The sequence below is a fragment of the Geodermatophilus sp. SYSU D00708 genome (assembly GCF_054050115.1).
The window spans coordinates 1-56,175 of record NZ_JBJGYS010000010.1 but is presented as its reverse complement, the minus strand read 5'-3'; the positions used below and the strand labels follow the sequence as shown (position 1 = coordinate 56,175).

Below are 56,175 nucleotides of genomic sequence, written 5' to 3'. Positions count from 1 at the left end.
CTGGAGCCCACGGGCCCTCGTGCCGATCCGTCCACCAGCCGCCAGAACTGATCCGCCCGCCCGTCCGGGCCGCAGCTGAGGGAGCCCTCCCGTGCAGGAACTGAGAGTCGTCGGGGTCCGGGTCGAGCTGCCCGGGAACCAGCCGATCCTGCTGCTCAAGGAGACGCAGGGGGAGCGGTACCTGCCCATCTGGATCGGCGCGGTGGAGGCCGCCGCGATCGCGTTCGAGCAGCAGGGCGTCCGGCCGGCCCGGCCGATGACCCACGACCTGCTCAAGGACGTCGTCCGCGCGCTCGGCGCGACCCTGGAGGCGGTCAACATCACCGAGATGCGCGACGGCATCTACATCGCCGAGCTGGTGTTCGGCGACGACCGCGTGGTCAGCGCCCGGCCGTCGGACGCCGTCGCCCTCGCCGTCCGGACGGGCGCGCCCATCTTCGGCGCGGAGGACCTGCTCGACGAGGTGGGGATCGAGATCCCCGACGAGCAGGAGGACGAGGTCGAGAAGTTCCGCGAGTTCCTGGACCAGATCTCCCCGGAGGACTTCGGCGCCGGCTCCGGCTCCGGCGGGACTCCGTGACGTCGTCCGATCACCCTGCGTCTGGGCTCAAGTAGAGGTCCAGACCTGCCGATACCCCTCTGATGGGTGAGTGCAGCGACACGCCGCCCGCCTCAGTTGACCGACCTCTGGCCCCGGCTTACGGTCGGCGAACAACACCGGTGTGACACGTGGGACTCGACACGGCGCGGACGTGCAGTGACAGGCCCGGAACGGCACGCCGGGGTCCCCGCGGTGAGGCGCTGCGGGACGCAGAGGAGGACGCTGACGTGAGCGACCAGAGCAAGGGCTCCCAGGGTCAGCTCTTCAGCGACGCTGCTGTCGGGGCACCGTCCTACGACGAGGTCGACACCGACCTCGTCGGGTACCGCGGCCCGACGGCGTGTGCCGCTGCCGGCATCACCTACCGCCAGCTGGACTACTGGGCCCGTACCGGACTGGTCGCACCCTCGGTGCGCAGCGCCACCGGCTCCGGGACACAGCGGCTGTACTCCTTCCGCGACATCCTGGTGCTGAAGGTCGTCAAGCGACTGCTGGACACAGGGGTGTCCCTGCAGAACATCCGCAAGGCCGTCGACCACCTGCGCAACCGCGGGATCAAGGACCTCGCCAACGTCACGCTCTTCTCCGACGGCGCCACGGTGTACGAGTGCACCTCCGCCGAGGAGGTCGTCGACCTGCTCGCCGGGGGACAGGGCGTCTTCGGCATCGCCGTCTCCGGTGCGCTGCGCGAGCTCTCCGGCGACATCGCCGAACTGCCCGCCGAGCGCCTCGACGGCGGCCCGGCGCACCCCTCCGACGACGAGCTCTCGCTGCGCCGTCGCCGCCGCGTCGCCGGCTGAGGGCGATCACGCCGTCGTCCACCGGACGACGACCACGGCTGTGTGACCCGACTGCGCCGCCCGGTTGATCATGGGCTCGTTGCCGGGCGCCCCGGTGTGTGGTCGCGTGTCACCGGCAACAACCCCATGATCAACGGGGGTTGCTCCCGGCGCTGGTAGCGTCGGGGCAATGGCGGACCGTGCTCCTGGCGCTCCCGATCCCACCTCCCTCCCCGCGCTCCGCGACCTCGATCCCGCGGGTTCCTTCGCCGGCCGGCACATCGGCCCGCGGGCGGACGAGACCGAGGCGATGCTCGCCGCCGTCGGCCACCCGACGCTGGAGTCCCTGGTCGACGCGGCCGTGCCCGAGGGGGTGCGCGACCGGACGCCGCTGGGCCTGCCGCCCGCGGCCGACGAGGCCACGGTGCTGCGGCTGTTGCGGGAACGCGCCGCGGCCAACGACGTCTACACCTCGATGATCGGCCTCGGGTACTCGGGCACGGTCACGCCGGCGGTGATCCAGCGGACGATCCTGGAGAACCCCGCCTGGTACACCGCCTACACCCCGTACCAGCCCGAGATCAGCCAGGGCCGGCTCGAGGCGCTGATCAACTTCCAGACGATGGTCGCCGACCTCACCGGGCTGCCGGTGGCCGGCGCCTCCATGCTCGACGAGGCGACCGCGGCCGCCGAGGCGATGACCCTGGTCCGCCGCGCCGGGCGGGCCAAGCCGGACGCGGTGTTCGTCGTCGACGCCGACACGCTGCCGCAGACCCTCGGGGTGCTGCAGACCCGCGCCGAGCCGCTGGGCATCCGGCTGCACGTCACCGACCTGTCCGCCGGGTGGCCGGCCGACCTGCCCGAGGCCGGCGCGTTCGGCGTCCTGCTGTCCTACCCGGGGGCCAGTGGCGCCGTCCGGGACCACCGGGCGCTGGCCGCCGCCGCCCACGAGGCCGGGGCGGCCGTGGTCGTCGCCGCCGACCTGCTCGCCCTCGCCCTGCTGGAGGCGCCGGGGGAGTGGGGCGCCGACGTGGCGTGCGGCAGCTCCCAGCGGTTCGGCGTCCCGATGGGGTACGGCGGTCCGCACGCCGGGTACCTGTCGGTGCGCGAGGGGCTGGCCCGCCAGCTGCCCGGGCGGCTGGTCGGGGTGTCGGTGGACGCCGACGGCGACGTCGCCTACCGGCTGGCGCTGCAGACCCGCGAGCAGCACATCCGCCGGGAGAAGGCGACCAGCAACATCTGCACCGCCCAGGTGCTGCTGGCCGTCATGGCCGGCGCCTACGCGGTCTACCACGGCGCGGAGGGGCTGACCGCGATCGCCGCCCGGGTGCACCGCAGCGCGCAGGTGCTGGCCGGCTGGCTGCGGGCCGGTGGGGTGGACGTCGTCCACGACCGGTTCTTCGACACCGTGCAGGCCCGGGTGCCCGGCCGCGCGGCCGAGGTGGTCGCCGCCGCCGCGCAGCGCCGGGTCAACCTGCGGCTGGTCGACGGCGACACCGTCGGCGTGGCCTGCGACGAGACGACGACGCCGGACACGCTGCGCGCGGTCGCCGCCGCCTTCGGCGTGCCCGCGGACGACGCCGCCCTGGCCGACGCCGGCGCGGACGCGCTGCCGCCGGAGCTGCGCCGCCGCACCGAGTTCCTCACCCACCCGGTGTTCTCCGCGCACCGCTCGGAGACCGAGCTGATGCGCTACCTGCGCTCGCTCGCGGACAAGGACCTGGCGCTGGACCGGACGATGATCCCGCTCGGCTCCTGCACGATGAAGCTCAACTCCGCGGTCGAGATGGCCGCCATCACCTGGCCGGAGTTCGCCCAGCTCCACCCGTTCGCCCCGGTCGAGCAGGCCCGCGGCTACCGGCAGCTGATCGACGAGCTGTGCGCCGGGCTGGCCGAGGTCACCGGCTACGCCGCGGTCAGCGTGCAGCCCAACGCCGGCTCCCAGGGCGAGTTCGCCGGCCTGCTCGCGATCCGCGGGTACCACCACTCCCGCGGGGAGGCGCACCGCGACGTCTGCCTGATCCCCTCGTCGGCGCACGGCACCAACGCCGCGAGCGCGGTCATGGCCGGCATGCGCGTCGTGGTCGTGGCCTGCGACGAGGCGGGCAACGTCGACGTCGCCGACCTGCGGGCCAAGATCGAGCAGCACGCCGACCGGCTGGCCGCGATCATGATCACCTACCCGTCCACGCACGGCGTCTTCGAGACCGAGGTGCAGGAGATCTGCGCCGCGGTGCACGACGCCGGCGGGCAGGTCTACGTCGACGGGGCCAACCTCAACGCGATGGTGGGGCTGGCGCGGCCGGGCCGGTTCGGCTCCGACGTCAGCCACCTCAACCTGCACAAGACCTTCTGCATCCCGCACGGCGGGGGAGGGCCCGGCGTGGGGCCGATCGGCGTCCGGGAGCACCTGGTGCCGTTCCTGCCCAACCACCCGCTGGCCCCCGAGGCGGGTCCGGCGACCGGCCCCGGGCCGGTGTCGGCCGCGCCGTGGGGTTCGGCCGGCATCCTGCCGATCTCCTGGGCCTACCTGCGGCTCATGGGCCCCGACGGCCTGACCCGCGCCACCGAGCACGCCATCCTCGGGGCCAACTACCTGGCCGCCCGGCTGCGGGAGCACTACCCGGTGCTCTACACCGGCGCCGGTGGGCTGGTCGCCCACGAGTGCATCCTCGACATCCGGCCGCTGACCAAGGCCACCGGGATCACCAACGACGACATCGCCAAGCGGCTGGTGGACTTCGGCTTCCACGCGCCGACGATGAGCTTCCCGGTGGCCGGGACGCTCATGGTCGAGCCGACCGAGAGCGAGGACAAGGCCGAGCTCGACCGGTTCGTCGACGCGATGGTCGCCATCCGCGGCGAGATCGAGAAGGTGGCCTCCGGCGAGTACGACCGCGCCGACAACCCGCTGCGCAACGCGCCGCACACGCTGAGGATGCTGGCGGGGGAGTGGGACCGGCCCTACCCACGGGAGGCGGCGGTGTTCCCCGTGCCCGCGCTGCAGACCCGCGGCTACCTCAGCCCGGTGCGCCGCATCGACCAGGCCTACGGCGACCGCAACCTGGTCTGCTCGTGCCCGCCGCCGGAGGCGTTCGCCGAGCCCGAGCCGGCCGCCGAGCCGGTCGCGCGGGTGCCCGACCGCAGCGAGGGGTCACCGGACGACCTGGGGACGGCGGCCGACGCGGTGCCGGCGGGGGCGCAGAGCTGACCTGAGCGCCGCGCCACCCGGGACCGACGCGGCGCCCCGATCGGGCGATCCCGTGGGCGGCACCCAGCGGCCGGGTGCCCGGATGCACGAGGATCGCGCAGCGTGACGCGGCATCAGGAGGACGACCTCGAGGACCACGTGCCCCCGCCCGGCTTCGGCCGGGTCGGCACGCGGGCGCTCGAGGTCGCGGAGAACGTGGTCTACGCGGGCATCGCGGTCCTGCTCATCGCGGGGTCCCTGGTCCTGCTGGTGCTGGCCGGCCGGCAGTCGCTCGCGCTGTTCTCGGACTTCACGCAGGCCCCGCTGCTCGAGATGCTCGACGTGCTGCTGCTGGTCTTCATCTTCGTGGAGCTGCTCTTCGCGGTGCGGGCGACGGTGGAACGGCGGGAGCTGGTGGCCGAGCCGTTCCTGATCATCGGCATCATCGCCTCGATCAAGGAGATCGTCGTCCTCTCGGTCGAGGCGGCCGGCGTCGTCGGGCAGGGGGACGCGTTCACCCACCGGCTGGTCGAGATCGGCGTCCTCGGCGTCCTGGTGCTCCTGCTGGGCCTGACCTCCTGGCTGCTGCGGCGCAAGGAGCGCGAGCCCGAGGAGGGCTGAGCGCGGCGGGCCGAGCGCGGCGGCGGGCCGAGCGCGGCGGGCCCAGCACGGTGGCACCGAGCGGTGGCGGTCCGTCCCTCCAGTCCCACCGTTATCCCCAACACCACGCGCCTCGGGATGGGAGGCGGGAAGAGCGCGGCGAGGACGCGACGAGGACCCGGCTCAGATCTTGCGCAGCAGCACCCGCCGCACCTCGTGGTCGGCCGCCTTCTGCAGCACCAGGCGGGCGCGGGACCGGGTGGGGGCGATGTTGCTGCGCAGGTTGGGGCCGTTCACCGCGGTCCAGATGCCCAGCGCCATGTCCCGGGCCTGGTCGTCGGTGAGGTCGGCGAACCGGTGGAAGTAGGCGGAGCTGTCGGCGAACGCCGTCCGGCGCAGGGCGAGGAACCGCTCCACGTACCAGCGCTGGATGTCGGCCTCGGGGGCGTCGACGTAGACGGAGAAGTCGAAGAAGTCGGAGAGGAAGACCTCGGGGGAGTTGCCGTCGGCCCGCCGTCCGGCCTGGAGCACGTTGAGCCCTTCCAGGACGAGGATGTCGGGCCGGTCCACGACCTGGCGGGCACCGGGGACGACGTCGTAGGACTGGTGGTCGTAGAGCGGGGCGCTGACCTCGCCGCGGCCGGACTTCACGTCGGCGAGGAAGCGCAGCAGGGCCCGCCGGTCGTAGCTCTCCGGGAAGCCCTTGCGGCCGAGGATCCCGCGCTCCTCCAGCACGGCGTTCGGCCAGAGGAAGCCGTCGGTGGTGACCAGGTCCACCCGAGGGGCCCCGGGGCCGGCGGCCAGCAGCGCCTGCAGCAGCCGGGAGGTCGTGCTCTTGCCCACGGCGACGCTGCCGGCCACCGCGATGACGTAGGGGACCTTGGCCGTCGAGTCGCCGAGGAACTCGCTGCGCGCCGCCCACAGCCGCCGGCTGGCCTCCACGTGCAGCCGCAGCAGGCCGGCCAGGGGCAGGTAGACCGTGGCCACCTCGTCGAGGTCGATGCGGTCGCCCAGCGAGGCCAGCGAGCGCAGCTGCTGCTCGTCGAGGGGCAGCCGGGTGCCCGCCGCGAGGGCTCGCCACGAGGCGCGGTCGAAGACCGCGTAGGGCGAGACCTGGTGTCGTGTCCCTGCCGTCACGGTGTCCATCGTGCCGTCCGGCCCGATCTCCTCACCCGCCCGGGTGGCCTGCGGGGACGAGCGGGCCGGCGTCGGGGGCCCGTCCGCCGACCGGCGTCTAGGGTTCCGGTGTGCCGCCGTCTCCCGGGCTGCTCGACTGCATCGAGCGGTACTTCGCCGCCGCGCCGCTCCCCGATGCGCGGATCCAGGCCGCCGGCGCCCTCGACGTGCCGGTGGGCACCGCGGAGTGGCCGTACCCGGCGCGGCCGCGGGCGGGGGAGACGGTCACCGCCGACGACGTCCGCGCCGCGGTCGCCGTCCAGCAGCAGGCCGGGCTGCCGGTGGCGCTGGAGTGGGTCTGCGAGCGCGCGCCGTCGGCCGCGGCGGCGGCGCGGGAGGCGGGCCTGGTCGTCGAGGAGTCCCCGCTGCTGGTCGCTGCCGACCCGGTGGAGCTGCTGCTGCCGCACGGGGTGCGGCTCTACCTGGTGGGCGCCGACGACCCGGCGCTGCCCCGTTACCAGCGGCTGGCGTCGATCGCCTTCGCCCACCCCGGCCCGCGCGCCGACGTGGGGGAGGAGCCGGTCGCCGAGACGCCGCAGGAGCCGCGGACGTCGCTGCTGCGGGAGCGGATCGCCAGCGGGCGCACGGTGATGATGGTGGCCGTCGAGGGCTCCGACCCCGTCGCGGTCGGCGCCCACCACCCCCTCGACGTCGGCGGTGGCACGGAGGTCAGCGAGATCACCGGTGTGGCGACGCTGCCCCGGTTCCGCGGCCGCGGCCTGGGTGCGGGAGTGGCCTCGGCGCTGGCCGCGCACGCCCGCGAGACCGCCGACCTGGTGTTCCTGGTCGCCGGGGACGACGACGTCGCGCGGGTGTACGAGCGGGTGGGGTTCGCCCGGCTGGCCACCGTCGGGGTGGCCGGCCCGCCCGCCGCCGACGACTGACCCGCGACGGTCACCACGGTCCACGCGGCTCAGGACGCGGGCGGCACCGCCGCGATCGCCTCGGCGGCGGCGGTCAGCGCGGCCCGGCCGGCGTTCCAGCCGACCGACCGCGGCACCTCGCTGAGCAGCACGACGACCCGGCCGTCCTGGACGGCCACCGAGTGCAGGTGCCGCTGGCCGCCCACGCAGCACATCCAGCCCTGCTTCACCGCCGGCGTCCCGGGCAGCGTGCCGAAGGCGCCGAACTGCTGGTCGAAACCGTCCGCGGCCACCGGTGTCGCCTCCTGCATCCACCCGGTGAGCGTCGCGGCGTCGTCCGGGTGGGGGAGGACGGGCAGGAGGGCGAGGAAGCGGGCGAGGTCGCGAGCGGTGGTGGTCGCCTCGCCCCACTCGCCGGCCACCCGCGGCGGCGCGGTGCGGGTCAGGCCGTAGCGGGCGGCGACCTCCCGCACCAGGCCGATGCCGCCGAAACGCACCCACACCGCCGAGGCGGCCGCGTCGTCGGAGCGGGCGATCATCCGCCGCAGCGTGGCGAGGTCGCCGGGGCCGAGGGTCACCTGGCCCGCGCGGGCGCGCCGGAGGACCCCCTCGGCGAGGAAGAGCTTCACCAGCGACGCGGTCGGGAAGACCCGGTCGGCCTGCCCGTTGTCGGCGCTGGCGGCGACCAGCCGGGCGGTCCGCGCCTCGACCGCCCGCGCGGTCAGGCCGGTGAACCGGCTCTGCTGCGGCGCGACGACGACGGCGAGCGTGCCGGTCGACCCGAACGCGTCCGCGGCCGCCGTGACCGCCTCCGCGGTGGGGTTGCCGGCGGCGGAGGCCGGCCGGGCCGGCTGCGCGGCCAGGAGCAGGGCGGTGACCAGGAGGACCACGGCCGCGGCCGTGGTGCGGGCGCGCCGGAGGCCGGATCTGTGCGACGCGGCCGCCAGCATGGGGTCATGGTGCGCCGCCCACCTGGGAGAACCTGCAGTTCTCAAGCACCGAGTGCGTGTTCTTCACTCGATGTGGTCACTCCTGTTCGTAGGTGGCAACGAGGGTCGCCCGTCCGAGTGTGTGGCCGAACAGGTTGAAGCCGAGGACGGCGGGCGTGGTGTCGGACGTGACGTCCAGTGCCTCGGTGTCCACGGCGTGCACGGTGACGAAGTAGCGGTGCGGACCGTGACCGGCCGGGGGAGCGGCGCCGACGTACCCGGGGAAGCCGGCGTCGTTGCGCAGTTGCACCGCGCCCTCCGGCAGGCCCGATCCGGCCTGGTCGCCGGCGCCGCTGGGCAGCTCGGTCACCGTGGCCGGGATGTTGGCCACCGCCCAGTGCCAGAAGCCGCTCTGCGTGGGGGCGTCCGGGTCGTAGACGGTGACCGCGAAGCTGCGCGTGCCCTCCGGGAAGCCCGACCAGGACAGCTGGGGGGAGCGGTCCTCGCCCCCGGCGCCCATGACCCCGCTGACGTGCGGCGTGGCCAGTCGCTCACCATCGCGGCAGTCGGTGCTGGTCACCTGGAAGCCCGGGACCTGCGGCAGGAAGTCGAAGGGGTTGGGCGGCGTCGGGCGGGCAGCCATGGTTCTCCTCTTCTCGGTCGCGCGGAACGGGCGTCCCGCGTCCGTCGCCGACCCTAGAAGGACCCCGTCCTCCTCACCGCTCGCAGGCTCGCGCTGGGCCTGGTGACGGGGCCGCCCCCGGGTGAACTGGGGCTTCCCGCCCGACACGCAACCCCGGGCGCCGGTAGCGTCGGGACGTGCTCGGACTACCGGACTCCATCCGCGCCTGCCTGTTCGACCTCGACGGTGTCCTCACCCGGACCGCGACGGTGCACATGGCGGCCTGGAAGCGCACGTTCGACGAGTTCCTGCACCGCCACGACCCGTCGGCACCGGAGTTCACCCAGGACGACTACAACCGCTACGTCGACGGCAAACCCCGCCTCGACGGGGTGCGCGACTTCCTCGCCGGCCGCGGGATCACCCTGCCGGAGGGCACGCCCGACGACCCGCCGGACGCCGAGACGGTCAACGGCGTCGGGCGGCGCAAGAACGACCTGGTGCTGGCCGAGCTCGCCGAGCACGGCGTGGAGGTCTACCCCGGCTCGGTGCGCTACCTGCGGGCGGTCAAGGACGCCGGGCTGCACACCGCCGTCGTGACCGCCTCCCGCAACGGTGGCGACGTCGTGGCCGCCGGCGGGTTCGCCGACCTGGTCGACACCCGGGTCGACGGCGTGGTCGCGGCCGACCAGCAGCTTCGCGGCAAACCGGCGCCGGACACCTTCCTCGCCGCCGCCCGCGAGCTCGGGGTCGACCCGGCCGCCGCCGCGGTGTTCGAGGACGCCCTCGCCGGGGTGGCGGCCGGCCGGGCCGGGCGGTTCGGCCACGTCGTCGGCGTCGACCGGGTCGGCCAGGCCGAGGGGCTCCGGGCCTCGGGGGCCGACGTCGTCGTCACCGACCTGGCCCAGCTGCTGGAGGACCGGTCATGACCCAGGGACGGCCCAGCTTCCCGGTGGAGCCGTGGGCGCTCACCGAGATCGGCCTCGACCACGCCTCGCTGGCCGTGCACGAGTCGGTGTTCGCACTGGCCAACGGGCACATCGGGATGCGCGGCTCGTTCGAGGAGGGCGAGCCCATCGTCGTCCCGGGCACCTACCTCAACGGCTTCTTCGAGGAGCGGCCGCTGCCCTACGCCGAGGCCGGCTACGGCTTCCCCGAGTCGGGGCAGACGGTGGTCAACGTGACCGACGGCAAGCTGATCCGGCTGCTGGTCGGCGACACCCCGCTCGACCTGGACTACGGCGAGATCGTCGAGCACCGCCGCACGCTCGACCTGCGCCGCGGCCTGCTCCGCCGCACCACCGAGTGGCGCTCGCCCAACGGGCGCACCGTCCGCGTCACCAGCACCCGGCTGGTCTCGCTGCGCCGCCGCTCCATCGCCGCCACCGAGTACCGCGTCGAGTGCACCGACGGCCGCGGCGACCTCTACATCGCCCTGCAGTCGGACCTGCTGGCCAACGAGCCGGTCGACAGCGGCAGCGAGACCGAGGACCCGCGCGCGGCCGCGGCGCTGGCCCACCCCCTGGTCAGCGAGATGGCGGTGGCCCGCGGCCAGCGGGCGGTGCTGGTGCACCGCACCCGCCGCAGCCGGCTGCGCATGGCCGCCGGCATGGACCACGTCGTCGAGGTGCCCGACAGCTCGACCGGGGACATCGAGGCGGGGGAGGACCTCGCCCGGTTCACCCTCGCCGCGCGGCTGCCCCAGGGCTCGGCGGTGACGATGGTCAAGTACCTGGCCTACGGCTGGTCCTCCCGGCGGTCGGCGGCGGCGCTGCGCGACCAGGTCGAGGGCGCGCTGGCGACGGCGAAGCTCGCCGGGTTCGAGCAGCTGGTGCGCGAGCAGCGGGAGGTCCTCGACGCGCACTGGGCGCACGCCGACGTCGAGGTCGAGGGGGACGACGAGCTGCAGCAGGCGGTGCGGGTCGGCCTGTTCCACGTGCTGCAGGCCGGGTTGCGGGCCGAGCGGCAGCCGATCCCGGCCAAGGGGCTGACCGGCCCCGGCTACGACGGCCACACCTTCTGGGACACCGAGACCTACGTCCTCCCGGTGCTGACCTACATCGCCCCGGAGGCGGCCCGCGACGCGCTGCGCTGGCGCCACTCGACGCTGGACCTGGCCCGCGAGCGCGCCCGGGTGCTGGGCCTGCACGGCGCGGCGTTCCCGTGGCGGACCATCCGCGGCGAGGAGACCTCCGGCTACTGGCCGGCCGGGACGGCGGCGTTCCACATCAACGCCGACATCGCCGACGCCGTCGTCCGGTACCACAACGCCACCCTCGACGAGGAGTTCGACCGCGACCACGGCGCGGAGCTGCTCATCGAGACCGCGCGGCTGTGGGCCTCCCTCGGGCACTTCGACGACGAGCACGGCTTCCGGATCGACGGCGTGACCGGCCCCGACGAGTACACCGCCGTGGTCGACAACAACGTCTTCACCAACCTCATGGCGCAGCGCAACCTGCGCGAGGCGGCCGCGGCGGTCAAGCGCCAGCCCGACGTCTCGGGGCGGCTGGACGTGAGCGACGCCGAGGTCGACACCTGGCTGCGCGCGGCCGCGCTGATGGCCGTGCCCTACGACACCCGGCGCGGGGTGCACATGCAGTCCGACGCCTTCACCCACCACGAGGAGTGGGACTTCGAGAACACGCCGCCGCAGTGCTACCCGCTGCTGCTGCACTACCCGTACTTCGACATCTACCGCAAGCAGGTGGTCAAGCAGGCCGACTTGGTCATGGCGCTGCACCTGCGCGGCGACGCGTTCAGCCACGAGGAGAAGGTCGCCGACTTCGCCTACTACGAGGCCCGGACGGTGCGCGACTCCTCGCTGTCGGCGGCGCCGCAGGCGGTGGTCGCCGCCGAGACCGGCCACCTCGACCTCGCCCACGACTACTGGGGCGAGGCCGCGCTCACCGACCTGCAGAACCTGCACGGCAACTCCGGGCACGGGCTGCACATCGCCGCCCTGGCCGGCGGCTGGACCGTCGCGGTCGCCGGGTTCGGCGGGATGCGCGACCACGACGGGCACCTGACCTTCGCCCCCCGGCTGCCCGAGGGGCTCACCCGGTTGCGCTTCCGGCTCAACTACCAGGGCCGCTGCCTCATGGTGACGGTGACGCCGACCGAGGCCGGCTACCGGCTGTCGGAGGGGGAGCCGCTCGACGTCCACCACCACGGCCGGCGGCTGACCGTCGCCGAGGACGAGGTGGTGGCCCCGATCCCGCCCGCACCGCCGGTCGAGCCGGTGCACCAGCCGGCCGGCGCGGCACCCCGGCGGCGCGCCCGCAAGTAGGGGGCGCGGCCGTCGGTCCGCACGGGACCGACGCTCACGGTCGGCCGAGCAACCACCAGCCGCCCAGCAGCAGGGCGCCGACGTCGACCAGCAGGAACACCCCCACCCAGAGCACCGCGGGCAGCCGGGTGAGCCGGGCCAGCTGGTCGGCGTCGGAGTCCGGCGCGCCCCGGCGGCGGCGCGAGCGCTGCAGCTCCAGCACGGTCTTCGGGGCGGCCAGCAGCAGGAACCACGTCCCGGCGGCGGCGAAGGCGGCCTGCCCGTCCGGCGGCAGCCACGCGGTCACCGCCACCAGCACCGCCGCGGTGACCAGCACGGCCCACAGCCCGAACCAGTTGCGGATCTGCACCAGCAGCAGCGCCAGCAGGGCCAGCAGCGCCCACAGCAGCCCCACCGCGTGCCCGCCGGCCAGCAGCGCCGCCGCGCCGAGCCCGAACAGCGCCGGCCCGGTGTAGCCCGCCGCGCAGGTCAGCACCATGCCCAGGCCGGTGGGACGGCCGGCCGAGACGGTCAGCCCGGAGGTGTCCGAGTGCAGCCGGATGCCCGACAGGCGCCGGCCGGCGGCCAGGGCCACCAGTCCGTGCGCACCCTCGTGGGCGATGGTCACGACGGTCCGGGCCGGGCGCCACAGGGCGGGGGAGAGGACGACGACCGCGGCCGCGGCCAGGGCGGCCACCAGCACCGCCGTGGGCAGGTCGGGCACGGGGGTGGTGACCCGGGTCCAGAAGCGTGCGACGGCGTCCACGGCGGCGAGTCAACCGCACCCGCCTGTGAGTGACCGGCCGCGCCACGGCCCTCGGGAAAGCCGTCGACCCGCGGACGCCGCGGCTGTCACCATCCGGCCGTGGACGTCGTCTCCTCGCTGCCGGCCTTCGTGCTGGCGGTCCTGCTCATCTCGGCCTCACCGGGGCCGGCGATGGCGCTGATCTTCCGGCGGGCGGCGCTGCGCGGGCTGGCCGGCGCGGTGCCCACCATCCTCGGCCTCGAGCTGGGGCTGTACCTGTGGGCGCTGTTCGCCGGCGCGGGCTTCGCCGCGCTGGTCGCCGCCTCCGAGATCGGCTACCTGGTGCTGCGGGTGGTCGGCGCCGCGGTGCTGCTGGTGCTCGGCGTCCGGGCCTGGCGGGCCGCGTGGCGCGAGCGGGGGCAGCCCGACGTCCCGGCTCCGGTGCCGCCCCCGGCCGGCCGCCGGCGCTGGTGGACGTCGTTCGGCGAGGGCCTGCTCGTGCAACTGGCCAACCCGAAGGCGGCTGTCTTCATGATCGCCTTCTATCCGCAATTCGTCCCTGCCGACGGCCCGGTGTTCGCCACGACGGCGCTGCTCGGGCTGCTGCAGATCACCCTGGAGACGGGGCTCTACCTGGCGCTGGCCGCCGGCGTCGCACGCGCCGGGTCGTGGTTCCGGCGTCCGCGCATCCGCCGGCGGCTCGAGGCGGTCAGCGGCACGGTGCTCGTGGCCCTCGGCGTCCGGGTGGCGGTGTCCAGCCGCTGAGCCCGGTCAGGGCCGCCACCCGGGGTCGCGGCCGGAGAGCCGCAGCGCCCGCGCGAAGGTCGGCGTCGCGTCGTCCACCGGCAGCTCGTCGGCGAACCCGCCGTACTGGCGGAACAGCGGGCCGTGCTCGACGACCAGGTCCAGGACCAGGCGGGCGGTCTCCTCGCCCACCTCGACCTGCTGGCCGGTCGCCCGGGCGACGTCCCAGCCGTGCACGACGAGCTCCTTCACCAGCATCCCGGCGACGGTCTCCGCCGGGACGGCCGTGCCGCCGAGGTCGACGTCGCCCTGCCACGCGGCGGGCTCGCGCCAGGCGGCGAGCGCGCGGTCGAGCTGGTCGGCGTAGCGCTGCGGCCAGTCGGGGTCGGCGGCGAAGTCGCGGGTGGTCAGCTCTTCCGGGATCGGCACCCGCCGGGCGCGGCACTCCAGGCCGTGGGCGCTGTAGAGCACCCAGTGGTCGACCAGGGCGCGCAGGTCCCAGCCGCCGTCCGGGGTGGGGGAGTCCAGGGGCGCGCCGGCGGCCCCCGCGGCGACCCGGCGGGCCACGCCGGCCGCCTCCGCGAGCCGGTCGTACAGGGCGGGCAGCGTGTCGGTGGCGGTCATGGCCGCGAGGCTAGGAGCGCACCGGGTGGTCCGTCTTGGAGGAACGCGACACCGGTCAGCCCCGGACCTCGCGGGCGTAGCGGGCCGGGGGAGTGCCGACGGCGGCGGTGAAGTCGCGCACCAGGTGCGCCTGGTCGCTGTAGCCGAGCTCGGCGGCGACCGCGGCCCAGTCGACGTCCCCGACCAGGGCCCGCTCGGCGACCTCCCGCAGCCGGGCCGCGCGGATCAGCTGCTTGACCGGCAGGCCGACGACGTCGGCGAACGCCCGCTGCAGCCGGCGGACGCCGAAGCCGGTCCGCTCGGCCAGGTGGTCGACGCGGGTGATGGACCGGTCGGACTCGATGAGCGCGACGGCGGCCTCCAGCTCGGCCTGGTCGGCGACGGGGGAGCGCGGCAGGGCGCCGAGCCACTCCTCGAGCACCGCCCGCGCCGCGGCGAGCCCCGCGGCCCCGGCCACCCGTCCGGCCAGGTCGGCCGGCAGGGGGAGCAGGTCGGCGGCCGGCACCACCCGGTCGCGCAGCTCGCGGACCGGCCGGCCGGCCAGCGCCCGGAAGGACGCCGGCCGGAACCGCACCGCGGTGACGGTGGCCGCCCCGGCCAGCGACCGTCGATAGGTTCCCGACACCGGACCGGTGACCCACACGCCGTCGGGCTCGACGGAGAGGTTCACCGCCGGATAGGACAGCACCAGGGACTCGTGGCTCGTGCCGGGCGGCAGGTCCCACGTCACCCGCCAGAACACCGCGACGAGATCGGCGAGGCCGACGGACGGCGGCAGCCGCTCGAGCCGGTAGACGTCGGGGATCGCCGCCGGGCGGACGATGGCCCTCGTGCTACTGGCGGCCTCCACGCCGAGGACTGTACGAGCAGGTCAGAGTGTGTGCGTCAGGTTGACCACGTTGCCGTCGGGGTCCTTGACGTGCGCGACGCGCTGGCCCCAGGGCATGTCGTTGGCCGGGCCGGGCGCCTCGCCGCCGAGCTCGGTCACCCGGGGCAGGAGCGTGTCGACGTCGTCCACCTCGATGCTGAGCAGCATCCGGCCGGGGGCGCCGGGCACGACCGAGCCGTCGGAGGACAGTCCCAGCTCCGAGTCGCCGACCTGCAGGCCGACGTAGAAGACCGGGCCGTCGTCGGGGTAGCGCATCGTCTCCGTGGCGCCGAGGACGCCGGTGTAGAAGGCGAGGAGCCGGTCGACGTCGGGCGTGACGATGATCGGGCGAATGGTGCTGGGCACGGAGGGCCTCCTGGGCGGCCGGGACTCGTCGGAGGGCAGACGCCCGCACAGCCGCCGACTCATCGGTCGCCCTTCGGACGCGCTTGACTTAGCCAGACTTAGCCAAGGACCATGGGGGCATGGAGCACACGGTCAACGTCCACGAGGCGAAGACCCACCTGTCGCGCCTGCTGGAGGCCGTGGAGCGGGGGGAGGACGTGGTGATCGCCCGGGCCGGGAAGCCGGTCGCGCGGCTGGTCCCCGCCGCCCCGGCCCGGCGGCGGCGGGAGCCGGGGGCGTGGCGGGGGCAGGGGTTCATCGCCGACGACTTCGACGAGACGCCGGAGAGCCTGATCGCCGCCTTCCACGGCGAGTCCGGCGGCGAGTCCGGCTCGTGACGCTGCTGCTCGACACGCACGTGCTGCTGTGGTGGCTGTTCGGCGACGCCCGGTTGACGCCGACCATGCACGCGGCGATCGCCGACCCGGCCACGGCGGTCACGGTGTCGGCGGCGTCGGCGTGGGAGATGGCGATCAAGGCGGCGCTGGGCAAGCTGTCCGTCCCGGACCGGCTCGCCGAGGAACTCGACGACCAGGGCTTCGGCACGCTCCCGATCACCGTCGAGGACGGCCTGGCCGCTGGCGCGCTGCCGCGACACCACGACGACCCCTTCGACCGCGTGCTCATCGCGCAGGCGCTGCGCCGCAGGATGGTGCTCGTCACGGCCGACCGGCGGTTCGCCGACTACGACGTCCTCACGCTGGCGTAGCGGCCGCGCGGGACCTTCGGCAGCGGCCGGGCCGCCCGGGCGTGCGGGACGGTGGCCGGCACGGACGGGCGAACGATCGGAGCGACGATGAGCACGCGGGACCCCCTGACCGCCGTGGTCGCGGATCTGCCGTTCCTCCCACTCGAGCAGCGCAACGCGCTCATCGACAGCCTGTTCTACGACGTGGGCAGCCTGTCGGCCGAGGAGCTGGCCCAGCTGTCGCCGCTGACCGACCGCGAGGGCAGCGTCGTCGTCGTGCCGCCCACCGGCAGGGGAGCGGTGCGGCACTACCGGACCGCGCTGCGCTTCCTCGACGCCGAGGGCGACCGGATCCGGGCCCTCGCCGTGGCCGGGGTCGGCAGCTCCGTCGTCGGCACGGTGGCGCTGGCCCGCAACGTCGCCGACGCGATCGGCTCCGACGTCGCCGGCGTGGTGACCGGCTACGGCCTGACCGACCTGGCCACCGAGGCGCTGGGCGGCTGGTTCCTGTTCGGCGCCGCCGACCGGGCCCGGATGTGGCTCGAGGAGTGGATGGAGACCACGCGGGTCACGCTGACCGGCGCGGTGCCGGCGGCACTGGCCGCCCGCGACCTCGAGCCGCTGCGGCACCTGCAGCCGGTGCCGGGTCTGGACGTCGCCACGGTGGGCGACATCCTCCGGGCCGGCCCGCCGGAGCTGGTGCTGCTCGTGGGGCACAGCAAGGGCAACCTGCTGCTGGACGTCGTCCTGGAGCAGTTCGTCGACGACCTGGACGGCGATGGGCACGCCTGGTTCGACCGGCTGCACGTCGTGACGTTCGGCGCGGTAGTCGGCCTGCCGGCGGAGGTCCACCACGTGCGGCAGTACCTGGGCTCCCTGGACGTGCTCGGCCGGCTGAACTCGCGGCGGGGCACGCCGCGGACCGTCGTCCCGCGCGCCGGGCACCACCTCAACCGCCGGCTGCCGTGCCACCTCGACGCGGTCCGGACCCTGCAGGAGTACCTGGCCGGTGGCGCGGTGACCCGGCTCGGTCCGGACGACCGCGGCTGGACGGCGGCGGAGGAGTCGCAGCCCCGGGCATGGTGGTCGTGAGCCGCGGCAGAGAGGCGGCCGACGCCACGCTAGTTGACATAATGTGCATTATCGGCGTGACAGGTACGTGCGGGACGACGTGCTGCGACGCGGCCGGTGTCGACCGGTCGGCGTCCCGTGCACTGGCGTCCGGATCCGCGTCGTCGTCGCGCACCGACGCGGTCGGCCCGGGACGTGCGGTCCGGCGCGCGCGAGCGCTCGTCCGGCCCGCCGGCCCGCCTGGCGACGCACTCTGCCACGCGGCGCGTCCGTCCGGTCTCTCCGCGCCAGCTCGCACGCCCCGAGATGATCTCCCTCCTGGGCCCCGACTGCCTCGGTCCGGCGTCCCGCCGAGCCGTCCGGTCACCCCCGCTCGGTCCGCCGATCCACCCGTCATTACGTCACTGTGACGCAACGACGGGTGGACGCCCGGGTGCACGGCGACCCGGGTGCGCAGTCGCGTCCGGGTCGACGGCGATCGGGGCGCACCGAGGGCGATCCCGCCGCGACTTCCCCGCACCGCCTCGGCCGGCGCGACCGCACTGTCCGACCGGCAGCGAGGCGACCCGTGTCGACCGGCGGGCGTTCCGGGTGACCCTCCCCCTGCACCCGCTGACCCACCCCCGATTCCGTCACTGTGACGGAATCGGGGGTGGGTCAGCGGGTCCGGTCAGGCGCCGACGTAGTCGGCCAGGTGCCGGCCGGTGAGGGTGGAGCGGGCGGCGACCAGGTCGGCGGGCGGGCCCTCGAAGACGACCGTGCCGCCGTCGTGGCCGGCGCCGGGGCCGAGGTCGATGATCCAGTCGCCGTGCGCCATGACCGCCTGGTGGTGCTCGATGACGATGACCGACCTGCCGGAGTCGACGAGCCGGTCGAGCAGGCCGAGCAGCTGCTCGACGTCGGCCAGGTGCAGGCCGGTGGTCGGCTCGTCCAGGACGTAGACGTCACCCTTCTCGGCCATCTGGGTGGCCAGCTTGAGCCGCTGACGCTCGCCGCCGGACAGCGTGGTGAGCGGCTGGCCGAGGGTGAGGTAGCCCAGGCCGACGTCGACGAGCCGGTCGAGGATCTTGTGCGCGGCGGGCGTGCGCGCCTCACCGGTGCCGAAGAACTCCTCGGCCTCGACCACCGACATGCCCAGGACGCCGGCGATGTCCTGCCCGCCCAGCGTGTACTCCAGCACCGACGCCTGGAACCGCTTGCCCTCGCAGTCCTCGCAGGTGGTCTCGACGGTGGCCATGACGCCGAGGTCGGTGTAGATGACGCCAGCGCCGTTGCAGGTCGGGCAGGCGCCCTCGGAGTTGGAGCTGAACAGCGCCGGCTTGACGCCGTTGGCCTTGGCGAACGCCTTGCGGATCGGCTCGAGCAGGCCGGTGTAGGTGGCCGGGTTGCTGCGTCGCGAGCCGCGGATCGCGGTCTGGTCGACCACCACCACGCCCTCGCGGCCGGCGACCGAGCCGTGGATCAGCGAGCTCTTGCCGGAGCCGGCGACGCCGGTCACCACGCAGAGCACCCCGAGCGGGATGTCGACGTCGACGTCGCGGAGGTTGTGGGTGCGGGCACCCCGGACCTCCAGCACCCCGGACGGCGTCCGCACCGAGGGCTTGAGGGCGGCGCGGTCGTCCAGGTGCCGCCCGGTGCGGGTGCCACTGGACCGCAGTCCCTCGACGGTGCCCTCGAACACCACCTGGCCGCCCTCGGTGCCCGCGCCCGGGCCGAGGTCGACGACGTGGTCGGCGATCGCGATCGTCTCGGGCTTGTGCTCCACGACGAGCACCGTGTTGCCCTTGTCCCGCAGCTGCAGCAGCAGGTCGTTCATCCGCTGGATGTCGTGCGGGTGCAGGCCGATGGTGGGCTCGTCGAAGACGTAGGTGACGTCGGTGAGCGAGGAGCCGAGGTGGCGGATCATCTTGGTCCGCTGCGCCTCTCCCCCGGAGAGGGTGCCGGCCGGCCGGTCGAGGGAGAGGTAGCCCAGCCCGATCTGCGCGAACGAGTCGAGCAGGTGCTGCAGCCCGGTCAGCAGCGGGGCCACCGAGGGCTCGTCGAGGTCCCGGACCCACTCGGCGAGGTCGCTGATCTGCATGGCGCACAGCTCGGCGATGTTCTTGCCGCGGATCCGCGACGACCGGGCCTCCGGGGCCAGGCGGGTGCCCTCGCACTCGGGGCACGTGGTGAAGGTGATCGCCCGCTCCACGAAGGCCCGGACGTGCGGCTGCATCGCCTCGACGTCCTTGGACAGCATCGACTTCTGGATCTTGGGGATCACGCCCTCGTAGGTGAGGTTGACCCCCTCCACCTTGATCTTCGTCGGCTCCCCGTAGAGCAGCGTGTGCAGCTCCTTCTCGCTGTACTGCCCGATCGGCTTGTCCATGGGCAGCCCCGCGCCGCTGAAGATGCGGCCGTACCAGCCGTCCATGCTGTAGCCGGGGACGGTCAGCGCGCCCTCGTCGAGCGACTTGCTCGCGTCGTAGAGCGCCGTGAGGTCGAAGTCGGTCACCGAGCCCATGCCCTCGCAGCGCGGGCACATGCCGCCGAGCCGGGTGAAGGTGGCCTTCTCCGCCTTGGTCTTCGCGCCGCGCTCGACCGTGATCGCCCCGCTGGCCCGCACCGTGGGGATGTTGAAGGAGAACGCGTTGGGCGAGCCGATGTGCGGCTGGCCCAGCCGGCTGAACAGGATGCGCAGCATCGCGTTGGCGTCGGTGGCGGTGCCGACCGTGGACCGCGGGTTGGCGCCCATCCGCTCCTGGTCGACGATGATCGCGGTGGTCAGGCCGTCGAGCAGGTCCACCTCGGGCCGCGACAGCGTCGGCATGAAGCCCTGGACGAAGGCGCTGTAGGTCTCGTTGATCAGCCGCTGCGACTCCGCGGCGATCGTCCCGAACACCAGCGAGCTCTTGCCGGAGCCCGAGACGCCGGTGAACACGGTCAGCCGCCGCTTGGGCAGCTCGACGTCGACGTCCCTGAGGTTGTTCTCCCGCGCGCCGTGCACGCGGATCAGGTCGTGGCTGTCGGCGACGTGCAGCGCGGGCGACTGCGTGTCCGTGCTCATCAGGTCTCCATCTGTCGGGCGGGCGGCCGCGGCGGTCCCGGAGGGGGCGCCGCCGGGGCTCGAGCAGCGCGCCGTCGTCGGCGCGGTCGCGGCATCGCTTGCGCTGTCTACCTCATCGGCGGGGCCGTCGGGAGGCGCGACGCCCGTCCGGCTGACGCCGGGCGGGGTCGCGGGCGGCAGGGGTGGGTCCGGTCGGCTCAGCGCAGCTGCTGGATGCGGACCATGTTGCCGGCGGGGTCGCGGAAGGCGCAGTCGCGGACGCCGTAGGGCTGGTCGGTCGGCTCCTGCACGACCTCGGCGTCGCCAGCCTGGATCTTCTCGAAGGTGCCGTCGAGGTCGGGCGTGGCCAGCAGGATCCAGCCGTAGGTGCCCTTGGCCATCATCTCGGCGATGGTGCGGCGCTCGTCGTCGGTGATGCCGGGGTCCGCCGCCGGGGGCGCCAGGAGGATCGACGTCCCCGGCTGCCCGGCGGGGCCCACGGTGATCCAGCGCATGGCGCCGTGGCCGACGTCGCTGCGGACCTCGAACCCGAGGACGTCGCGGTAGAAGGCCAGCGAGGCGTCGGGGTCGGTGTGCGGGAGGGCCGTGGTGTGGATGGTGATGTCCATGGCGGTCACGCTAGGTGCGGCCCGGTGACCTGGGCTTCTCGATTCCTGACCGGTCTGGTGACCCGCTTCGCCACGCACGACGGCATCCCCGCCGTCGCCCGCGCCGCCTCCCGCCGGTAGGTGCTCGGCGGCATCCCGACCAGCTCGGTGAACCGGGTGCTGAAGGTGCCCAGCGACGAGCAGCCCACCGCGAAGCAGACGTCGGTGACGCTGAGGTCGCCCCGGCGCAGCAGCGCCATCGCGCGTTCGATCCGCCGGGTCATCAGATAGCTGTAGGGCGACTCGCCGTAGGCCCGCCGGAACTCGCGGCTGAGGTGGCCGGCCGACATGTGCACGCCGCGGGCCAGCGCCTCGACGTCCAGCGGCTGCGCGTACTCCCGGTCGATCCGGTCGCGCACGCGGCGCAGCCGCGCGAGGTCGCGCAGGTGCTGCGTCTCGGCGGAACCGCTGGTCACCCGGGGAATCGTGCCACGCCGCGCCGGGGACGGACCGGCCGCGACCCGCCGTCGAACGCCCGGGATGCGGACCCGCGGAGTTCGACGGGCGGACCTCCTGCGGGCTGCCTAGGGTTCCAGACATGCAACTCCGACGTCCGATCGCCGCACTGATGACTGCTCTGGCGCTGTTCGGGGGCGGCGCGACGTTGACCGCCTGCGAGGCCGCCGGGCAGGACCAGAACGACGGGACCACCGACAGCGGGGACGCGCCCAACACCGACACCAACGAGGAGTCCGACCAGTCCCAGGACAACGTGCCGGACAACTCCGACCAGGACGACGGTGTCGAGCAGGGCGAGGGCGAGGAAGAGGAGGACGGCTGACCGTCCCGGTCCCCGTTCCAGCACCCCGCGCCGCCGGCTGACCGGCCGACGGTCACGTCAGCCGGCGGCTCGCTCGGAGACCCAGAGCTTGTCGAGCCGGCCGGTGGAGCGGACCAGGTCGGCCAGCGAGCGTTCCAGCTCGGCCTTGGTGTGCCGCTCCCCCAGCAGGGTCTGCACGTCCTCGATCGCGCACCGCAGCTGGTAGAGCCGGTCCTGCAGGCCGTCGAGCTCGGCCCGCGTCACCAGGACGACGTCGCCGGACAGCCCCGCCTTCGCCGTCGCCGACCGCTGCTCGTAGGCGCGCTGGCGGCAGGCCTGCCCGCAGTACTGGCGGGGCCGGCCCACCGACCCCTGCTGCGGCAGCACCCGGCGGCACCACCCGCAGCGGCGCTCGGTGCCACTGGCCTGACGGGGGCCGGGCAGCGCGGGATCGGTCGATGCCTCCTCGTCGGTCACCTGCGTGCTGTCGTGCTTGGCCACGCAGGGCACGGTAGACGTGACCCCTGACAGGACCGAGGGACACGCCCGACACGCGGAGCGCACCGGGAGGGAGCACGCCGTGCAGGAGTTCGACGCGGTCACCGAGGAGGCGCTGCGCGCCGGGGGCAGCCTGAAGTGGACGCGCTACGGGACGGCGATCGGCGCGTTCGTGGCGGAGATGGACTTCGGCACCGCCCCCGAGGTGCAGCAGGTGCTGCACGCGGCGGTCGACCGGGCCGCGTTCGGCTACCTGACTCCGGAGGCCGCCGCGGCGATGTCCCGCGCGTGCGCCGGCTGGTACGCCGAGCGGTACGGCTGGGCGGTGCCCGCGGAGTGGGTCTCCCCGCTGGCCGACGTGCTGGCCGGGCTGCAGGTGGCCATCGAGCAGTTCACCCCGCCGGGCAGCCCCGTGGTGCTGCCGACGCCGGCGTACATGCCCTTCCTCACCCTCCCCGGGATGCTCGGCCGGCAGCTGATCGAGGTGCCGATGGTCGAGCGGGACGGCCGGGCCGGCTACGACCTCGACGGCATCGCGCGCGCCTTCGCCGCCGGCGGGGCGCTGCTGGTGCACACCAACCCGCACAACCCGCTGGGCCGGGTGTTCAGCGAGTCCGAGCAGCTCGCCCTGGCCGACGTCGTGGAGCGGGCCGGCGCCCGGGTGTTCGCCGACGAGATCCACGCGCCGCTGGTGTACCCGGGCGCGCGGCACCGGCCCTACGCCGCCCTCTCCCCCACCACCGCGCGGCACACCGTCACCGCGACGTCGGCGTCCAAGGCCTGGAACCTTCCCGGGCTCAAGGCCGCGCAGCTGCTGCTGTCCAACGAGGCCGACGCCGCCACCTGGGCGCAGGTCGGGGCCCGGTACACCCACGCCGCCTCCACGCTCGGGGTGCTGGCCAACACCACCGCCTACACCGAGGGCGGCCCGTGGCTGGCCCGGGTGCTGGACTACCTCGACGGCAACCGCCGCCGCCTCGCGGAGCTGCTCGCCGAGCACCTGCCGGAGGTGCGCTGGACCCCGCCGGAGGGCACCTACCTGGCCTGGCTGGACTGCCGCGCCCTGGACCTGCCCGTCTCGGCCGGGACGTTCTTCCTCGACCGCGCGGGCGTGGCCCTGGTCGACGGACCGGAGTGCGGCACCCCCGGCGCCGGGCACGTCCGGCTCAACCTCGCCACGCCGCGGCCGGTGCTGGAGACCATCGTCGCCCGCCTGGCCGGGGCCGTCGCCGGCCGCACGGACGGAGCCGTCGCCGGCCGCACGGACGGGGCCGCGGAGGCACGAGGAACGGGTGGGACGAGGCCCTGACCGGCGCGGAGGGCACCGGCGTTAGCGTGTCGGCGTGGTCCCGGTCCGGTACGCGTTCCTCGACGGGCCGACCCCCATCGCCATGGCCCACCGCGGCGGCGCGATCGAGCACCTGGAGAACACCATGCCGGCCTTCGAGGCCTGCGTGGCGCTGGGCTACCGGTACCTGGAGACCGACGTCCGCGTGACCGCTGACGGGGTGCCGATCGTCTTCCACGACGCGACCCTGGACCGGGTCACCGACCGCTCCGGCCGCATCGACCAGCTGCCGTGGGCGGAGGTCGCCGCGGCGCGCATCGGCGGGCGGGAGCCGATCCTGCGGCTCGAGGAGCTGCTCGGCGCGTGGCCCGACGTCCGCTTCAACCTCGACATCAAGGCCGCCGGGGTCCTGGCCCCGCTGGCCCGCACCGTGCGGCGGCTGGACGTCGCCGACCGGATCTGCCTGGGGTCGTTCTCCGACGCGCGGATCGCCGCCGCCCGCCGGCTGTTCGGGCCCACGGTGTGCACCTCGCTGGGCCCGCGCGGGGTCGCCGCCCTGCGCCTGTCGTCCTACTCCCCGCGGGCGGCCGGCCTGGTGCGCATCCAGGCCGGCTGCGCCCAGGTGCCCCTGCAGCTGGGCGGGCGGGCCCTGGTCGACGAGCGGTTCCTGGCCGCCGCGCACGCCCGCGGCCTGCAGGTGCACGTCTGGACGGTCAACACCGAGGAGGAGACGACCGCGATGCTCGACCTCGGCGTGGACGGCGTCATGACCGACCGCCCGGCGATGCTGCGCGAGCTGCTGGAGAAGCGCGACCAGTGGGTGGCGCGGTGACTCTGGGCGCGCGGGTCCGGGCCTGGCGGCCGCCGGCGCCACCGCTGCCGGACGACGTCGCGCACCTGGTAAGCCCGGACGACCCGGAGTGGTTCGCCCGCGAACTGGCCATCGCCGCCACCCCGCCGTGGTGGTTCTGGCGGTTCGCGCTGCGCTGGTTCTCCTGGCTGCCCAGCGTCTTCGGCCGGATCCAGGTGACCGGGTCGATCCCCGAGGAGTGGCGCGACGGCCCGCTGCTGCTGGCGGTCAACCACATCGGGGACTTCGACACGTTCGTCGTCGCCGCCGCGCTGCACAAGGCCGGCGTCACCCCGCGGTTCATGGCCACCGGCGGCATCATGCGCGCGCCGGTCGTCGGCCCGCTGCTGGAGCGCGCCGGCGGCATCCGGGTGGACCGCGGCACCGACGTCGCCGCGCACGCGCTCACCGTCACCCAGGTGGCCCTGGCCCACGGCGGCCACGTCGTCGCCTATCCCGAGGGCCGGGTCGGCCTGACGCCCGACGGGTGGCCCGAGCGCGGCCGGACCGGGCTGGCCCGGATGGCGCTGGCCGCCGACGTGCCGGTGATCCCGGTCAGCCAGTGGGGCGCCCACGAGCCGCTGCAGTACGCCAACGACTGGGGCAAGCTGCGGACCCTGCTGCGCGCGTTCTGGCGGCAGCCGGCGCTCAAGGTGCACATCGGCCCGGCGGTCTTCTTCGAGGACCTGCAGCCGGGCCGGGTGGGCGACGCCAACCGGGCGCGCACCCGCATCGCCGCGGCGATCACCCGGGGCCTGGCCCCGCTGCGAGCCGGGGAGCCGGCCGACCGGCCCGCCTTCGTGGACCCGACCCGGCCGACGACGGCGACCGCGGCGTTCCCGGGCGGCGTCGTCCCGGACGACATCAGGTGACCGGTCCTGCGCGGGCCGGGAAGCGCAGCACCGTCGGTCACGGCGTGGTCGAGCACCGGCGAGGACACCCCGTGACCGGCGCGTGCTGGACCGGGTCCCCCACGGCTGACACCCTGCGCCCGTGACGACGGCCGCCACCCCGACCGCCCAATCCGCCGACCGCGCCCTGCGCCGCGAGCGGTTCGGCTGGTACTCCTACGACTGGGCGATGTCGGTGTTCAACACCAGCGTCACCACCGTCTTCCTGGGCCCCTACCTCACGGCGATCGCCGAGGAGGCCGCCGGGCCCGACGAGCGGCTGTCGTTCCTCGGCCTGTCGATCGCCGCCGGCAGCTGGTTCTCCTACGTCCTGTCGGCGTCGGTGCTGCTGCAGGTGCTCGTGCTGCCGCTCACCGGCGCCGTCGCCGACCGCACCGGCCGCAAGCGGGAGATGCTGGCCGGCTTCGCCTTCCTCGGCGCGCTGGCGACCACCGGGCTGTACTTCGCCGGGGACGGCCGGTGGCTGCTGGGCGCGGCGCTGTTCGCCGTCGCGAACATCAGCTTCGGCGCGGCGACGGTCGTCTACTACTCCTGGCTGCCGGACCTGGCCAGCCCCGACGAGCGGGACGCCGTCTCCAGCCGCGGCTGGGCGTTCGGGTACGTCGGCGGGGCGCTGCTGCTCGCCGTCCACCTCGGGCTCGTGGTGGGCGCCGAGGGGCTCGGCCTGACCACCGGCGAGGCGGTGCGGATCTGCCTGGCCACGGCCGGCCTGTGGTGGGGCGGGTTCACCGTGTTCACGGTGTCCCGGCTGCGCAACCGCCCGGTGCGCGACCCCGACGCGGTCGGCAGCCGCAGCGGCTTCCGCCAGCTGGCCACGACCCTGCGGGAGATGCGGGCGTTCCCGCTCACGCTGTGGTTCCTCGGCGCGTACCTGCTGTTCAACGACGGCGTCCAGACCGTCATCGCGCTGTCGGCCACGTACGCCACCGAGGAGCTGGGCCTGGAGCAGTCGGTGCTCACCGGCGCGATCCTCATGGTGCAGGTGGTGGCGGTCGCCGGGGCGCTGGGCCTGGGCCGGCTGGCCGCCCGCTACGGCGCCAAGCGGGTCGTGCTGGGCAGCCTGGTGGCCTGGATCGGCGTGCTGGTGGTCGCGTTCTTCCTGCAGGCCGGCGCGGTCGGCCAGTTCTACGCGCTGGCCGCCGTCATCGGCCTGGTACAGGGCGGCACGCAGGCGCTGTCCCGGTCGCTGTTCAGCCAGCTGATCCCGGCGGGCAAGGAGGCCGAGTACTACGGCTTCTACGAGATCAGCGACCGCGGCACCAGCTGGCTCGGCCCGCTGGCCTTCGGGCTCACCTACCAGCTGACCGGCTCCTACCGGCTGGCGATCGTCAGCCTCGTCGTCTTCTTCGTGGCCGGCTTCGCCGCGCTGGCCGCGCTGCCCATCCGCCGCGCGGTCGTCGCGGCCGGCAACCCCGTCCCGGAGCGTTTGTGACCGAGCCGGCGAGGTCACCCGAGATCACAGCACCTGAGGGAACGGTGCCGACGAGCGCCAGCGAGGAGGCAGCGTGACCCCTCCCCTCGACTCCGACGCCCGCACCGAGCGCCGGCTGGTCTCCGTCCCCGTCGCCGGGGACCGCCGCCGCCACCCGGCGCCGGCGCACCTGCGGTTCTTCCACGGCCCGATGGACTGCGGGAAGTCGACCCTCGCGCTGCAGGTCGACCACAACCAGAGCCGGCAGGGACGGCGGGGGCTGCTGCTGACCCAGGGCGACCGCTCCGCCCGGCCGCAGATCAGCTCCCGGGTCGGGCTGTGCCGGGAGGCGATCGAGGTCGACGCCGGCACCGACCTGCGGCTGCTGGTCCGCGACTCCTGGGCGGTCGGCGACCGGGTGGACTACCTGATCGTCGACGAGGCCCAGTTCCTCACCGACGCGCAGGTCGACCAGCTCGCCGAGCTCGTCGACGAGTCGCACGTCGACGTCTACGCCTTCGGCCTGACCACCGACTTCCGCACCCGGCTGTTCCCCGGCACCCAGCGGCTGCTGGAGGTCGCCGACGACGTCCAGCGGGTCCAGGTGGAGGTGCTGTGCTGGTGCGGGCTGCCCGGCCTGCTCAACGCCCGGGTGGTGGACGGCGCCATGGTGCGGGAGGGCGCGACGGTCGTCGTGGCCGACACCGCGCCCACGCCGGCCCCCGACGAGACCGGCCCCGACCCCGAGGTGCACTACCAGGTGCTGTGCCGGCGGCACCACGTCCTGGGCCAGCTCGGGCCGACGGCCGCGGGCCCCGGGCAGCTCGCCCTGCCCTGACCTCCCCCCGTCGGGGGGTGGCCGTGGGGTCCTATACCACCCCATGCGATGATTTCGAACCGACTCTGCGGAATCTCTCCGCGAAATCTGTCGTTGGTCCTTTCGACTCCCTCGCCGGGTGGGTAACCCCCCGTCCAGCGACGTCGAGAACCGACCGACACCACCAGCACGAGAGGACGGTGTGCCATGGGCGAGCGTTCCCTGCGGGGCAGCCGACTGGGCAGCGTGAGCTATGAGACCGAGCGGAACACCGCACCGATCGAGCGCCAGTACGTGGAGTACCGGTGCTCCTCGGGCCACCTGTTCACCGTGCCCTTCGCGGATGACGCCGAGGTGCCCGACACCTGGGAGTGCAAGTTCGACGGCTCCGCCGCCAAGCTCGTGGGTGGCGCCGAGCCGGCTCCCAAGAAGGTCAAGCCCCCGCGGACGCACTGGGACATGCTCCTGGAGCGTCGCTCGGTGGACGACCTCGAGGAGGTCCTCGCCGAGCGGCTCGAGGTGCTCCGCGGCCGGCGGACCCGCGCCAGCTGAGCTGAGGCCCGCCTCCCGGAGGCGGGCGGACCGACGGAACGGCCCCGGTGGGACTCCCCACCGGGGCCGTTCCGCGTCCGGAGCCCGACGACTCCCGCTCCCCCGGCCGGTCCGACCTGCCGCCGCCGGGCCGGCGGGCCGGCGGGTCGGCCCGCGAGTCGGCTAGCGAGTCGGCCCGTCCTGGACCTGGCCCTCGACGACCTGGCCCTCGACGACCCGGCTCTCGACGACCCGGCCCTCGACGACCCGGCCCTCGATGACCAGCGGCCGGTCGGCGGGCGGCGGCCCGGTGTACCGGACCTCCTCGACGCGGCGGCTGCGGACGTGCACCGGCCCGCGCAGCTGCACGGGCAGCCGGTTGGCGAGCACTCGGCCCAGGACGGCGCGCACCAGGAACCGGGTGGGCGGGAGCAGGCACAGCAGGCCGACCAGGTCGCCGAGGAAGCCCGGCAGCACCATGAGCAGCCCGCCGAGGGCGATCAGCCCGGCGTCGCCGAGGGCGCGGCCCGGGAGCCGGCGGTCCCGGGCGCGGTCGCGCAGCTCGGTCAGCGCCCGGGTGCCCAGCCGGGCCAGCAGTGCCCAGCCCAGCGCGCTGGTGGCCAGCGTCGCCAGCAGGGTCCAGCCCACCCCGATCCAGCTGGCGACCAGCACGAAGACGACGACCTCGGCCAGGGCGAACAGCCCGGCTGCGATGCGCACGCGGCGACCCACGGCTCTCCTCTGCCCGCCCGGCGCGTGCGGCCCCGGCCCGCCTACCGGACCGCGGTCGACCGCCCGCCGTCGCGGACCCGTCCCGGCACGGGGCGGCGGACCCGGCCCGGCAGCCAGTCGGCCAGCCGGTCCTGCAGGCCCCACCAGGTGACCCGTACCAATGCCTCTCCAACGATCGAACCGCTCATCTTGCTCCTGCCGAACGCCCGTTCGGTGAAGGTGATCGGCACCTCGGCCACGCGGGCTCCGGCGCGGACGGCGCGCCAGGCCCAGTCGACCTGGAAGCAGTAGCCCTGGCTGGCCACGTCGTCGAAGGGCAGCCGGTCGACCAGCGCGGCCCGTACCGCGCGGAACCCGCCGGTGGCGTCGGCGAGCGGCAGCCGCAGCGCCCAGCGGGTCCACAGGTTGCCCGCCCGGGACAGCAGCAGCCGGTGCGCCGGCCAGTCCTCCACCCGGCCGCCGGGCACGTACCGGGAGCCCAGCGCCAGGTCGGCGCCCTCCAGCGCGGCCAGCAGGGCGGGCAGCTGCTCGGGGTGGTGGGAGCCGTCGGCGTCCATCTCGACCAGGACGTCGTAGCCACGCGCCCGCCCCCACCGGAAGCCGGCCACGTAGGCCGGCCCGAGCCCGGCCTTCACGGTGCGGTGCAGCACGTGCACCCGCGGGTCGAGGGCGGCCAGCTTCTCGGCGAGCTCCCCGGTGCCGTCCGGCGAGCCGTCGTCCACCACCAGGGCGTGCGCCGCGGGGACGCTGCGGTGCAGCCGCTCGAGGATCGGCTCGAGGTTGTCCACCTCGTCGTAGGTGGGGACGACGACGAGGACCCGCGCCGCGGTCACGCCGAGCTCCGCCGAGCGCGGCGGCGGCGGACGGCCGCGGGCACGACCACGGCCAGCAGCGCCCCGGCCGCCAGCGCGCTCAGCCCCCACTCCGGCCCGGCGCCGAGCCGCTCGGCCACGGTGGTCGAGTCGCGCTGGGCGACGTCCTCGACGAAGACCGCCGGCTCGAACAGCTCCGAGCGGGCCGCGAGGGACCCGTCGGGGGCGACGATCGCCGAGATGCCGCTGGTGGCGGCGACCAGGACGGTGCGGCCGAACTCCACCGCGCGCAGCCGGCTGGCGGCCAGCTGCTGCTCGCTCTCGTCGGTGTAGCCGAAGGTGGCGTTGTTGGTCTGGACGACGAGCACCCCGGCACCGGCGCGCACCGCGTCGCGCACCAGCCCGTCGTAGACGACCTCGAAGCAGATGACGTCCCCGACCCGGGCGCCGCCCATCTCCAGCAGCCCGACCTCGGTGCCGTGCACGAAGTCCCGCCGCACCAGGTCGACCTTGTCGCTGAAGAAGCGGAAGAACGCCCGGGCGGGCACGTACTCGGCGAGCGGGACCGGGTGCCGCTTGACGTAGGTGTCCCCGGGCCCGGTCTCGGGGTCCCAGACGATGCCGGTGTTGCTGATGTACCGCCCCGGGCCGTCGACGACCGCGCCGACCAGGATCGGTGCGCCGATCGCGCCGGCGGCCCGGCTGATCGCGCGCGCGGCGTCGGTGTTGAGGTAGGGGTCGATGTCGGAGCTGTTCTCGGGCCAGACGACCAGGTCCGGCTGCGGCTGCTCGCCCGCCGCGACCGCCTCGGCCAGCTCCACGGTGCGGGTGACGTGGTTGTCCAGGACCGCCCGCCGCCGCTCGTTGAACTCCAGGCCGGGCTGGGGGACGTCGCCCTGGACGACGGCGACGGTGCGCGTCGGGCCGCCCTCGGTGAGCGACGGGCCGGGCAGGGGCGCCCAGGCCAGCCAGCCCAGCAGCGGTACCGCGACCGCGCCGGCGAGCGCGAGCGCCGCCGCCCGCAGCCCGGCGTCCCGGCCGGTCCGCGGCGGAGCGCCCCGGGCGCCTCGCCGTGCGGTCAGGTGCCGCACCCCGGCGGCCAGCAGCGTGCCGGTGAGCGCGACGGCGAAGCTGACCAGCGGCACGCCGCCGTAGGCGGCCAGGGAGAGGAACGGGCCCTCGGTCTGGCTCAGCCCCAGCCGGCCCCACGGGAACCCGCCGAGCGGCAGCCGGCCGCGCAGCGCCTCGTCGGCCACCCACAGCGCCGCCGCCCACAGCGGCCACAGCGGCAGCCGGGACGTCGCCGCGGTGGCCGCGCCGAGCAGCGCCACGAACAGTGCCTGGGACACCGCCAGGGCCAGCCACGGGAAGGCGCCGACGTAGATGCCGCTCCACGACAGCAGCGGCACGAAGAAGGTCAGGCCGCAGACCAGGCCCAGCCAGGCGCCCGCGCGGGCGCGCTGCCCGGCGACGGCGAGGGCCAGCGCGGCCACGCCCAGCGGCGCGAGCGGCCACAGTCCCCAGCCGGGGAAGGCGAGCAGCAGCAATCCTCCACCGGCCGCGGCCAGCAGCGTGCGCCAGGGCAGGCGGCGGCGGGACCGGGCGGCCGGTCGCGGCGTCTCGGAGGGGCGCTCCAGCGTGCCGGAGGCGACTGCGCCCACCGTCGCCTCCCGTGCTCGTGCACCTACCGGCCCCGGGCACGTCGCACCGGGCCGCGACCGCCGGCGCCGTTGCCGCGGTCCGCGCCCAGCATCCCATCCCGGCGCGGCCGGACGGCGCCCCCGTGATCGGGGTGCGTCGTCCGCGCCGGGACTCCGGTCGGCGCCGGCGGCTCCCGCGCTCGGGCGGCCGCACCTTCGGGCCGGCCGGCCGGTCGCTGGCGGCGATCGGCGGGCCGTTGTCTGGTGGTGCGGACCCGGGCGGGCCCCGCCGGGTGCCCGGACCGCGCTCCCCCGGGCAGCCGCCGGCGCTCTCGACCCGGACTGCGGACGGCGGGGGACGTCCGCGCGGCCGGAGGGCCCGCACGACTGGTCCGGGGAGGCACGTGCCCGGTGCTCCCGGAGTGGAACTGCAGGCACTGTAAGAAGTGCACCGACACCTGCGCCGCCCTCGGAGGGGCTCGTGACGAACTGTGACCTGTTCGTTACGGCGTGGCGCCTGGACAGCCCCGCGCGGTCAGGCCGGACCGGGGACGACGAGGGCGGCGGTCGCCTCCACGACAGTCACTGGCCGGTCCAGGACGGCGGCCGCCGAGGGGCTCCGCTCGGGCTGCGCGCGGGCCACCACGCGCGCGGTGCAGCGCAACTCGCGGCTGCGCCGGCCGATCCGCACCACCTCGGCGGTCGCCTCCAGCACGTCCCCGGCCTGCACCGGGGCGAGGAAGCGCACCTCCGAGTACCCGGCCAGCAGCCCCTCGTCGCCGTCGAGCACGATCGCCACCTCGGTGGCGACGTCGCCGAACAGGCCGAGCGTGTAGGCGCCGTCGACCAGGTTCCCGCCGTAGTGGGCGTGGCTGTAGGGCACGTACCGGCGGTGGGTGACGGTCAGCCCCAGGCGGGGGTCGGGCTCGGTCATGCGGCGGCTCCGGTCGGGACGAGGGCGGACACGAGGTAGCTGGCGACCTCGCCGGGCGTCGTCCCCCGGCCGAAGACCTTGTCGACGCCGAGGTCGGCGGCTATCGCCGGGTCGAAGCGCGGGCCGCCGACGACCAGCAGCGGGCGGTCCTCCCCCATCGCCTCGCGGAAGGCGGCGGCCAGCTCGCGGGTGTTGCGCACGTGGGCGTCGCGCTGGGTGACCACCTGGGAGACCAGGACGGCGTCGGCTCGCGCCGCCCGCGCCCGCGCGACCAGCTCCGGCACGCTCACCTGCGCGCCGAGGTTGGCCACCTCCAGCTCCCGGTAGTACTCCAGGCCCTTCTCCCCCGCGAAGCCCTTGAGGTTGAGGATCGCGTCGATGCCGACGGTGTGCGCGTCGGTGCCGATGCACGCGCCCAGCACGACCAGCTTGCGGCGCAGCCCGGTGCGGATCGCGGCGTCGACCTCCGGCGGGGTCAGGAGCGGGTAGGCGCGCTCCTCCACGGCCACCGCGTCGAGGTCGACGAGGTGCCGCACGCTGCCGTAGACGACGAAGAACGTGAACCCCTCCCCCATCCCGTGGCTGTGCACGACCATCGCCGGGTCCACGCCCATCTTGTTCGCCAGCTGCAGGGCGGCGCCGTCGGCCCGCGGGCCCGGGGGCACCGGCAGGGTGAACGACAGCTGCACCATCCCGTCGCCGGTGGTGTCCCCGTAGGGGCGGATCACGGTCCCCTCGTCAGGCACGGGTCGCCTCCCGCTCCAGGAGCTCCAGCGCCGGGTTGTACGCCTCGGGGCCGAGGCGGACGACGCCGTCGAGGCCCTTGCCCCGGTCCGGCGGCCGCCTGGTGATGCCGAAGGTGCCGTCGGCGATGGCCTCCAGCAGACCCTCGTCGGCGATCCGCTCCAGCAACTGCACCGCCTCTGTGAGCACGGTGTGCGCGCGGCGGTCGATGAAGCCACCCTTCGGGGGCGCGAAGTCCTCGGTCAGCCCCCCGGCGGCGTCCAGGACGTAGCGCACGTTGCGCAGGGCGAGGTCCCGGTCGGACAGCCACGGGGTGACCACGGCCTCGGTCATCATCCCGACCAGCAGGATGCCCTGGCCGGTGAGCGCGCCGGCCAGGTTGAAGAACCCGTCGAGCAGGTAGCCGCGGAAGACGTCGCCGGTCATGTGCTTGGTCGGCGGCATCCACTTCAGCGGCGCGTCGGGGAACAGCGCCCGGGCGAGCATCGCGTGCGCCAGCTCCAGCCGGAACGACTCCCGCCGGTCCGGGTCGATCTCGAAGGCGTGCCCGAGCCCCAGCTGCCAGTCCTCGAGGCCGGCCTCCTTGGCCAGGGTCTCGTTGAGCAGCTGGCTGACGGTGACGGTGTGCGCCTCGTCGACGGCGTCGGCGGTGGTGAGGTAGTTGTCCTCGCCGGTGTTGATGACGATCCCGGCGCGGGCGTGCACCATCCGGCTGAACCGCTGGTCGACGAAGGTGCGCTGCGGGTTGATGTCGCGGAAGAGGATCCCGTACATCGCGTCGTTGAGCATCATGTCCAGCCGCTCCAGCCCGGCCAGGACGGCGATCTCGGGCATGCACAGGCCGGACGCGTAGTTGGTGAGCCGGACGTAGCGGCCCAGCTCCGCGCCGACGTCGTCCAGCGCGGCCCGCATGAGCCGGAAGTTCTCCTGGGTGGCGTAGGTGCCGGCGTAGCCGGTGCGGGTGGCGCCCTCGGGCACGTAGTCCAGCAGCGACTGCCCGGTGGAGCGGATGACCGCGATGACGTCGGCGCCGGCCCGGGCCGCGGCCTGCGCCTGCGGGATGTCCTCATAGATGTCGCCGGTGGCCACGATCAGGTAGATCCACGGCCGCCGCGGCGGGTCGCCCAGCCGGGCGACGAGCTCGTCGCGACGGGCCCGGTTGGCGTCGATCCGGGCGACGCCGGCGGCGACCGCCGCGCGCGCGGCGTCCCGGGCGCGCTCGGCGGCGGTGCCGGTGGGCAGCTCGAACCGCGCCGTGCCGGCCCCGACCTGCTCGGCGAGGGCCGGCAGGTCCGGCGCGGTACCCGAGGCGAGCGCGTGCCACACCGGCAGCGCGACGCCGGACTCCAGGCCCACCTGCTCCCGAACGGCGTCCACCACCCGGTTCACCCACGGCACCCGGTCGGTCCCCGCCCCGTTGCCGGTGACCGGGTCGGTGCCGGTGAGCCCGGCCAGCCGTAGCACCGCCCGCTCCACGGAGACGGTGGTGTGCCGCCGGGCGAGGTCCACGACGGGCTGCGCCGCGCGGACGGCCAGCTCCCGCGCCCGCGCCACCAGCACCGGGTCCAGCTCCAGCACCGGTCCCCTCCGCAGGTCTCCGGGAAGACCGGCGTCCCTGGACCGGCGGTTCTCCCGGGAACCGTCGCGTTCCTCGGTCATGGCGTCGCTCCGATCGGTTCGCCGTCGACCAGCAGGGCACGGCAGGCCGGGCGGGCCCGCTCGGCGAGGACGGCGGAGAGGGTCTGCGCCGTCTCCCACAGCGCCAGGTCCGCGGGCGCGCCGACGGCCAGCGGGCCCGCGGGGTGCTCGGCGCGGGCGGCGTGCCAGCCGCCGTGGGTGGCCGCGTCGAAGGCGTCGAACGGCCGCAGGCCCGAGGCCGGCGTGCGGTGGTCGACCGCCGCGTGCACCCCGCCCCACGGGTCCAGCGGGGTGACCGGCGCGTCGCTGCCGATCGCCAGCGCGACCCCGGCGTCGGACAGGTCGGCGAACGGGTTGCAGTCCCGCGCCCGCTCCGCTCCGAGCCGCTCGGCGTACATGCCCGACGGGCCGCCCCAGGCCGCGTCGAAGGCGGGCTGGACGCTGGCGACCATCCCCCAGTCGCGCATCCGCTCGATCGCCGCCGGGTCGGCCATCTCCACGTGCTCGAGCCGGTGCCGGCAGGCGCGCACGGCGGCCCGGCCCAGCTCCTCGACGACCGCGCCCACCGCGGTGAGCACCTGTGCGACCGCGGCGTCCCCGATGCAGTGGAAGCCGGCCTGCACCCCGGCGAGGGTGCAGGCGCGCACGTGGTCGACCAGCGACGCGGTGGGGAAGCGCAGCGCCCCCGCGGTGCCGGGCGCGTCGGCGTACGGCGCGCTCAGCGCGGCGGTGTGCGAGCCGAAGGCGCCGTCGCAGAACAGGTCTCCCCCGGCGCCGGCCAGGCCCAGCTCGGCGACGACGGCCAGGCCGCCGCGCTCGGCGAGCTCGCCCCAGTAGCCCAGCACCCGCGGGCCCGGGGTGTCGCCGGCCAGCGCGAGGAGCCCGGCGAGGTCGTCGGCGCCGGACACCTCGGGGCCGGCCATCTCGTGCAGGCTGCCGATGCCCAGGGCGGCCGCGGCGGCGAGCGTGGCGCGCTGTGCGGCCCGGCGCTGGCCGGCGTCCACCGCGCCGTAAGCGGCCTGCCGCGCGGCGTGGTGGGCGTCCAGCCGCAGCCGCCCGTCGGGGGCGAACCCCGGCAGCTGCGCGATCCCCGGCACCCGGTCCAGCAGCGCGGTGGAGACCGTGGCCGAGTGGACGTCGACCCGCGCCAGGTAGGCCGGCCGGTCGCCGACGACGGCGTCGAGGTCGTGCCGGGTGAGCCCGCGGCCCTCCGGCCAGGTGGTCTCGTCCCACCCGGTGCCCAGCAGGATCCCGTCCGCGGCGGTGGCCGCGTGCTCACTGACGGACGAGACGGCCGCCTGCAGGCTCACGCTCGAGTGGAGGTCGAGCCCGGAGAGCGCCAGTCCGGTCGCCGTGGCGTGCACGTGCGCGTCGACGAACGCCGGCGTGAGCAGCGCCCCCTCCCCCGGCAGCACCCGGTCGGCGGGCGCGGCGTCGGGGGCGTCGCCGAGCCAGGCGATCCGGCCGTCCTGCACGCGCACCGCCCGGCCGGGCCGGTCGCCGACGGTCACGTCGGTGACGAGCAGGCTCATGCGCTCACCCGGGGGTCGATCAGGGCCCGCACGCCCGGGGTGGACCGGTAGAGGTCCAGGGCCAGGGCGGCGTGCCCCGGCGTGTAGCCGTTCCCGATCAGCATGGTCACGTCGGCCGCCATCCCCTCCGCTCCGAGCGCCGCCCGCGCGAAGGACGTCGCCATGGAGAAGAAGACCACGGTGCCGCCGTCGGCCGTCGCGAGGACCGCCCCGTGCTCGGCGCCCGGCGCGTCGACGCAGACGACGGTGACCTCCGCCGGGGTGCCGGCGGCCGCGGCGACCGCGAGCGGGTCGGTGGCGTCGGCGACGACGACCCGGTCGGCCAGGCCGGCCGCGGAAAGCGCCGCGGCCTCGCGCTCGTCGCGCACCACGCCGGTCAGCTCGGTGGCGCCCGCGGCCCGGGCGGCGGCCAGGCTCAGGCAGCCGGACTTGCCCGCCGCTCCGAGGACGACGACCGACCGCGCGCCCGTCCGCCCGACCACCCGGGCGGTGGCCGCCGGGGCCCCGCACACGTCGAGCAGCGCGAGGGACACCGCGTCGGACAGGTCGTCGGGCAGGACGGCGGCGATCGAGCGGGCGAACAGGATCGCCGTCCCGGCGGCCGGGACCTGCTCGGAGCGCCCGTCCCAGCCGGCCAGGCCGTCGGTGATCCGCAGCGGGGTGAGGGTCAGCGAGACCAGCGTGGCCACCCGGTCCCCCACGCGCAGCCCCAGCGGGGAGGCCTCCCCCACCGCGTCGACGACGCCGAGCAGCATCCCGCCGGAGCCGGTGACCGGGTTCTGCACCTTGCCGCGGGTGGCGGCGATCTCCAGGACGGCCGCCCGGACCGCCGCGCCGTCCCCGCCGCAGGCCTCCGACAGCTGCCGGAACGACGCCGCGTCGAGGTTCAGCCGCTGCACCGCCACGCGCACCTCGTCGGGGCCGATCGCCGGGTCGGGGTCCAGGCGGTCCGCGGCCTGGGGCAGCACGCCGGGCGGCGCCAGCACCCGGTGGGCCCCGAGTGTGCGGGCCACGTCTGTCGCCATGTACACGTCCATCACCGGAGAACCTAGCGTGAACCGTGCTGCAGACCGAAGTTCTTCCCGTACAGTCCCTCGGACAGCGGAGAAAGCGAGGTACCGGCCGTGCTGGAGCAGCCGTACGAGTACACCGCCCGGGAGCTCACCGAGCCAGACTGGCGTCGCCTGCCGGGCTTCGCCGGGGTGTCCGAGGCCGAGTGGCGCAGCGCCCAGTGGCAGCGGGCGCACTGCGTGAAGAACGTCCGTCAGCTGCACGGCGTCTACGGCGACCTGCTCGACGACGCCTTCTACGCCGACGTCGAGGCCGACCAGGCCGGCCGGGCGACGATGTCGCTGCTGCTGCCGCCGCAGATGCTCAACACGATGGTCCCCGACGCGGTGCCGGACGCCGCGGCGCTGCGCGCCGACCCGGTGCGCCGTTACATGCTGCCGGTCGCCTCCGACCGGCTGGCTGGGGCCGCGGCCAGCCACCCGTACGCGGCCCGCGACTCGCTGCACGAGCACGAGATGTGGGCCGTCGAGGGGCTCACCCACCGCTATCCGACCAAGGTGCTCGCCGAGCTGCTGCCGACCTGCCCGCAGTACTGCGGCCACTGCACCCGGATGGACCTGGTGGGCAACTCCACCCCCGCCGTCGCCAAGCTGCGGTTCGCCCGCAAGCCGGTCGACCGGCACGCCGCCATGCTGGAGTACCTGCGGGCCACCCCCGGCGTCCGCGACGTCGTCGTCTCCGGCGGGGACGTGGCCAACCTGCCGTTCCGGACCCTCGAGGCGTTCGTCTCCGGCCTGCTGGAGATCGAGTCGGTGCGCGACATCCGGCTGGCGTCCAAGGCGCTGATGGGGCTGCCGCAGCACTGGCTCCAGGACGACGTCGTCGCGGGCATGACCCGGCTGGCCCGCACGGCGCGGGACCGCGGCGTGGCGCTGGCCGTGCACACCCACGTCAACGCCGCGCAGCAGGTGACGCCGCTGGTGGCCGAGGCGGCCCGGGCGATGCTCGAGGCGGGGGTGCGCGACGTGCGCAACCAGGGCGTGCTGCTGCGCGGGGTGAACGCCACCGCGCCGGCCCTGCTGGACCTGTGCTTCGCGCTGCTCGACGGGGCCGGCATCACGCCCTACTACTTCTACATGTGCGACATGGTGCCCAGCGCCGAGCACTGGCGGGTGTCGCTGGCCGAGGCGCAGATCCTGCAGCACGACATCATGGGTTACCTGCCCGGCTTCGCGACGCCGCGGATCGTCTGCGACGTCCCCTACGTCGGCAAGCGCTGGGTGCACCAGGTCGCCGAGTACGACCGCGAGCGCGGGATCAGCTACTGGACGAAGAACTACCGCACCGGCATCGAGCGGGCCGACGAGGACGCCCTCGACCGCCGCTACACCTACTACGACCCGATCGCCACGCTGCCCGAGAGCGGGCGGGCCTGGTGGCGGGCCCGCGGGGTGTGGGCGGACGGGTGGAGCGAGGCCGCCGACGTGGCCGCGGCCGCCTCCCGGGAGGCCTCGCTGACCGACTGAAGCAGGACCCCCGGGACGGGCCGGCTCCGGGTGGCCGGCGCCCGTGCCCGGCGGTAGGCAGAGCGGGTGAGCGACGGCGGGGAGTGGTGCACCCCTCGCCTGCGGCTGCGGCCGTGGACCACCCGCCGCGACGACCTGGCCCGGCTGACCGACCTGTACGGCCGCGACGAGGTCACCCGCTGGCTGGGCGGGACGCCGTCCCTCACGCCGGTCGAGCTCGTGGCGCGCTGGGCGGCGGTGTGCGCCGACGCGCGGTTCGGGGTGTGGGCGGTCGAGGTCGCCGCGTCCGGGCGGGTGGCCGGCACGGTGCTGCTCAAGCCGCTCCCCGAGGGCGTCGGCGAGGTGGAGGTGGGCTGGCACCTGCACCCGGACTGCTGGGGGCACGGGTACGCCACCGAGGCCGCGCGGGCGGTCATCGACCACGCCTTCGCCGCCGGCGTGCCGGAGGTCTACGCGGTCGTGCGGCCGGGCAACACGCCGTCCCTGGCGGTGTGCCGGCGGCTGGGCATGCAGCCGCTGGGCCGGATGCGCCGCTGGTACGACGTCGAGCTGGAGGTGTTCCGGCTGATGGCCCCGCCGGTCGTCGACTGACAGCCCCGGGAGCATCGCAGCGAGCGCCAGCGAGCGAGGAGCGGACCGGGGCGCGGAAGTCGACCATCGTGATCGTGGAGTAGGGCGGCCGGGCGCGCTCAGCGGGAGGCGCGGCGGCGGGCGAGCCGGGCCCGGAGGCGGGCCAGCGGGTGCGGGCGGTGCACCTTCGGCTTGAGGCCGCGCACGTCATGGTGGTCGAGCGCCACCGCCTCCTCCGGGGTCGGCGCGGTGCCGCCCAGGTGCGCCGGCAGCCACCAGCGGTCGTCGGGCCCGGCCGGCTGCTGGGGATAGGTCCGCTGGGCCTCGTCGACCAGCTCCTCCATGGCCGCCCGGATCCGGCGGAGCAGCTGCTGGGTCTTCTCCCCCGGCTGCGGGACCAGCGGCTCGCCGAGGACGACGGTGATCGCGACGTCCCGCCTGAGGTGGACCCCCTGCTTCTTGGTGGCGATCCGCTGGCCACCCCAGACGGCCGCCGGGATGACCGGCACGCCGGCGTCGATCGCCATGCGGGCCGCGCCGGCCTTGAGGGCCTTGACCACGAAGCTGCTGCTGATCGTCGCCTCGGGGAAGATCCCGACGACCTCGCCGTCCTTGAGCGCGCGCACGGCTGACTCGAAGGCGGCCGTGCCGGCCCGGCGGTCGACCGGGATGTGGTGCATGGCCCGCATGAGCGGCCCGGAGAGCCGGGAGGCGAAGACCGACTCCTTGGCCATGAACCGCACCAGCCGCCGCTGCGGCAGCGCGGCCAGCCCGAGGAAGGTGAAGTCCAGGTAGCTGACGTGGTTGCTGCAGACGATCGCGCCGCCGCTGGTCGGCACGTGCTGGGAGCCGCGCACGGTGAACCGGAAGCGCAGCAGCCGGAAGACGAGCAGGACCAGCCGGATGACCCACAGGTAGGCGCGATCCCGCCGGCCGGGGTGTGGCCCGGGCAGATCCGGGCGGACGACGTCACGCCAGCGGGCGGTGTCCATGGCGGGACGATAACGGGCGGTCCCGGGGGCCGCGCCGGTGCCGTGTGCCCGGCTCAGTCCTGGGTGACCTCCACGGCGGCGCGTACGACGGCGGCGAGGTCGCCGGTCTCCCGGTGCACCCGGCGCTGCAGGTCCGCCCCGGTGCCGCGGGACAGGAGGGCGGCGACGCCGGCCTCCACCCGGTCGGCGTCGCCGGCGTCGGTGAGGGCGGGCCGGACGTGGTCGACGAGGGCCCGGACGACGTCGGCGGCCGGCGCGGGGCGGCCGGTGACCGGGTGCACGAGGTCCCCGGCCAGCCCGGAGCGGCCGGCCCGCCAGGCGGCGACGCGGATCAGCTCGCTGCGGACGGCGGCCGAGGGCACCCCGGCGCGCCACTCCCGGGCGGCGGTCTCCACCAGGCCGCGGACCAGGCCGGCCAGGGTGACGGTGTCCTCGGCGCGGAGCGGGACGTCGGCGACGCGCACCTCGACCGTCGGCCACCGCTCGGACAGGCGGGCGTCGAAGTAGACCATCCCGGTGTCGACGATGGTGCCGGTCGCGACCAGCTCCTCGATCAGCCGGTGGTAGGCGCCGGCGTCGGCGAACAGCTCGGTGGGCCCCGAGGAGGGCCAGCGGTTCCAGGCCTGCGAGCGGAAGCTGGCGTGGCCGCTGTCCCGGCCCAGCCAGAACGGCGAGTTGGCGCTCATCGCGGTGAGCACGGGCAGCCAGCCGCGGATCCGGTTGAGGACGGCGACGCCCTCCTCGTCGCCGTCCACCGCGACGTGCACGTGGCAGCCGCAGCTGAGCAGCTCGACGGCGGTCAGCCCGAAGGTGTCGGTCATCGCCGCGTAGCGCCGCCCCGGCGTGGTGACCGGCTCGACGTCGACCGGGGAGCTGGCCAGGGCCGCCACGCGCGCGCCCACTCCCCGCGCCGCGGCGTCGGCCCGGCGGCGCCAGTGGCGCAGGTCGGCGGAGACGTCGGCCAGCCCGGTGCACACCCGCGTGGCGAACTCCAGCTGCTGGGCCTTGAGCTCGGGCACGAGCTGTCCCCGCGGGTCGCCGTCGTCCCCGGCGTCGGATCGGGCATCATCGCGGGGCCGCCGGTCCTCGCGGTCCCGGTCGGCCCGGTCGTGCTCGGCGACGGTCTCGCCCTCGCCCCGCCGGGCGGCGACCTCGAGCGCGGCGGGCCCCAGCGGCACGGGCCGGCCGCTGGGGTCGACGACGAGCAGCTCTTCCTCCACGCCCACGGTGCGCACCCGAACATGATCACCACCGGCGGCCGGGAGCGCGCGCCGAGAGCGACGAACCGACGGATCCATCCCCGTTATGCCCAAGACACATCCAGAGAGATGAGCACCCCTGCGGGTGCTCCACCCCGTGGGGCACTCCCCACCCGACCTCGCGCGATCGCTGCTCCGGCGCCGCAGGCGCCGGCACCCGGCGTCGGCAAGAGCCCACGAAATCGGATCGCTTTTTCGTTGGGGATAACGGTAGAGTTCGATCATGACGGGTGCTTGGCAGCCCGCGCTGCCGCAGATGCCGGCTCCTCCCCCGGCCCGCGCCTGGCGCCGGATCCGGCCGCCGGAGGGCTACGAGGTGCAGTGGCGCCGGCTGGCCGAGGCCGCGCTCGAGCTGGGCCTGGGGCCCGACCAGCTGGCGGAGGACGGGCTGGACCCGATCGCCGCGGCCCGGGGCTGGAAGCCCGCGACGGTGGCCCTCTACAGCAAGGTCGCCCGCTACGGCGGCATCGCGCTGCCCTCGGTGCCCACCCCCGAGCCCGAGCCGCCGACCCTGGAGCTGCGGCCGCTCCGCGAGATCCGCGGCGACGACCCGGAGCACCTGCGCACGGTCGCCTGGTGCGCCCTGGCCCTGCACTGGCCCGCCACCGTCGGGCAGTTCCGCGCACTGCGGCGCGACCAGGTGCACCCGACCGCACGGCGGCTGGTGGTGCGCACCGAGGACGGTGAGTGGTCGGTGCCCGGCGCGCTGACCGCCTGGCACGCGTGGGAGGCCCGCCGGTCCCGCTTCCCCGCCCTCGCCGACAGCCCGTGGGTGCTGCCCGCGCTGCGCCGCGGCCCCGGCCTGGCCTCGGCGGTGGGCGGGCAGCTGTCGACCCAGGCGCTGCAGGTGACCTTCGCCAAGCACGCCGTCCGCACCGGGCACGCCCTGCGGCTGACCGCGCCGCCGGCGCGGCGGGCCTGGGCCGAGGAGCTGGCCGCGGCGTACCTGACGCTGTCCTACGACTCCTACCGGCGGCTGGCGCTGGCCGCCGGCGCCGCCCCGGTGAGCCCCCGCGGCGCGGTCCGCGCGCTGCGCAGCGTCTCCCGGGCCGCCCGGCTGGCCGGCTGACCGGCGCTCAGATCAGCGCCAGCTGCTCCGCGGCCGGGGCCGCCGCGGCCGGCCGCGGCGGGACGGCGCCGGGCAGGCTGCCGGCCGGGAAGTCGCTGTCGGCATCCCCGGGGATCCCGCCCGGCGCGCCGTCCACTCCGCGGGCCGCTCCCCCGGCCTGCCGGTCCAGGCCGTAGCGCATCAGCAGGGGCGCCACCCGCCCGGCCAGCCAGCGCCGGTACTCCGGGTCGACCGTGGCCCCGCGCCGGTAGAGCTGCTGGTAGCGCGGCACCAGCTGGGGGTGCTCGCGGGCCAGCCAGGCGGAGAACCACTCGCGCGCCCCCGGGCGCAGGTGCAGCGGGACGACGGTGACCCCGCTGGCGCCGGCCTCGGCGATAGCCCGCAGCGCCGCGTCGAGGTCGGCCAGCCGGTCGGTCAGCCCCGGCAGCACCGGCGCGAGGAAGACCCCGCAGGACAGGCCGGCGTCGGCGATCGCCCGGATCAGCTCCAGCCGCGCCCGCGGGCTGGGCGCCCCCGGCTCCAGCGAGGCGTGCAGCGCGTCGTCCCAGATGGCCATCGACACGCCCAGGCCGATCGGCACGTCGCGGGCCGCGGCGGCCAGCTGCGGCAGGTCCCGCCGCAGCAGCGTGCCCTTCGTCAGGATGGAGAACGGCGTGCCGGAGCCGGCCAGCGCCGCGATCACCCCGGGCATGAGCCGGTAGCGCCCCTCGGCCCGCTGGTAGGGGTCGGTGTTGGTGCCCAGCGCCACGTGCTCCCGGCGCCACGAGGCGCGCCCCAGCTCGCGGCGCAGCACGTCGACCAGGTTGGTCTTCACCACCACCTGCGTGTCGAAGTCGGTCCCGGTGTCCAGCTCCAGCCACTGGTGGGTCCCGCGGGCGAAGCAGTTGTGGCTGACCACCCCGTTGGCCACGAAGTCCCCGGTGCCGGTGGTGATGTCGACCATCGGCATCTCCCGCCCGAGGTCCTCGACCGCCGTCACCCGCAGGTCCGGGCCGCCCGCGACCGCGGTGCCGACCAGGCCGGACGTGGGCAGGTCCCGGGCACCGGCGCGCCCGGCCGCGGCGCCGACCAGGTCGAGGGCGCGGCCGGGGCCCTGCAGGAAGTCCTCGGTGGTGAGCGCCGGGCGCCGCTCCCCGCCGGCGGTGACGTGCCGCCAGCCGCGGCCGGTGAGGAAGCGGTGGTCACCGCTGGCGACCAGCTCGGTCCCGTCGGCCAGCCGCACCCGGGAGGCCGGCTCCACCGTCGGCCAGTGCGCCAGGACCTCCGTGGTCACGAAGCGCCGGACGCCGTCGCGCAGCTCGGTCCCGACGATCCGATCCCCCACCCGCAGGTCGGCGATCGGGGCCTGCCGGCCGTCGGCCAGCAGGACGAGCGTGTCGCCGGCCACGCAGTACACGCACGCGTGCGTGCAGCCGCGGTAGGGGTTGATCGTCCAGCGGAACGGCATGGCCGAGGGGCCGGGCACCTGGTTGAGGGCGCTCCTGCTGCGCACCTCGTGGAAGGTCACGCCCGGGAACTCCGGCACCTGCACGCTGCGCAGCAGGCCCCGCGTCGTGGGCATCCCGGGCAGCGCGCCCACCTCCGGGGCATCCAGCCGCTGGGCGTCCCACCGCATGACCCCCATCCGAACACGCGTTCGAAGCCGTGTCCAGTGGGCGCGCGGGCCCTACAGCGGCGGGCGGTCCTCATAGAACGTGGACAGCACCACCGTCGTGCGCGTGGTCACGTTCGCCGCCAGCCGGATCTTGTGCAGCAGCACCTCCAGCGCGTCGGGCGAGGGCACCCGCACCTTGAGGATGTAGCTCTCCACCCCGGCCACCGAGTGGCAGGCCTCGATCTCGGTCAGGTGGGCCAGCCGGGAGGGCGCGTCGTCGGGCTGGGCGACGTCGATCGGCGTGATGGAGACGAACGCGGTCAGCCCCAGCCCCAGCGACCGGGCGTCGATCTTGGCGTGGTAGCCGGTGATGAGCCCGCGCTGCTCCAGCCGGCGCACCCGCTGGTGCACCGCCGAGACCGACAGCCCGACCCGTTCGGCCAGCTCGGTGTAGCTGGCCCGGCCGTCCCGGGCGAGGGCGGCCAGCAGCGCCCGGTCGACGTCGGCCGACGGGGTGGGCGGGCCGGCGGCGGGGCCGCCGCCGTCAGCCGGCGAGGGTGACGAGGTCACGCGGGCCCTCGTTGAGCGTCGTGACGCCGTCCTCGGTGCAGACGACGATGTCCTCGATGCGGGCGCCGCAGCGGCCGGCGAGGTAGATGCCCGGCTCCACCGAGAACGCCATCCCCGGCGCCAGCGGCAGGTCGTTGCCGGCGACGATGTAGGGGGCCTCGTGGGTGTCCAGGCCGATGCCGTGGCCGGTCCGGTGGATGAAGTGCTCCCCCCAGCCGGCGGCGGCGATGACGTCGCGGGCGGCGGCGTCGACCTGCTCGGCGGTCACCCCCGGGCGGACGGCGGCGGTCGCGGCGGCCTGCGCCTGCTGCAGCACCCCGTACCACTCGGCGACCTCGGCGCCCGGCGCCCGGCCGACCGCGTAGGTGCGGGTGCAGTCCGACCGGTAGCCGGTGGCGGTCTCCCCGCCGATGTCGACCACGACCAGGTCGCCGTCGGCCACCACCCGGTCGGAGAGCTCGTGGTGCGGGCTGGCGCCGTTGGGCCCCGAGCCGACGATGGTGAAGTCCACGCCGACGTGCCCCTCGGCGAGGATGGCCGCGGCGATGTCGGCACCGACCTCCGCCTCGGTGCGTCCGACCCGCAGCCACTCCCCCATCCGCGCGTGCACCCGGTCGATCGCGGCGCCGGCCGCGGCCAGCTCGGCGACCTCCGCCGGCGTCTTGACCATGCGCAGCCGGTCGACGACCGGGGCGGCCAGCTCCAGCGCCGCGCCGGGCAGCGCCCGCTGCACGCCCAGGGCGTGCTCGGCCCAGGTCCGCGCGCCGACCGCGACGCGGGCGGGGGCCGCGCCCAGCCGGGCGGTGACCGTCCGCGCCAGCAGGCCGAACGGGTCGTCGGTCTCGTCCCAGGCCAGGACCTCCAGGCCCAGGCCGCCGGCCGGGCCGGCGTCGACCATCGGCGCCTCCAGCCGGGGCACGACGAGGAAGGGCTCCTCGCGGCGGGGCACCACCAGGGCGGTGAGCCGCTCCATCGCGTGGGCGTGGTACCCGCACAGGTAGCGCAGGTCCGAGCCCGGCGTCAGCACGAGCAGGTCGATCCCGAGCTCGGCGGCGACCTCCCGCGCGGTGTGCACGCGGTCGACGGTCACCAGCGGCCCGGACGGGTTCGAGGGGGGCACGGTCGGGAGACTATCCACGAGCACCGGGAGCGTTCCTGACAGTTACCGTGCCGGGTCGTGACGACCATGCTGCTCGACGCGGCCAGCCTCTACTTCCGGGCCTTCTACGGGGTGCCGACCAGCGTGACCTCCCCGGACGGGCGCCCGGTCAACGCCGTCCGCGGGTTCCTGGACATGACCGCCCGGCTGGCCACCGCCCACGCCCCCGAGCGGCTGGTGGCCTGCTGGGACGACGACTGGCGGCCGGCCTTCCGGGTCGAGGCGCTGCCCTCCTACAAGGCGCACCGGGTGGCCGCGGACGGCGGCGAGGAGACGCCCGACGAGCTGGGCCCGCAGGTGCCGGTGCTGGTGGAGGTGCTCGCCGCGGCCGGGATCGCGCGGGTCGGGGCGCCCGGCTACGAGGCCGACGACGTCATCGGCACGCTGGCCACCCGCGCGGAGGGCCCGGTCGACGTGGTCACCGGGGACCGCGACCTGTTCCAGCTGGTGGACGACGCGCGGCAGGTGCGGGTGCTCTACACCGCGCGGGGCATCGCCGACATCGAGTGCGTCGACGAGGCGGCGGTGACCGCCAAGTACGGCATCCCCGGCCGCGCCTACGCCGACTTCGCCGTGCTGCGCGGGGACCCCAGCGACGGGCTGCCCGGCGTGGCCGGCGTTGGCGCCAAGACCGCCGCGGCGCTGATCTGCGAGTTCGGCGACCTGGCCGGGATCCGGGCGGCCGCGGCGCGCACCGTCGTCGCCAAGGCGCCGCTGACCGCCGCGGTGCTCAAGAAGCTGCACGCCGGGTCGGCCTACCTCGACGCGGCGCCGGTCGTGGTCGCCGTCGCCCGGGACATCGACCTGCCGCCGCTGCAGGACGCGCTGCCCCGGCGGCCGGCCGACCCCGCGGCGCTAGCCGGACTAGCCGAGGCGCACGGGATCGGCTCCTCGCTCAAGCGGCTGGGCGCCGCGCTGGGCTGGCCGGCCGACGTCCTCCCCTAGACCTCTTCCCAGGTGTAGGCGGCGGTGGCCTCGTCGGTGACGGCGATCCGGAGGGTGACCTCCTCGCCGTCGGAGGTGGTGCCGGTGCACTCGTAGGTGGCGCCCTCCTCCACGACCATCTCGTCGTCGCAGGTGAGGTCCAGCGCGACGCCGTTGACCTGCTCGAACTGCGCGGCGACGTCGCGCTCGACGGCCGACCGGTCCAGGACCGCGGTGCCGAGGAGCCGGGAGAGGACCACGGCCAGGACCAGCAGGGCGACCAGCGCCACCAGGCCGAGGTAGAGGCGGGCGTGCGACTTCTTCGGCGGCGCCGCCCCGTACGGCGGCTGCCCCGGCCCGTAGCCGGGCTGGCCGTAGGGCTGCTGCCCGTACGGGCCGGGCTGGCCGTACTGCGGGCCGCCGTAGCCGGGCTGGCCGTGCTGCGGAGCGCCGTATCCGGGCGGCCCGTACTGGCCCGGGGGCTGCTGACCGTAGGGAGGGGGCTGCTGACCGCCGTAGCCGCCGGGCGCGGGGGCGCCGTAGCCGCCGTACTGGCCCGGCTGCTGCCCGTACGGACCGGGCGGGCCGTAGGGCCCCGGCTGGCCGCCGCCCGGCGGGGGGTTGGTCATCGTCGCTCCTGCTCCTCCGGTCGCCGCCCCGGGACTGCGCGTTCCCGAGCGGGGGAATTGTGCACACAGCGCGTCGCCCGACGGTGGCCGCGCCGCGACCCGCGAGCCGTGGGGGGGCGGGATCCCCCTCAGCTGCCGGCGGGCTCGCCCTCAGCCACCCACGGCGACCGCGACCACGCCGCGGCGCACCCGGTCCACCGCCTTGCGGGACGTGGCGGCCACCGTCTCGTCGGCGCTCTTGGCCAGCTGGTCGAGCAGGTCGATCAGCTGCCGCGCCCAGCGCACGAAGTCCCCGCCGGAGAGCTCGGTGCCGGCCTGTTCGGCGCCGGCCAGAACGCGGTCGAGGCTCTGCCCGTCGGCCCACCGGTAGGCGGCCCAGGCGAACCCGAGGTCGAGGTCGCGACTGGCCGGCACGCCGTGGTCGAGCTCGACGTCCTGCAACCGCGACCGGATGCGGCGCATCTCCCCGATCGCCGCGGCGACCTTGCCGGCCGGGATCGCCGGCTGGCCGGGGATGTCCCGCCGCGCCTCGAACACCAGCGTGGACACCGCGGCGGCCAGCTCCGCCGGGGTCAGGCCGCGCCAGACCCCCGCCCGCAGGCACTCGGCGACCAGCAGGTCGGCCTCCGACCAGATGCGGGCCAGCCGCCTGCCGTCGTCGGTGACCACCGGGACGTCGTCGGTCGCCGGGACGGCGTCGGTGTCGGCCGGGACCAGCGGCGCCACCTCCGGCACCAGGTACCCCAGCTCCTCGAGGACGTCGCAGGTGCGGTCGAACTGCCGGGTCAGCGAGCCGGTGCGCTCGGCCATCTTCCGGTGGGTGGCCTCGGCCTCCCGGACGGCGCGCAGCCAGCGCTCGGCGGCGCGCACCCGCTCCTCCCGGTCGGGCAGCCCGTGCACCGGGTGGTTGCGCAGCGCACGGCGCAGGTCATCGAGCACCGGGTCGTCGGCGGCCGCCGAGCGCGCCTTGACCCGCCGGGCGCCGAGGTCGTTCTCCACGCGGGCATTGCGCAGGGTGGCGGCGAGGTCGCGGCGGGCGTGCGGGCTGCGGTGGTTGAAGTTCTTCGGCACCCGGACCCGGGCCAGCGCGGTCACCGGCGTCGGGAAGTCGACGGTGCCCAGCCGCCCGGCCCACTTGTCCTCGGTGAGCACCAGCGGGCGCGGCTCGGCGAGGTCGGTGATGCCGGGGTCGAGGACGACGGCCAGGCCCTGCCGCCGTCCGGACGGGACCCGGATGACGTCGCCCGGACGCAGCGCGGCCAGGGCGTCGGCGGCCTCCATCCGGCGCTTGGCCTGCGAGTCGCGGGAGAGCTCCTTCTCCCGCTCGGAGATCTGCTGCCGCAGCGCGGCGTACTCCCCCACGTCGCCGCCCTCGCTGTGCATCTCGGCGGCCCAGCGCTCGGCGTCCGTCTCGTGCCGGGCGGCCGCGCGGGCCAGCCCCACCACCGAGCGGTCGGCCTGGAACTGGGCGAAGGAGGAGGCCAGCAGCTCGCGGGCGCGGGCCCGGCCGAACGAGCCGACCAGGTTGACGGCCATGTTGTAACTGGGCCGGAACGACGAGCGCAGCGGATAGGTGCGGGTGGAGGCCAGCCCGGCCACCACCGACGGGTCCATGCCCGGGGCCCACACGACCACCGCGTGCCCCTCGACGTCGATGCCGCGGCGGCCCGCGCGCCCGGTGAGCTGGGTGTACTCCCCCGGCGTGACGTCGACGTGCGCCTCGCCGTTCCACTTGACCAGCCGCTCGAGGACGACGGTGCGCGCGGGCATGTTGATGCCCAGGGCCAGGGTCTCGGTGGCGAAGACGGCCTTGACCAGGCCGCGGACGAAGCACTCCTCGACGGTCTCCTTGAACGCCGGGACCAGGCCGGCGTGGTGGGCGGCGAGACCGGCCAGCAGGCCCTCCCGCCACTCCCAGAAGCCCAGGACGTGCAGGTCCTCCTCGGGCAGCGAGCCGGTGCGCTCGTCGATGATCGCGGCGATCTCCGAGCGCTCCCGCTCGTCGGTGAGCCGCAGCCCCGCGCGCAGGCACTGGTCGACGGCGGCGTCGCAGCCGTTGCGGCTGAACACGAACGTGATCGCCGGCAGCAGGCCGGCGCGGTCCAGCCGCTCGATGACGTCCGGGCGGGCCGGTGGCCGGTAGCGCGGCTTGTGCCAGTCGCGGTCCCGGCGGGAGCCCCCGTTCCCGCCGCCCCAGCTGTCCAGCCGCCGCTCGTGCTCGCGCACGTAGCGCACCAGTTCGGGGTCGACGACGCTGGCGCCGCGCTCCCGGGTGGACAGCCCGCGCGGGGTCTCGCCCTGCTCGGCGGCGTGCGCGGCCGGGCGCAGGCTGAACAGGTCGAACACCCGGTTGCCGACCAGCATGTGCTGCCACAGCGGGATCGGCCGGACCTCGCTGACCACGACCTTCGTGTGGCCGCGGACGGTGACCAGCCAGTCGGCGAACTCCTCGGCGTTGCTCACCGTGGCCGACAGCGACACCAGGGTCACCGACTGCGGGAGGTGGATGATCACCTCCTCCCAGACCGCGCCGCGGAAGCGGTCGGCCAGGTAGTGCACCTCGTCCATGACGACGTAGCCGAGGCCGTCGATCGCCGGGGACTCCGCGTAGAGCATGTTGCGCAGCACCTCGGTGGTCATCACGACCACGGGGGCGTCGCCGTTGATGGCGTTGTCGCCGGTGAGCAGGCCGACCTTCGCCTCGCCGTAGCGCTCGACCAGGTCGTTGTACTTCTGGTTGGACAGCGCCTTGATCGGCGTCGTGTAGAACGCCTTGCGCCCCTCGGCCAGCGCCTTGTGGACGGCGAACTCGCCGACGACGGTCTTGCCCGCCCCGGTCGGCGCGCAGACCAGCACCCCCGCACCCTCGTCGAGGGCCTCGCAGGCCTCCACCTGGAACGGGTCGAGGGAGAACCCCAGGTCGGCGGTGAAGTCGGCCAGCGTGGGGTGGGCGCTGCGCCGCCGGGCAGCCGCGTACCGCTCAGCGGGGCTGGACATGACTCCACGTTAGGCCGAGGGCACGACCTCGGCTCGGTCGGTCCCGACGACGGTCAGCGCACCCGGCACGCAGGTGCTCACCGCGGGCAGCGGGGCGACCGGCTCGCCGTCGGCGTAGGTGGTCAGCCCCTCCCCCGCCAGCTCCACCCGGGCGGCCCGGTGCACGCTGACGGCCGGGTGCTCGACGTGGGTGCCGGCGGTCAGCCGCGGCCGGGTGGCCACCAGCTGGCGCCGGCTGACCGGGCCGACGACGGTGACGTCGAAGGCCCCGTCGGCGGGGTCGGCGCCCGGGCACACCCGCATGCCCCCGCCGTACCAGGGCGTGTTGCCGACGGCGACCAGCGTGACCGGCAGGGTGCGCGCGGCGCCGTCGAGGACGACGGTCAGCTCGCGGGGGCGCAGCCGGGCCAGCTCGGCCAGGATCGCCACGTCGTAGCGGCGCGGCCCGCGCGGCCACCGCAACCGCTCGGCCCGGGCGGTCACCGCCGAGTCGAAGCCGCAGCACAGCACGGTGGCCCACCACCGGCCGCCGGTGCGCCCGGCGTCGAGGGCGCGCACCCGCCCGCCGCGCAGGTCCTCGGCGGCGGCCCGCGCCGCGGCGACCGGGTCGCGCGGCGTGCCGAGGGCCAGCGCGAGGTCGTTGCCCGTCCCCGCCGGGACGACGGCCAGCGGGGTCGGCGTGCCCGCCACCGCCTGCAGGGCCGCGTGCGCCGCGCCGTCCCCGCCGACGGCCACCACCGCCGCCGTGCCCGCGGCGACCGCGGCGGCGGCCTGCTGCTCGGCGGCCGCGCGGGTGGTGGCCGGCAGCACCGCCGGGGACAGCCCGCCTGCGCGCAGCGCGTCGAGCACGGCGGCGGTGGCCACGCGGGCGCGGCCCCGCCCGGCCGCCGGGCTCACCAGGACGGCGACGTCTGGGGTGGCATCACCGGCCCCCTTGCAGGGCCCCGCCGCGGCCCCGTCCGGAGGCTCGCCCCGAGCGTGCGAGGGACGGGGTCCTTCCCCGGTGGGGGGCAAGGGCCCCTTCTCAGCCGCGGGAGCGGGCGCCCGGACCGTCGACCGGCGCGTTGGCGTCGTCGGCGCGCTGCAGGTCGTCGAACGGCGTGGGCGCGGCGTCGAGCCGCGACGGGCTCGCGTCCAGCGGGGAGGCCTCGTCGTCGCCGAGGTCGTGGAAGTGCTCGGCCGCCGCCCGCTTGGCCCGCCGCCGGTCGACGAAGCGGGCGATCTGGATCGCCGCCTCGAACAGCACGATCATCGGCCCGGCCATCAGGAGCATGGTGAACGGGTCCTGGGTGGGCGTGACGAACGCGGCGAACACGATGGTGAGGAAGAAGATCCACCGCCGGCTCTTGCGCAGCACCTCGTAGGACAGGACGCCGACCAGGTTGAGCGCGACGGCGACCAGCGGCACCTCGAAGCTGACCCCGAAGGCGACCAGCAGGGAGAGCACGAAGCCGATGTAGTCCTGCGCGGTCAGCGCCACCACCACGCCGTCGCCGGCCAGGCTCAGCAGCAGCTCCAATCCCGCGGACAGCGAGACGTAGGCCAGCACCGCGCCGAGGGCGAACAGCGTCGTCGACACCGCGACGAAGGTGATCCCGTACCGCTTCTCGTTGCGCCTGAGGCCCGGGGTGATGAACGCCCACAGCTGGTAGAGCCACACCGGCGCCGACAGCACCGCGCCGGCCAGCAGGCTGACCTTGAGCCGGATGAAGACCCCGCCGAAGACGTCGGTGATCAGCAGCCCGCAGGCGTCGTCGGCACCCTGCCCGAAGCGCAGGTTGCCGGGCAGCCCGCAGTACGGCGCGCGGATGAAGTCCCCCAGGCCGTGCCCGTACCACCAGAAGGCGAACGCGGACGCCAGCAGCAGCGCCAGCAGCGCCTTGGCGATCCGGTTGCGCAGCTCGGTGAGGTGCGCGATGAGCGACATGGTCGCCTCGGGGTCCCGCGTGCGGCGACGGCGTCGCCGCACGCGGGGACGGTGCAGCCCCTGCTCGCTCATCGTGGTGCCGGAGGGGTCAGCGGGAGGTGTCGCTCTGCTGCGCGGCGCGGGCCCGCAGCTCGGCGGCCCGGGCCTCGGCGGCCCGCGCCTCGGCCTCGAGGGCGGTGGCGTCGGGGCCGGCCGGCGGCAGCACCTCGCCGCGCACCGGGGTGGTGCGGGCGGCGTCCTTGGTGCGGACGTCGTCGTCCTTCATGCCCTTCATCTCGCCCTTGAAGATGCGCAGCGAGCGGCCCAGCGAGCGCGAGGCGTCCGGCAGCTTCTTGTAGCCGAAGAGCAGCAGGATGGCCAGGATGATCAGGCCGATCTCCAGGGGGCCGAGTCCGGCCATGTCGTCCTCCAGGTTCACAGGTGGCAGGCACGATGCTACGTGCGGATCCGGCCTCCGCCTCCCCCGCAACCGGGGGGTCGCCGGGAATTCAGCCGCGGCCGGCGACGTCCCCGGCGCGCGCCGCGGTGGCCTGCACCTCGGTGAGCACCGGCTGTAGCTCGGCCTGGAGGGCGGCGACCTCGCGGCCGAACCGCCGCAGCGCCCCGAGGAGGCCGTACGCGAGGATCCCGAGGACGACGACGGCCAGCACGGCGGCGGCGATCCAGACGACGAGCAGCACGCGGCGACCCTATCCGCCGTCGCCGGGAGCCGGCTGTGCGTCGGCTGCGTACCGGCCGAGCGCGGCGCGGGCGTCGGCGGCGACCTGCGCGGCCAGCTCGGCGGGCTCGTCGACGGTCGCCGCGCCGCCGAGGCTGGCCACCAGCCGCCGGGCCCAGGCGACGTCCGCCGTCCGGACGGCGACCACCAGCCCGCCCGGCGGGTCGTCGACCTCCCGCACGTCCTCGACCGGGTAGTACTCGGCCACCCAGCGGGCGTTGCGGGCCAGCCGCAGACGGACCACCGGCGACCCGGGCTCGGGCTGGTACAGGCCGGCGTCGACGTCGCGCAGGTGCACGTCCGGCGGCGGCGCGGCGGGCTCGTCGAGGATCTCGACGTCGTCGATGCGGTCCAGGCGGAACAGCCGGACGCCCGCGACCTCCCGCGACCACGCCTCCAGGTACCAGCGGCCGTCGACCAGCAGCAGCCGCAGCGGGTCGACGACGCGCTCGGTCCGCTCGTCGCGGGTGGGCACGTAGTAGTGCAGGTGCAGCGCCCGCTTGCGCTCCAGCCCCTCCCGGACGACGGCGAGCGCCTGCTCGCGGGCGTCGACCGACAGCGCCACCGGGGTGACCCGCTCACCGGCGTGTCCGGCGGCCGCCGACACCTTGGCCAGCGCCCGGCTGACCGCCTCCTGCTCGGCCAGGCCGGGCAGCTCCAGCAGCGTCCGCAGCGCCACGACGAGGGCGACCGCCTCGTCGGTGGTCAGCCGCAGCGGCCGGACCATGCCCGCGGTGAAGGTGACCCGCACCCGGTCGCCCTCGAAGGCCAGGTCGATGAGGTCGCCGGGGCCGTAGCCGGGCAGGCCGCACATCCACAGCAGCTCCAGGTCGCGGCGCAGCTGCCGCTCCGGGACGCCGAAGTCGCGGGCCACCTCGGCCAGCGGCACGCCCTCGGGCCGGGCGGTGAGGTACGGGACGAGGGACAGCAGCCGGGTCATCCGCTCCGTCGTCGTCGGCGCGCTGGTCATGCCACCGTCCTCATGCCATCGCCCTCATGCCATCGCCGCCAGCCGGGTCAGCCGCTCGACGACGGCCCGCCGCACCTCGGCGGGCGCCTCCACCACCACGTCGGCGCCGTAGGCGGCGAGCTCGCCGGCCAGCCGCATCGGCTCGGTGGTGCTCAGCTGCAGCCGGTCCCAGTCCTCGCCGCCGCCGCCCTCCGCCGGCCCGAGCGGCACCGCGTGCCGGCGCAGCCCGATCGCCGCGCCGGGCCGCGCCCGCACCACCACCAGCTGCTCCTCCCCGCCGAACTGCCCGGCCACCATCGCCGCCAGGTCGACGTCCTCCGGCGGCTCGAAGGCGCCGGCCGGGCCGACCGCCCGCGGCGTGCCCACCACCCGGGAGAGCCGGAACACCCGCGGCGCCCGCCGGTCGAGGTCGAGCCCGCCGAGGTACCAGCGGCCGTGCCAGGCCACCACGCCCCACGGCTGCACGTGCCGGCGGGTCGGGGCGTCCTCGTCGGGCCGGCGGTAGTCGAACTCCAGCGCCCGCCGGTCGCGGGCGGCGGCGTAGCAGGGCTCGAAGGCCGGCTCGTCGGAGTCCAGCCGCGGCCGCAGCGGCAGGGCCCGGCCGGTGTCGACGTCCACCCCGGCGGCCTTGAGCTTGACCAGCGCGCTCTGCGCCGCACCCGCCAGCTGCGCGGACTCCCACAGCCGCAGCGCCAGGCCGACCGCGGCGGCCTCCTCGCCGGTGAGGGTGATCTCGGGCAGCTCGTAGTCGGCGCGGGCGATGCGGTAGCCGTCCTCGGTGTCGAAGACGCTGGTGCGGCCGGTCTCCAGCGGCACGCCCATCTCGCGCAGCTCGGCCTTGTCCCGCTCGAACATCCGCTTGAACGCCTCGTCGGCGCGGGCGGTGCCGTCGTCGGGCTCGTAGCCGGGCACGGTGGCCCGGATCCGCGCCGCGGTCACGTACTGCCTGGTCCCGAGCAGGGCGATGACCAGGTTGACCAGCCGCTCCGCCCGCTTCGCCGCCACGCGCCCAGGCTAGTCATGGTCCGCCGGGGCGGGAGGGCGGGCGGAGTGCACCGCGGCCGGACGGGCTCGACCAGCACGGCGACCTGCGAGCGGGCTGACTAGCCTGCCCGCGTGGGGGAAGCGACTTCGACGCAGCAGCGGATCCGGTGGCGACGCGGCACGGTGACCGCGCTGGGGCGGTCCTGGCGGGACGCCCAGGAGCTCACCGTGCAGGTCCCGGAGGACGGTGAGGTGCGGGCGCTGGCACACCCGTCGCTGGTCGGCGTGCCCGAGGTCGGGGACGCGGTACTGCTCAACACCACCGCCTGGGCGCAGCGCCTCGGCACCGGCGGGTACGCCCTGGTCGTCGCCGTCCCCGACCGGCTGCCGCCGGACCCGGCCGGCCCCGGGCACCTGGTCAAGGCCCGGTACACGCCGATGCAGGTGACCGTGCAGGGCGTCGACGAGCAGGAGACCGGGTCCCACGAGACCATCGCCGAGGCCGAGGACCTCGGGGGCATGCCCGTGGTCGTCGCGGACCTGCACTCGGCGTTGCCCGCGGTGCTGATCGGCGTCCTGGCCACCGACCCGGACCTGAAGGTCGCCTACGTCATGACCGACGGCGGGGCGCTGGTCGCCGGGTTCTCCCGCACGCTCTCGGCGCTGACGCCGTCACTGGCCGGGACGGTCACCGTGGGCCAGGCCTTCGGCGGGGACGTCGAGGCGGTCACCCTGCACACCGGGCTGCTCGCGGCCAGGCACGTGCTCGGCGCCGACGTGGCGATCGTGACGCAGGGCCCGGGCAACCTCGGCACCGGGACCCCCTGGGGCTTCTCCGGGGTGGCCGCCGGCGAGGCGTGCAACGCGGTGTCCGTGCTCGGGGGCACGGCGGTCGGCGCGCTGCGCATCTCCGACGCCGACCTGCGGCCGCGGCACCGCGGCGTCTCCCACCACTCGCTGACCGCGTTCGGGCGGGTGGCCCTGGCCGGGGTGACCCTGGTGGCGCCGCGCGGGCTCGGGTCGGAGCTGGGCGGGCAGGTCGAGGAGGACCTCGCCGGCCAGCCCGAGCGCAACCCGGTCGTGTGGATGGACGTCGACGGGCTGGAGGAGGCGCTCGGCCTCTCCCCGGTGCCGCTGTCGACCATGGGCCGCGGCTGGCCCGAGGAGCGCGCCTACTTCCTCGCCGCGGCCGCCGCCGGCCGCTACGCCGCGCTGCAGGTGCCGGTGGACGAGTGAGCGGCGGGGGGGGGGGGGGGGGGGGGGGGGCGGCGGGGGGCCGGGCGCGCCCCCCCCACAGACTCCACCTCATAAT

The 56,175-nt window shown here is 75.5% G+C and carries 55 protein-coding genes; 23 read left to right on the top strand and 32 right to left on the bottom strand.

Annotated elements, in window-relative coordinates; genetic code table 11:
- Window positions 1-91: 91 nt before the first annotated feature.
- The 4 genes from ACI79D_RS10655 to ACI79D_RS10640 all read left to right on the top strand — a co-directional run bounded on the left by ACI79D_RS10655 (window position 92) and on the right by ACI79D_RS10640 (window position 5,191).
- Complete coding sequence (locus ACI79D_RS10655; protein WP_456907306.1) at window positions 92-580, top strand: bifunctional nuclease family protein; 489 nt, start codon at window positions 92-94, stop codon at window positions 578-580.
- Window positions 581-828: 248 nt separating this feature from the next.
- Window positions 829-1,401 carry a MerR family transcriptional regulator gene (locus ACI79D_RS10650; protein WP_456918365.1) on the top strand — a complete coding sequence of 191 codons (573 nt, stop codon included), beginning with the start codon at window positions 829-831 and terminating at the stop codon, window positions 1,399-1,401.
- 169 nt (window positions 1,402-1,570) lie between these two features.
- The gene (gcvP, locus tag ACI79D_RS10645) at window positions 1,571-4,591 is read left to right on the top strand and encodes an aminomethyl-transferring glycine dehydrogenase (RefSeq protein WP_456918364.1); all 3,021 of its coding nucleotides are present in this window, start codon (window positions 1,571-1,573) and stop codon (window positions 4,589-4,591) included.
- A 102-nt stretch (window positions 4,592-4,693) separates the two neighbouring features.
- Window positions 4,694-5,191, top strand: coding sequence for a phosphate-starvation-inducible PsiE family protein (locus ACI79D_RS10640; RefSeq protein ID WP_456918363.1), 498 nt, complete (start codon window positions 4,694-4,696; stop codon window positions 5,189-5,191).
- Between the two features lie 162 nt (window positions 5,192-5,353).
- Here ACI79D_RS10640 and coaA read toward each other — a convergent pair whose 3' ends face one another.
- Window positions 5,354-6,316, bottom strand: coding sequence for a type I pantothenate kinase (gene coaA / locus ACI79D_RS10635; RefSeq protein WP_456918362.1), 963 nt, complete (start codon window positions 6,314-6,316; stop codon window positions 5,354-5,356).
- A gap of 101 nt (window positions 6,317-6,417) precedes the next feature.
- Between coaA and ACI79D_RS10630 the strand changes: the two genes are divergently transcribed.
- Complete coding sequence (locus tag ACI79D_RS10630; protein WP_456918361.1) at window positions 6,418-7,230, top strand: GNAT family N-acetyltransferase; 813 nt, start codon at window positions 6,418-6,420, stop codon at window positions 7,228-7,230.
- Window positions 7,231-7,259: 29 nt separating this feature from the next.
- Here the strand turns inward: ACI79D_RS10630 and ACI79D_RS10625 are convergent, their stop codons facing one another.
- Complete coding sequence (locus ACI79D_RS10625) at window positions 7,260-8,159, bottom strand: serine hydrolase (RefSeq protein WP_456918360.1); 900 nt, start codon at window positions 8,157-8,159, stop codon at window positions 7,260-7,262.
- A gap of 76 nt (window positions 8,160-8,235) precedes the next feature.
- On the bottom strand, window positions 8,236-8,781 hold the full coding sequence (locus ACI79D_RS10620; RefSeq protein WP_456918359.1) for a YbhB/YbcL family Raf kinase inhibitor-like protein: 546 nt from the start codon (window positions 8,779-8,781) through the stop codon (window positions 8,236-8,238).
- 176 nt (window positions 8,782-8,957) lie between these two features.
- Between ACI79D_RS10620 and ACI79D_RS10615 the strand changes: the two genes are divergently transcribed.
- On the top strand, window positions 8,958-9,689 hold the full coding sequence (locus ACI79D_RS10615) for an HAD family hydrolase (protein WP_456918358.1): 732 nt from the start codon (window positions 8,958-8,960) through the stop codon (window positions 9,687-9,689).
- A complete protein-coding gene (locus ACI79D_RS10610; RefSeq protein ID WP_456918357.1) occupies window positions 9,686-12,049 on the top strand; it encodes a glycoside hydrolase family 65 protein in 2,364 nt (787 codons plus the stop codon). Before ACI79D_RS10615 ends, ACI79D_RS10610 begins: the two co-directional genes overlap by 4 nt.
- 34 nt (window positions 12,050-12,083) lie before the next feature.
- Here the strand turns inward: ACI79D_RS10610 and ACI79D_RS10605 are convergent, their stop codons facing one another.
- Window positions 12,084-12,794 carry a M50 family metallopeptidase gene (locus ACI79D_RS10605; protein WP_456918356.1) on the bottom strand — a complete coding sequence of 237 codons (711 nt, stop codon included), beginning with the start codon at window positions 12,792-12,794 and terminating at the stop codon, window positions 12,084-12,086.
- A 99-nt stretch (window positions 12,795-12,893) separates the two neighbouring features.
- Between ACI79D_RS10605 and ACI79D_RS10600 the strand changes: the two genes are divergently transcribed.
- The gene (locus ACI79D_RS10600; protein WP_456918355.1) at window positions 12,894-13,538 is read left to right on the top strand and encodes a LysE family translocator; all 645 of its coding nucleotides are present in this window, start codon (window positions 12,894-12,896) and stop codon (window positions 13,536-13,538) included.
- Window positions 13,539-13,544: 6 nt separating this feature from the next.
- On the opposite strand, the gene ACI79D_RS10595 is transcribed toward ACI79D_RS10600, so the two are convergent.
- Genes ACI79D_RS10595 through ACI79D_RS10585 form a run of 3 tightly spaced genes read right to left on the bottom strand, consistent with a single transcriptional unit; the run spans window position 13,545 to window position 15,375 of the window.
- Window positions 13,545-14,141 (bottom strand): TIGR03086 family metal-binding protein, encoded by a 597-nt coding sequence (locus ACI79D_RS10595; protein WP_456918354.1) that lies wholly within the window; start codon window positions 14,139-14,141, stop codon window positions 13,545-13,547.
- Between the two features lie 55 nt (window positions 14,142-14,196).
- The gene (locus ACI79D_RS10590; protein WP_456918353.1) at window positions 14,197-14,991 is read right to left on the bottom strand and encodes a helix-turn-helix domain-containing protein; all 795 of its coding nucleotides are present in this window, start codon (window positions 14,989-14,991) and stop codon (window positions 14,197-14,199) included.
- Window positions 14,992-15,012: 21 nt separating this feature from the next.
- A complete protein-coding gene (locus tag ACI79D_RS10585) occupies window positions 15,013-15,375 on the bottom strand; it encodes a VOC family protein (RefSeq protein WP_456918352.1) in 363 nt (120 codons plus the stop codon).
- 119 nt (window positions 15,376-15,494) lie between these two features.
- On the opposite strand from ACI79D_RS10585, the gene ACI79D_RS10580 reads away from it, so the two are divergent.
- The 3 genes from ACI79D_RS10580 (at window position 15,495) to ACI79D_RS10570 (ending at window position 17,194) form a co-directional block, all read left to right on the top strand.
- Entirely contained in the window at window positions 15,495-15,752 is a 258-nt protein-coding gene (locus tag ACI79D_RS10580) for a type II toxin-antitoxin system Phd/YefM family antitoxin (protein WP_456918351.1), read from the top strand.
- Entirely contained in the window at window positions 15,749-16,123 is a 375-nt protein-coding gene (locus ACI79D_RS10575; protein WP_456918350.1) for a type II toxin-antitoxin system VapC family toxin, read from the top strand. The genes ACI79D_RS10580 and ACI79D_RS10575 overlap by 4 nt, the downstream gene beginning before the upstream one ends.
- Before the next feature lie 87 nt (window positions 16,124-16,210).
- Window positions 16,211-17,194 carry a hypothetical protein gene (locus ACI79D_RS10570; protein ID WP_456918349.1) on the top strand — a complete coding sequence of 328 codons (984 nt, stop codon included), beginning with the start codon at window positions 16,211-16,213 and terminating at the stop codon, window positions 17,192-17,194.
- A 649-nt stretch (window positions 17,195-17,843) separates the two neighbouring features.
- Here ACI79D_RS10570 and ACI79D_RS10565 read toward each other — a convergent pair.
- The 3 genes from ACI79D_RS10565 to ACI79D_RS10555 form a co-directional block, all read right to left on the bottom strand.
- Window positions 17,844-20,219 (bottom strand): ATP-binding cassette domain-containing protein, encoded by a 2,376-nt coding sequence (locus ACI79D_RS10565; RefSeq protein WP_456918348.1) that lies wholly within the window; start codon window positions 20,217-20,219, stop codon window positions 17,844-17,846.
- A gap of 197 nt (window positions 20,220-20,416) precedes the next feature.
- Window positions 20,417-20,827 (bottom strand): VOC family protein, encoded by a 411-nt coding sequence (locus tag ACI79D_RS10560; RefSeq protein WP_456918347.1) that lies wholly within the window; start codon window positions 20,825-20,827, stop codon window positions 20,417-20,419.
- Between the two features lie 5 nt (window positions 20,828-20,832).
- Entirely contained in the window at window positions 20,833-21,282 is a 450-nt protein-coding gene (locus ACI79D_RS10555; RefSeq protein WP_456918346.1) for a helix-turn-helix transcriptional regulator, read from the bottom strand.
- 122 nt (window positions 21,283-21,404) lie between these two features.
- Between ACI79D_RS10555 and ACI79D_RS10550 the strand changes: the two genes are divergently transcribed.
- Window positions 21,405-21,647: a hypothetical protein gene (locus ACI79D_RS10550; RefSeq protein WP_456918345.1), complete on the top strand. Its 243-nt coding sequence runs from the start codon at window positions 21,405-21,407 to the stop codon at window positions 21,645-21,647.
- Between the two features lie 57 nt (window positions 21,648-21,704).
- Here the strand turns inward: ACI79D_RS10550 and ACI79D_RS10545 are convergent, their stop codons facing one another.
- Window positions 21,705-22,127 (bottom strand): hypothetical protein, encoded by a 423-nt coding sequence (locus tag ACI79D_RS10545; RefSeq protein WP_456918344.1) that lies wholly within the window; start codon window positions 22,125-22,127, stop codon window positions 21,705-21,707.
- A 79-nt stretch (window positions 22,128-22,206) separates the two neighbouring features.
- On the opposite strand from ACI79D_RS10545, the gene ACI79D_RS10540 reads away from it, so the two are divergent.
- The 6 genes from ACI79D_RS10540 (at window position 22,207) to ACI79D_RS10515 (ending at window position 27,953) form a co-directional block, all read left to right on the top strand.
- Window positions 22,207-23,433 (top strand): MalY/PatB family protein, encoded by a 1,227-nt coding sequence (locus ACI79D_RS10540; protein ID WP_456918343.1) that lies wholly within the window; start codon window positions 22,207-22,209, stop codon window positions 23,431-23,433.
- A 34-nt stretch (window positions 23,434-23,467) separates the two neighbouring features.
- The gene (locus tag ACI79D_RS10535) at window positions 23,468-24,244 is read left to right on the top strand and encodes a glycerophosphodiester phosphodiesterase (RefSeq protein WP_456918342.1); all 777 of its coding nucleotides are present in this window, start codon (window positions 23,468-23,470) and stop codon (window positions 24,242-24,244) included.
- Window positions 24,241-25,134, top strand: coding sequence for a lysophospholipid acyltransferase family protein (locus tag ACI79D_RS10530; protein ID WP_456918341.1), 894 nt, complete (start codon window positions 24,241-24,243; stop codon window positions 25,132-25,134). The genes ACI79D_RS10535 and ACI79D_RS10530 overlap by 4 nt, the downstream gene beginning before the upstream one ends.
- 121 nt (window positions 25,135-25,255) lie before the next feature.
- Window positions 25,256-26,605 carry an MFS transporter gene (locus tag ACI79D_RS10525; protein ID WP_456918340.1) on the top strand — a complete coding sequence of 450 codons (1,350 nt, stop codon included), beginning with the start codon at window positions 25,256-25,258 and terminating at the stop codon, window positions 26,603-26,605.
- Window positions 26,606-26,678: 73 nt separating this feature from the next.
- Window positions 26,679-27,422, top strand: coding sequence for a thymidine kinase (locus tag ACI79D_RS10520; protein ID WP_456918339.1), 744 nt, complete (start codon window positions 26,679-26,681; stop codon window positions 27,420-27,422).
- A 186-nt stretch (window positions 27,423-27,608) separates the two neighbouring features.
- On the top strand, window positions 27,609-27,953 hold the full coding sequence (locus ACI79D_RS10515) for an RNA polymerase-binding protein RbpA (RefSeq protein ID WP_456918338.1): 345 nt from the start codon (window positions 27,609-27,611) through the stop codon (window positions 27,951-27,953).
- 162 nt (window positions 27,954-28,115) lie between these two features.
- Here the strand turns inward: ACI79D_RS10515 and ACI79D_RS10510 are convergent, their stop codons facing one another.
- From ACI79D_RS10510 to kdd, 8 genes are all read right to left on the bottom strand, one after another.
- On the bottom strand, window positions 28,116-28,664 hold the full coding sequence (locus ACI79D_RS10510; protein WP_456918337.1) for an FxsA family protein: 549 nt from the start codon (window positions 28,662-28,664) through the stop codon (window positions 28,116-28,118).
- Window positions 28,665-28,705: 41 nt separating this feature from the next.
- Window positions 28,706-29,497, bottom strand: a complete 792-nt coding sequence (locus ACI79D_RS10505; protein ID WP_456918336.1) for a polyprenol monophosphomannose synthase — start codon at window positions 29,495-29,497, stop codon at window positions 28,706-28,708.
- Window positions 29,494-31,137 (bottom strand): apolipoprotein N-acyltransferase, encoded by a 1,644-nt coding sequence (lnt, locus tag ACI79D_RS10500; protein WP_456918335.1) that lies wholly within the window; start codon window positions 31,135-31,137, stop codon window positions 29,494-29,496. Before lnt ends, ACI79D_RS10505 begins: the two co-directional genes overlap by 4 nt.
- Window positions 31,138-31,651: 514 nt before the next feature.
- Entirely contained in the window at window positions 31,652-32,050 is a 399-nt protein-coding gene (kal, locus tag ACI79D_RS10495; protein WP_456918334.1) for a 3-aminobutyryl-CoA ammonia lyase, read from the bottom strand.
- Window positions 32,047-32,796, bottom strand: a complete 750-nt coding sequence (gene kamE, locus ACI79D_RS10490) for a lysine 5,6-aminomutase subunit beta (protein WP_456918333.1) — start codon at window positions 32,794-32,796, stop codon at window positions 32,047-32,049. The genes kal and kamE overlap by 4 nt, the downstream gene beginning before the upstream one ends.
- Window positions 32,789-34,372: a lysine 5,6-aminomutase subunit alpha gene (gene kamD, locus ACI79D_RS10485; RefSeq protein ID WP_456918332.1), complete on the bottom strand. Its 1,584-nt coding sequence runs from the start codon at window positions 34,370-34,372 to the stop codon at window positions 32,789-32,791. The genes kamE and kamD overlap by 8 nt, the downstream gene beginning before the upstream one ends.
- Before the next feature lie 77 nt (window positions 34,373-34,449).
- Window positions 34,450-35,964, bottom strand: coding sequence for an amidohydrolase (locus ACI79D_RS10480; protein ID WP_456918331.1), 1,515 nt, complete (start codon window positions 35,962-35,964; stop codon window positions 34,450-34,452).
- Entirely contained in the window at window positions 35,961-36,989 is a 1,029-nt protein-coding gene (kdd, locus tag ACI79D_RS10475) for an L-erythro-3,5-diaminohexanoate dehydrogenase (protein ID WP_456918330.1), read from the bottom strand. The genes ACI79D_RS10480 and kdd overlap by 4 nt, the downstream gene beginning before the upstream one ends.
- 99 nt (window positions 36,990-37,088) lie before the next feature.
- Between kdd and ACI79D_RS10470 the strand changes: the two genes are divergently transcribed.
- Complete coding sequence (locus ACI79D_RS10470; RefSeq protein ID WP_456918329.1) at window positions 37,089-38,501, top strand: KamA family radical SAM protein; 1,413 nt, start codon at window positions 37,089-37,091, stop codon at window positions 38,499-38,501.
- Window positions 38,502-38,567: 66 nt separating this feature from the next.
- Window positions 38,568-39,092 (top strand): GNAT family N-acetyltransferase, encoded by a 525-nt coding sequence (locus ACI79D_RS10465; protein WP_456918328.1) that lies wholly within the window; start codon window positions 38,568-38,570, stop codon window positions 39,090-39,092.
- Window positions 39,093-39,190: 98 nt separating this feature from the next.
- Here ACI79D_RS10465 and ACI79D_RS10460 read toward each other — a convergent pair whose 3' ends face one another.
- Window positions 39,191-40,063: a lysophospholipid acyltransferase family protein gene (locus ACI79D_RS10460; RefSeq protein ID WP_456918327.1), complete on the bottom strand. Its 873-nt coding sequence runs from the start codon at window positions 40,061-40,063 to the stop codon at window positions 39,191-39,193.
- A gap of 53 nt (window positions 40,064-40,116) precedes the next feature.
- Window positions 40,117-41,298: a glutamate--cysteine ligase gene (locus ACI79D_RS10455; protein ID WP_456918325.1), complete on the bottom strand. Its 1,182-nt coding sequence runs from the start codon at window positions 41,296-41,298 to the stop codon at window positions 40,117-40,119.
- A 247-nt stretch (window positions 41,299-41,545) separates the two neighbouring features.
- Here ACI79D_RS10455 and ACI79D_RS10450 point away from each other — a divergent pair, with 247 nt between their 5' ends.
- The gene (locus ACI79D_RS10450) at window positions 41,546-42,391 is read left to right on the top strand and encodes a hypothetical protein (RefSeq protein WP_456918323.1); all 846 of its coding nucleotides are present in this window, start codon (window positions 41,546-41,548) and stop codon (window positions 42,389-42,391) included.
- A gap of 7 nt (window positions 42,392-42,398) precedes the next feature.
- Here ACI79D_RS10450 and ACI79D_RS10445 read toward each other — a convergent pair whose 3' ends face one another.
- Genes ACI79D_RS10445 through ACI79D_RS10435 form a run of 3 tightly spaced genes read right to left on the bottom strand, consistent with a single transcriptional unit; the run spans window position 42,399 to window position 45,675 of the window.
- Window positions 42,399-44,006: an Rv2578c family radical SAM protein gene (locus ACI79D_RS10445; RefSeq protein ID WP_456918322.1), complete on the bottom strand. Its 1,608-nt coding sequence runs from the start codon at window positions 44,004-44,006 to the stop codon at window positions 42,399-42,401.
- Between the two features lie 51 nt (window positions 44,007-44,057).
- A complete protein-coding gene (locus tag ACI79D_RS10440) occupies window positions 44,058-44,555 on the bottom strand; it encodes an Lrp/AsnC family transcriptional regulator (protein WP_456918321.1) in 498 nt (165 codons plus the stop codon).
- Window positions 44,530-45,675 carry a M24 family metallopeptidase gene (locus ACI79D_RS10435; RefSeq protein ID WP_456918320.1) on the bottom strand — a complete coding sequence of 382 codons (1,146 nt, stop codon included), beginning with the start codon at window positions 45,673-45,675 and terminating at the stop codon, window positions 44,530-44,532. The genes ACI79D_RS10440 and ACI79D_RS10435 overlap by 26 nt, the downstream gene beginning before the upstream one ends.
- 66 nt (window positions 45,676-45,741) lie before the next feature.
- Between ACI79D_RS10435 and ACI79D_RS10430 the strand changes: the two genes are divergently transcribed.
- The gene (locus ACI79D_RS10430) at window positions 45,742-46,659 is read left to right on the top strand and encodes a 5'-3' exonuclease (protein ID WP_456918463.1); all 918 of its coding nucleotides are present in this window, start codon (window positions 45,742-45,744) and stop codon (window positions 46,657-46,659) included.
- Here ACI79D_RS10430 and ACI79D_RS10425 read toward each other — a convergent pair.
- From ACI79D_RS10425 to ACI79D_RS10390, 8 genes are all read right to left on the bottom strand, one after another.
- Window positions 46,656-47,267, bottom strand: a complete 612-nt coding sequence (locus tag ACI79D_RS10425; RefSeq protein WP_456918319.1) for a DUF4333 domain-containing protein — start codon at window positions 47,265-47,267, stop codon at window positions 46,656-46,658. The genes ACI79D_RS10430 and ACI79D_RS10425 overlap by 4 nt on opposite strands.
- A gap of 150 nt (window positions 47,268-47,417) precedes the next feature.
- Window positions 47,418-50,264, bottom strand: a complete 2,847-nt coding sequence (locus ACI79D_RS10420) for a DEAD/DEAH box helicase (RefSeq protein WP_456918318.1) — start codon at window positions 50,262-50,264, stop codon at window positions 47,418-47,420.
- A gap of 9 nt (window positions 50,265-50,273) precedes the next feature.
- The gene (locus tag ACI79D_RS10415; protein WP_456918317.1) at window positions 50,274-51,161 is read right to left on the bottom strand and encodes a diacylglycerol/lipid kinase family protein; all 888 of its coding nucleotides are present in this window, start codon (window positions 51,159-51,161) and stop codon (window positions 50,274-50,276) included.
- Window positions 51,162-51,288: 127 nt separating this feature from the next.
- Entirely contained in the window at window positions 51,289-52,233 is a 945-nt protein-coding gene (gene tatC / locus ACI79D_RS10410; RefSeq protein ID WP_456918316.1) for a twin-arginine translocase subunit TatC, read from the bottom strand.
- Window positions 52,234-52,279: 46 nt separating this feature from the next.
- Complete coding sequence (tatA, locus tag ACI79D_RS10405; protein WP_456907174.1) at window positions 52,280-52,591, bottom strand: Sec-independent protein translocase subunit TatA; 312 nt, start codon at window positions 52,589-52,591, stop codon at window positions 52,280-52,282.
- A gap of 88 nt (window positions 52,592-52,679) precedes the next feature.
- Window positions 52,680-52,871: a hypothetical protein gene (locus ACI79D_RS10400; RefSeq protein WP_456918315.1), complete on the bottom strand. Its 192-nt coding sequence runs from the start codon at window positions 52,869-52,871 to the stop codon at window positions 52,680-52,682.
- Window positions 52,872-52,880: 9 nt separating this feature from the next.
- Window positions 52,881-53,879 carry a helix-turn-helix transcriptional regulator gene (locus ACI79D_RS10395; protein WP_456918314.1) on the bottom strand — a complete coding sequence of 333 codons (999 nt, stop codon included), beginning with the start codon at window positions 53,877-53,879 and terminating at the stop codon, window positions 52,881-52,883.
- A 24-nt stretch (window positions 53,880-53,903) separates the two neighbouring features.
- Window positions 53,904-54,884 (bottom strand): helix-turn-helix transcriptional regulator, encoded by a 981-nt coding sequence (locus tag ACI79D_RS10390; RefSeq protein WP_456918313.1) that lies wholly within the window; start codon window positions 54,882-54,884, stop codon window positions 53,904-53,906.
- 111 nt (window positions 54,885-54,995) lie between these two features.
- Here ACI79D_RS10390 and ACI79D_RS10385 point away from each other — a divergent pair, with 111 nt between their 5' ends.
- The gene (locus ACI79D_RS10385; protein WP_456918311.1) at window positions 54,996-56,099 is read left to right on the top strand and encodes a DUF3866 family protein; all 1,104 of its coding nucleotides are present in this window, start codon (window positions 54,996-54,998) and stop codon (window positions 56,097-56,099) included.
- The last annotated feature ends 76 nt before the right edge of the window (window positions 56,100-56,175 follow it).

Bases quoted from the DNA above. Each gene is read 5' to 3' on its own strand.
- ACI79D_RS10480 (WP_456918331.1), bottom strand. From the start codon at position 35,964: ATGAGCCTGCTCGTCACCGACGTGACCGTCGGCGACCGGCCCGGCCGG.
- ACI79D_RS10620 (WP_456918359.1), bottom strand. From the start codon at position 8,781: ATGGCTGCCCGCCCGACGCCGCCCAACCCCTTCGACTTCCTGCCGCAG.
- ACI79D_RS10445 (WP_456918322.1), bottom strand. From the start codon at position 44,006: ATGCGGTGGGACGCCCAGCGGCTGGATGCCCCGGAGGTGGGCGCGCTG.
- ACI79D_RS10610 (WP_456918357.1), top strand. From the start codon at position 9,686: ATGACCCAGGGACGGCCCAGCTTCCCGGTGGAGCCGTGGGCGCTCACC.
- ACI79D_RS10420 (WP_456918318.1), bottom strand. From the start codon at position 50,264: ATGTCCAGCCCCGCTGAGCGGTACGCGGCTGCCCGGCGGCGCAGCGCC.
- coaA (WP_456918362.1), bottom strand. From the start codon at position 6,316: ATGGACACCGTGACGGCAGGGACACGACACCAGGTCTCGCCCTACGCG.
- ACI79D_RS10395 (WP_456918314.1), bottom strand. From the start codon at position 53,879: ATGACCAGCGCGCCGACGACGACGGAGCGGATGACCCGGCTGCTGTCC.
- ACI79D_RS10460 (WP_456918327.1), bottom strand. From the start codon at position 40,063: ATGGACACCGCCCGCTGGCGTGACGTCGTCCGCCCGGATCTGCCCGGG.
- ACI79D_RS10425 (WP_456918319.1), bottom strand. From the start codon at position 47,267: ATGACCAACCCCCCGCCGGGCGGCGGCCAGCCGGGGCCCTACGGCCCG.
- ACI79D_RS10560 (WP_456918347.1), bottom strand. From the start codon at position 20,827: ATGGACATCACCATCCACACCACGGCCCTCCCGCACACCGACCCCGAC.
- gcvP (WP_456918364.1), top strand. From the start codon at position 1,571: ATGGCGGACCGTGCTCCTGGCGCTCCCGATCCCACCTCCCTCCCCGCG.
- ACI79D_RS10430 (WP_456918463.1), top strand. From the start codon at position 45,742: ATGCTGCTCGACGCGGCCAGCCTCTACTTCCGGGCCTTCTACGGGGTG.
- ACI79D_RS10515 (WP_456918338.1), top strand. From the start codon at position 27,609: ATGGGCGAGCGTTCCCTGCGGGGCAGCCGACTGGGCAGCGTGAGCTAT.
- ACI79D_RS10595 (WP_456918354.1), bottom strand. From the start codon at position 14,141: ATGACCGCCACCGACACGCTGCCCGCCCTGTACGACCGGCTCGCGGAG.
- kal (WP_456918334.1), bottom strand. From the start codon at position 32,050: ATGACCGAGCCCGACCCCCGCCTGGGGCTGACCGTCACCCACCGCCGG.
- ACI79D_RS10625 (WP_456918360.1), bottom strand. From the start codon at position 8,159: ATGCTGGCGGCCGCGTCGCACAGATCCGGCCTCCGGCGCGCCCGCACC.
- ACI79D_RS10450 (WP_456918323.1), top strand. From the start codon at position 41,546: ATGACGGGTGCTTGGCAGCCCGCGCTGCCGCAGATGCCGGCTCCTCCC.
- tatA (WP_456907174.1), bottom strand. From the start codon at position 52,591: ATGGCCGGACTCGGCCCCCTGGAGATCGGCCTGATCATCCTGGCCATC.
- ACI79D_RS10570 (WP_456918349.1), top strand. From the start codon at position 16,211: ATGAGCACGCGGGACCCCCTGACCGCCGTGGTCGCGGATCTGCCGTTC.
- ACI79D_RS10550 (WP_456918345.1), top strand. From the start codon at position 21,405: ATGCAACTCCGACGTCCGATCGCCGCACTGATGACTGCTCTGGCGCTG.
- ACI79D_RS10565 (WP_456918348.1), bottom strand. From the start codon at position 20,219: ATGAGCACGGACACGCAGTCGCCCGCGCTGCACGTCGCCGACAGCCAC.
- kdd (WP_456918330.1), bottom strand. From the start codon at position 36,989: ATGGCGACAGACGTGGCCCGCACACTCGGGGCCCACCGGGTGCTGGCG.
- ACI79D_RS10580 (WP_456918351.1), top strand. From the start codon at position 15,495: ATGGAGCACACGGTCAACGTCCACGAGGCGAAGACCCACCTGTCGCGC.